We start from the raw sequence: 57,671 nt of genomic DNA, 5'->3' as shown, positions 1-57,671 counted from the left end.
GGGAAAGAGCAGAAGAGTTTAAAGATATCTACAATTTTGTTAAAAATATGATTAAACTTAGAAAAAGTTATTCTATCTTTAAAAAGGATAGTTATTGGGAATGTGATGATTGTAAGGCAAGTGATGTTATCCTTCATGGAACTAAGCTTCATTCTCCAGATTTTTCATATCATTCCTTAAGTATAGCTTTTGAATTAAAGGATATAAACAGTGATACAAAATTCTATATTGCACTAAACTCTTACTATGGAGATTTACAATTTGAATTACCCCCTCTTGAAAAAGGTAAAAAATGGTATGTACTTGTAGATACTTCTAAAGAAGATAAATATAACTTCTCTAATACACCTACTCCAGTAGATAAAAAATCTTACCTTGTTAAATCAAGAAGTTCAATCATTTTAATAAGTAAATAAAAGTAAAAAAGAGAGATCATTTTATATAGTGACCTCTCTTTTACTTTTTTAATCTTTATTTCTTTCATATTTTCTTATCATCTTTATTCCTTAAAACTATCATACCACTTTTCCAATTTATCTCAGATATTATTCCCTCTTCATAATGACTTATCTTACTTATACCATCTAATTCTCCTTCACTGTTATAGGATTCTTCTATTAAAAATACTCCGCTATAATACCTAACTCTTCCAAAGAAAATCTTTCTATTATAATATAATTTCTTTTCTATTAGCTTCAAATATTTTCCACTATTAATATCAAATATAATTTTATAATTACTATTATAATTGTTTTTAAGTTTTGTTATAGTATCTCCTTTTTTAGAAAAATATTCAATATATTCCTCTTCATTAATATTATCAACAAGCTTTCTAAAAAATAATTCTCCAGTGGAATAATAATAAGTAACCTCTTTTACATTATTACTATATACTATTTTTCTTTCTATTTTTCCATTATCATAAAATTTTTTTTCTATTCTAATTGATATATTTTCTTTATTTTCCACTTTTCTAATTCCTACTTTCCATTTTAAAATATTTTTTCCTTATTATATATTTTTTTTAATTTATTTTGGGATAACTATTTAAATGAAAATTCTTATTACCAATATTATTACTTTTTACTAAAAATTTTCCATAAATATTCATTATCCCGTACTCGTTTCCTTTTTTAAAAAATAATTGTCCAGAAGCTATTTCTGTTATTTCATCTACATCTATTTTTTGAGCTGTTTTTAAATTTGAAGTATAATATACTCCCTCTTTTTTTAAGATTACTCTTTTCTTTTCTCCTAAAAATATTTCTTCATATTCAAAAGGTAATAATACCTTTCCTTTCTCATCTATGACTCCATATTTTCCTTTTTTTACTATTGCTACTCCATCTTTAAAATTTGTGGCTTTTGTATATTCAAGTGGAATTACCACCTCTCCCTTTCTATTTATATATCCATAGCTATCTTTTTGAATTAAAATAGGTGTTGAAAAATTAATATTTCCAACACTTTTTAAATCTTCAATTTTTTTATTATTTCCATCAAAATTAATAAAATAAAGAATATACTTATCTTCATCACTAATTAAAAATATATTTTTTATATTTGTTTTTTCTATATTTTCTCCTGCTAATTTTTTCTGAAAATATATATTTTCTATCCTAGTTTGGAATTTTTTATTTTCATAAAAAATAAAACTACACACTGCTAATAATAAAAAAAGAATATATAATTTTACTTTACTTTTTCTTTTATTTCTCATCGACATCATTTTACCTTCCCCTTTCCTTTAAAACCAAAAGAAAAAGCTGAAGTTTTGAAATCACTCCAGCTTTTCTTATACTAAACTTATATCATATTCCCATTTATTAATGATATAGTCTTTTGTAAAGTCAAAATCTTCCCTAGATGCTCATATTATCCCCACTATTTTGTATTATTAAAATATAATAATCCTTTTTAGAAAAATTTATTTTTCTTGAAATTCTATCTCTACTCTTCTATTTTTAGCTCTTCCAACTTCTGTTTCATTATTCCCTATTGGATTGCTTGCTCCTTTTCCTAGTATCTCATACTCTGTATCACTATTTTTTACCTGTTTTTTTAGCTCTTCTGCTACTTTAGTTGCTCTTTCTAAAGATAGTTTTTCATTATAGCTTGATTTACCTACATTATCTGTATATCCCTCTATTTTTATTTTCCCTTTTAGATTATCTCTATTTATTTCTTCTGAGAACTTTTCAATAACTTTTTTACTATTATTATTTAACTCGGCTTTGTCAAATTCAAAGTAGCTCTTTGTTCTTAGAGTTATACTACTATCTTTTTTTGAACTTGAAACTATATTCATTGGATTTAAATCATTTAATGTATTAAATCTATATCCTATTCCAACTCCTACTCTCCAGCTTCCTTCATTTTTATGTGTGTGATTATCTTGGCTTACTTTAAATGGAACATCATAACTTACTTTTGCTCCTAACATAACTCCAGTTTCTAGCTCTATGTCATATTTTATTCCAACACTTACATTATCCTTTGTTTTTTGCGGTACTAATATATCAAAACTATTTCCTCCAAAGTTTCCTGTTAAGTTATCCTCATCTGCTCCTGATAAAATTCTTGTATAATTTACTCCTGCTGTTAAGTTATGTTTTCCTTTTTCTGTTACTATCTCTTTTCTTAAGTCTAATCCTACATTTCCTGATAATGTATCAAAATCTTTTCCATCTACTTCTAAAGCCAATGCCTTATCTTTTGATTCATTTATACTCTCTTGTTTTATATAGTCATAACTTACTCCTACTTTAGGCTCTAGGAATAATCCCTCTGTTAGCTCTTTAGTATATTTTCCTTCAGCATAGATATTTAATCCTCTATCAGAATAATTTTCCTTATAACTATCACTCATTGTATTTCTATGACTATCCCAATCACTATATTGGATTCCTATTCCTGCTATTCCTCTAAATGCACCTTTATCATGTTTTACATATCCACCTAAATATGCAGAATTTCCTTTTAAATCTGATGTTGCAATATCTACTTTATTATTATTTCCTCCTAGCATTAGTCCTACTGATGTACTATCGCTTATACCTTTTTCTATTTGTCCATAAGCCCCTGTCATCTTACTATCTACTTTTGTATCTGCACTACCTATATCAAATCCATGATAATTTTTACCATAATATTTATCTGTTCCTTCTCCATTATTATGAGTAAGTCCACCATATGTTATTATCTCTCCATCTTTAGCCTTGAAGTTATTTTCTTTTACAATATCTCCAAAAATATTCATTGATTTTCTACTTGCTTCTGCTGAGAATGAATAAGGAGTTTCAGTATACACTTGTTTTAGATAAGCAAGTAAAGTTACCATTTGTTGTTCATCTGTTACTGCAGTATAATTTCCTTCTGGAGTAAGATTTGGATTTAGATATAGAATCTCTTTCAACTTATCAAAGTTCTTATCTCCACTTGTATATACTCCTTTATATATATCATTTAATTTAATATATAATTTCTCATCAACAGTAGTATCAATATCTATTGAGTATAAATCTTTTTCCCCTTTAATTACTACTGTTTCATTTTCTTTATCTATCTCTGCACTATCTAGTATTGAGTCTGTCTTAATCCATACATTTTCCTCATCAAATTTTGTCCCTGAGAAATCTATTACAGAGTCTACCCCTAAACCGTTAGTAACTATATTGAATACTCCTATCTTATCTTTATCTATTGGTGTTCCTGTTTCTTCAATACTATCTCCTGGTTTTAAGCTTGTAGTTCCTGTTATAGTTCCATTAAAATCATTTAAAGCATGTCCTGTTATCTTTCCACTTTCATCTTTTTTACTTCCATCAACTCTTAAATTAAGTTGATTTCCCTCTGCAATTTTAATTTCTCCAGTTCCTGTAACCTCAGCTGTTTCGTAAAGAGTAACATCACTATTTTGTGCTAACTCAATATTACTAAAATCCGAAATTTTATTGAAAATACTAATACCAGTAGCACCTTCAAAAATTAATTTATCTTTATTGGAAGAATTACTTCCTATTAAATCTCCATTTATCAATACATTATCTTTAATTTTTAAAGTACTTTCTTTTGAATTAGATAAATCAATATTTCCATTTAGTATAGAGTTATTACTTATTTCTACCTCTGTTTTTCCATTACTTCCATATAAATTTCCATTTAATGAACTATCTGATATTACAACACTATTATTACTGTCAGTTGTAGTTTCAATAAAAGCAATATCTCCATTTATTAGTGTTTTTTCAGTAAAGTTTAAAGCTGAGTTTTCTTTTCCTTCTACTGCTATATATTTCTTAGTAGTATCTTCTGAATCTCCTCTCAATCCTCCACCATTTATGATTGTTCCTTTTCCTGTAAAATTACTGTTTGAATCTACAGTTAAAGCTACCCCATAAGAGTTTAAGATAGAGTTAGATAGCTCTAAATCTTTATCTACTTCAAGTCCTTTATTAACTCCATTGATAATAAGTTTATCTGTCTTATCCAATGTTGATGATAATAATGTTTTATCAAATTCTTTTTTAGATGCTTCCTCTTGAGTTAAAACGTTCTTTATCTCATAACCCTTTAAACTTCCCTCATCAGTTATTGTTCCACCAGTTCCTACAACAACCTCTGTTGCATTGGTATTATCATCTAATTTTACTCCTAATCCTTGTCCTATATATTTTTTTATTTCTTCGTCAGTTAGTTCATTTTTATTTTCTTTGTTAGTATCTTGAGTTTTATTAACATAAACTAGATTTTTCCCAGCTAAAATTCCATAGTTTTTAATATCAAGAGTTACATCCTTATTTTCTATTCCAGAATTATTAACATTTGCTCTATCTAAATATATAGCACTGTCTTTTCCTAAAACTACTCCGCTATTTTCAATATTAAAATCAGCTTTTATATCATAACCACCCCAATAATTATAAGAATTATAAGCTGATAAAGTAGGAAATAATGTTATCCCATTCCCAAACCCTTTATATGTATTTTTTTCATCTTCTTTTTTATCTGAGTTTCCAGATATTAGTCCACTATTAGTTATATCTAATCTATTTTCTATTAACTCTGACATATAGTTTATACCAGAACCATCATGTTTTGCAAATCTACTCTCTGTAAATTTAATTTCCCACCCATTAATATCATGAGTATTAAAAATTCTATCTCCTTTATAGTATCCCTTTATCATTCCGCTGTTTTTTATACTCATTTCAGTTGAATAATTATGATTAGTAGTACTTGATGTTGTTAAAAAAGCTAAATATGCGATACCATTTCCATTTCCATAGTAATGTGATGTCCTATTAATTTCATCTGTTAAAGCATCATATTTAGCATTTCCAGAAATTACTCCATTACTACTAATCTCTATTGGTATTCCAGTTTCAGTTCCTCTTCTATCACTCTCTTCTCTGTCAGAAAAAAATATTCCGTTCCCTGTCCCATCATAAAGTGGAGCAAATATTGAGTTTAATATTAATTTATCAGAATAAACATTTTCTGCCTGACTTTTTCCAGAAATTACTCCACTATTATTTAAATTGAAGTTATAAAGTTCCCGTGTTACTATTCCATTTCCATGTTCAGCTCCTTTAACTTCAATGTAATAATTTTTACAGTATTCTTCATCAAAATTTTCTTTTGAATTTACTAATATACTCTCTCCTGTTATTTTCCCAAAGTTATCTACTTTTTTTAAATTCATCACAGCTATCCCATTTCCATCAAAAAAACTATAATCAAATAGTGGAGTATATATTTTTCCTCCTATCACTCCATTATTTTCTATTTTGTCTATGCTTCCTTCAAAAACAGACATCACTCCATTTCCATTTCCACTACCAAAGGCTACATAAAAACGTTTGAGCCCTTCAGCTACTACTCTGTTTACAGAATAATTTCCTAAAATTATTCCATCATTATAGACATTTAATTTTTTATTTATATTATTAGCATTAGCTCTCATAGGGTAATCTTTTAAAATACCATTTCCTGAATAAAAGTGGTCTGAACCAAGTTCTTTGGTTGTAAAATTACCTGATATCATTCCACTATTCTTTACTAAAATATCTAAATCAAGTTTCAAATCATCTGGAGCATAAAGAACAATACCATTTCCCCATCCCATAGTTACAAATAAATTACCTAAACTAGTATCTCTAAAGTATTTAACATCTAAATTTCCTTTTATAATTCCAGAATTATTAATTTCAGTATTAACTAAACTTTTTTCTAATATACCATTTCCTCTTTCATCTATTGGGATATTCTCACCATATATTGGGATATTCTCAGACATTTTTTCACTTAATTTTCCTAATATTAATTTATCATTTTCAATCAAAATATCATTTGAACTTACTATTGAAGATAAACTAACACTTCCTGTAATTAGAAAACTAACAACTACAGCTAAACTAATTCTAATCTTTCTTTTTAAGTACCTTTTTAACTCTTTTTCCATTTTTTAAAATTCCTCCAAATTTTTTATATTTCAAGTAAAATCCTATCTAGTAATTTAAATAAAAATTCGTTCTTTAGAACAAATAAGTATCTCTATATCCTCATAAACTTTTTTATAAAAATTTTTCTAAAAATTTTTTATGGCAATTTTGTAAAAAATATGTTAAAATTAGGAAAAGTAAAAAAATTAATTGGAGTTGTTTTATAAAGATAAAGAACTTAAAATTCGTTTTTGTTCTAAAAGGCGTATTTTTTACAAATAAAAAAAGATGATAAGTTATCTTGGTAGGACTCCTTATCATCTCTTTTCTATCTGAACTATTTAGTTTTTACTAGATAGTTCTTATTTTTTCTCTAATGCTAGTACCAAACTTCTAGAAAGTATTCTTATTCTTCCCTTCATCTTTTTTCCATATATTTCATTGTTATCAATCATGTCATAAATTGTTGTAATATGTCTTTTAAAATACTTTGACACATCTAATGGAGTTGACCATGGACCCAGTCTTTTTTCAATCTCTTGTGCTAATAATTCATCTTCTTCTGATAAATTTTTTAGTTTTGTTAAGATATATGTTTCTGTATTCATTGTTATCTCCTCCCTATAATATTTTTGCTCTATTCTAATGATACCACATTTTTTAAAAAAAGAAATTATCTCATCAAATTTTCTCCTGCTCTCACTATCCTTTCCTTTAATTTTTAATTTTAACTTTTTAGATTTATTAGACACTTATGATTACATATGTGTATATAATAACACTTTTTATAATAATAATACTCTTATTGGTATAGGTTAGCTATTATTTTCTCTTGTTTCTTAAATTTTTTTCCAATATATATATATATAATTATTCTTTTTATATTATTCTACTTGTATTATTATCCTTCGCATTTTTATTCAGAGGGTGGTTATCATTTTACTACTACCCTCCCCATTTTTTTCTTCCATCTGAAATAATTTCGTACCTAGGTATATTTTTATTCCTTATTTCTAAACTCTCTTTCTCTATCTTTTTTCTTCTACCTCTTTCATTTTATTTTTCTTATAAGATAGCATAGACTTTTTTAATTACCACTAACGTTGGCATACATTGGCATAGCTTTTCAATTTTTTTATAAAAAAAGAGCTATTGTAATTAATTACAATAGCCCATATTTTCTCTAATTAAGCTTCTTTTAAAGCTTTTTTTATCTCTTTTAAAGATTTATTGATTTCTCTTCTTTCTTTTCCTAACTCTGCATTTTTAATGATATAGTCATCTACTCTATCCTCATAGTCAGATTGCATATTTTCTAATATATCTAAGAAATCTTCGTATGTCATATGAGGTTTTACATACTCTTTTAAGTTTAATAGAAGTTCAACTCTTTTTCTATTGTCTCTGATTTTTTTATCATTATCTTCTATTTCCCTTTTTATTTTATTTTTTCTTCTCTCTTTTCTTACTAACTCTAAAACGTTATCTACCATTTTTAGTCCTCCTAAAATTATTATTTTGCTAAAAGAAGAGCTAAGTCATAATCTGGTCTGAAGTCATAGTTTCTTTCTCCGTCCCATGCATAAGAGATAGGGTGAGTTATGATTTTGTTATTTTCTATTCCAACCATTAATCCTCCCTCTCCAGCTTCTAATAATTCAATAGCTTTAGCTCCCATTCTAGTAGCTAGTACTCTATCAAATCCAGATGGAGTTCCTCCTCTTTGAACGTGTCCTAATACTACACTTCTTACTTCAGTAGTTATTTTTTCTTTAAGAGCAGCTTCAATATCTTGAACTCTTCCTACTCCCTCAGCTACTAAAACGATATCATGTAATTTACCTTGTTTTCTTCTTTCTTTAATTTGGAAAGCTAATAATTCAATTGGATTATCCATTTCTGGAATTAATAATCCATCTCCTCCACCAGCAATACAAGCTTGTAATGCAAGGTCTCCTGCATGTCTTCCCATTACTTCTACTAGGATTGTTCTCTCATGAGAAGTAGCAGTATCTCTTATTTTAGAAATAGCATCTAATATTGTATTTAAACAAGTATCAAAACCTAATGTAAAATCTGTTCCTTTGATGTCATTATCTATTGTTCCTGGAATACCAATTACTTTTATTCCATGCTCTTTAGATAATAAGTCAGCTCCACGATAAGAACCGTCTCCACCTATTACTACTAGTCCCTCTATTCCTCTTTTTTTCAAGTTTTGAGCTGCTATTGCTCTAAATTTAGGGTCTTTGAACTCTAAACATCTAGCAGTTAATAGACGAGTTCCTCCTCTATCAATTATTCCAGAAACATATCCACTATCCATAGGGAATATTTCATCATTTAGCATTCCTAAATATCCTCTTTGAACACCATATACTTTCATTCCTTTTGCCATTGCTGCTTTAGCTGCCGCTCTTATAGCAGCGTTCATTCCTGGAGCATCTCCTCCACTTGTTAATATTGCTATTTTCTTTTCCATCACCAATAACTCTCCTTTATTACTCATTTACGATAAAAGAACCTATTTTCCTAAATTTATTATACCTATTTTCAATAAGTTCTTCTACTGATATTTTATCCAATTCAGAAAATGATGATAAAATGATATTTTTTAGGTTAAGAGCTATACATTTATGATCTCTATGAGCTCCACCTACTGGCTCCTCTATTATACCATCAATTATTCCTAATTCATATAGACTTTGTGCAGAAATTTTTAAATTTTCTGCTGCTTGAGGTGCTTTAGAAGCATCTTTATATAGGATAGCTGCACAACCCTCTGGAGAAATTACTGAATATACAGAGTTCTCAAGCATAAAAATCTTATCAGCTACACTTAGAGCTAATGCTCCTCCACTTCCTCCTTCACCTATAACTATTGAAATAATAGGCACTTTTAATCCTGCCATCTCCATAAGGTTTCTAGCTATTGCTTCCCCTTGTCCACGCTCCTCAGCTTCCATTCCTGGATAAGCCCCTGGAGTATCTATTAAACAAACAATAGGAATATTAAATCTCTCAGCCATTTTATATAGTCTAAGAGCTTTTCTATACCCTTCTGGATTTGGCATACCAAAATTTCTATATAGTTTTTCATCTACAGTTCTACCTTTTTGATGACCTATTATCATCACTTTTTTCCCATCTATTTTACAAAGTCCACCTACTATTGCTGGGTCATCTCCAAATAATCTATCACCATGTAACTCTATAAAATCTGTTGTCATATGCTCTATATAATCTAAAGTATATGGTCTCTCTGGATGTCTTGATACAAAAACTTTATCCCATGAGCTTAGATTTTTATATTTCTCTCTCAATTTTTCCTCATAGGCTTTTTCTAATTTTTCAATCTGCTCTTTTAAATCTATCCCTTGCTCTTCTGAAAACTTTTTTAAATCAGCTATTTTTTTCTCTAATTCTAAAACTTCTTTTTCAAATTCCATTTTTTCCTCCCAAAATTATCCAACTAAATTACTTAAAATATTGTGTAATGTAGCCTTCATATCCTCTCTTTTTGTTATTACATCTACCATTCCACATTTTAATAAGAATTCACTTGTTTGAAACTCCTCTGGAAGTTTTTGTTTTATAGTTTGCTCTATAACTCTTCTACCAGCAAATCCTATCATAGCTTTAGGCTCACTTACAATAATATCACCTAACATAGCAAAAGAAGCTGTAACTCCTCCTGTTGTTGGATTTACTGGAACAGCTATATATGGTACTCCTGCTGCTCTTAATTTTTCAGCAGCAGCTGAAGTCTTAGCCATCTGCATTAAAGAAAATAATCCCTCATGCATTCTAGCTCCACCAGACATAGATACTACTATCACTGGTATTCTCTCTTTTAATCCTCTCTCCATAGCTCTAGTAATCTTTTCTCCAACTACTGAACCCATGCTTCCACCCATGAATTTAAAATCCATAGCTGCTATACTAACTCTTATTCCATTTATATTTCCTGTTCCAGAGATTACTCCCTCATTCATATTACAATCTTGTTGTGCTTTTTTATTTTTCTCTTCGTATTGTGGAAAATTTAATGGGTTTTGTGAAAAAAGATTAGCATCTTCCTCTACAAATGTTCCCTCATCAATAAGTAAAGCTATTCTCTCTCTTGCTGTCATCTCAAAATAGTGGTCACACTTTGGACATTTTTTTAAATTACTTTCAATATCCTCTTTGTATAAAATTTCTTGACAACTTGGACATTTAGTCCAAAGTCCTGTTGGATTATTATCTATATGTTTATTCTCATCTTGTTTTACATTTTCTTTATTCTCTATTGTTAATGTTACATATTTCTTTCTGTTATTTAAAGAAAAGTTTTTTTTGCTTAAAGAAAAAAATCCCATTTTTGCCTCCTCATTTTTCTTCCTCTAATAATTAATTTTATAGGATTTTTTGAATTATTTCAATAAATATTTGATTTTACCTCATTAATATTATAGAATAATATTAATTAATACTCTTTAAAGTATTATAAAATGGGGATTTAAAGAATACACTTGTATTTTTAAAATTTTAAAAAAATTTTTTATGGAGGGAATTTTTTTATGAAAAAATTTATATTTCTTATTTGTATATTTACACTTTTTCTTTCTGGCTGTTCATCAATAAGTACTTTTATTGATGAAAATCTACCTAAAAAAAATACAACTATTCCAGTAGCTCTTCAAGAGCAAATTGCTACTAAAATAAACCCAGAAAACGAGCTATTTGCTGTAGGAAATTCCAATATAGATAAGAGTGGGGCTATCATTGCTCAAGCTAAAGCCAATAAACACGCTAAAGATTTACTAAAAGAGCAGATAAAAAAAGAGATTAAAATTAACTTTAATACTTTTATGTTAAATACTGATAACTACTCTAAAGGTATAATCTCTCCTGTGCTTAGTGATTTAACTGATTATGCTGTAGATGTAGCTCTTAAAAATGCTTCACAAAAGGGAGCTTGGGAAAATGATACATCTGTTTACTCTCTTTTTGCTGTAGATAGAGATAAGATAACTGAAGTTTCTAAACAAGTTTTTACGGGATATCTTGGTGATGTATCTGGTAAACTAAATAGTATTAAAAATAAGATAGGAGACATGGAAATAAATGTTCCTGCTAACTTTTTAGATGGTAACTCTAATAACAATGAAGTTATAGACTAAGGGGGAGAAAAATTTGACTATTGATAAACTAAATCTTAATAACCCTAATGAGATAGAAGAGATTAAAAATTTTTTAGCTGACTTTCAATTAAAATATGATAGTTCAGTAGATTATACTATGGTTGCTAGAGAAAATCAAAAAATAGTTGCTACTGCTTCAAAGGATAAAAATATTGTAAAATGCTTTGCTATTGATAATAACTATCAAGGAGAAGGGCTCTCTACTCAACTTCTTACTTCTCTTATAAATAAGATGTTTGATGAAGGGTATTATCACTCTATGGTTTTTACAAAGCTTATCAACAAAGATTTATTTAAGGGTATGGGATACAAAGAGGTAGCTCATACAGATAAGGTTATTCTTATGGAGATGGGAAATAAAAATATCAACAAAACCTTAGAAAAAATTATAAAAAAATATAATATAGATACAACTAAAAAAAGAGCTATGCTCGTTATGAATTGTAACCCTTTTACTTTAGGACACCAATATTTAATTGAAAAAGTTGCTAGTGAAAATGAAGAGGTACTAGTGTTTGTAGTTGAAGAGGATAAATCAGCTTTCCCTTTTAAAATTAGATATGAACTTGTTCAAAAGGGAGTATCTCATCTTTCTAATGTAAAGGTAATAGAGGGAACAGAATATATCATCTCCTCAGCTACCTTCCCTAACTATTTTTTAAGAAAGGAAGATGATGCTCTAATAGAGTATACAAAATTAGATGCCTCTGTCTGTGGAGAAAAATTTGGGAAAATTTTAAATATCAATAAAAGATATGTAGGAGAAGAACCATATTGTAAGGTAACTAATACTTATAATAACACTCTAAAGGAGATTTTACCTAAATATAATATAGAGGTAGTAGTTGTTCCAAGAAAAGAGGTAGAGGGAAAAGCTATCAGTGCCTCATATGTAAGAGAACTATTAAAAGAGGAGAACTTTCAAGAGATAAAAAAATTAGTTCCTGAAACTACTTATGAATTTTTAATCTCTCCTCAAGGAAAGGAGATAGGAGAAAAACTTAAATCAAGTAATGCTCCTCACTAGTTATGTTTGATATAAATAAGTTTTTAGATGATAGAGAAAAAAGAGTAGAGTTACAAAACTCTTTGCTTGAAAAATTTAAAGCCCCACTTCTTACAGTGAGAGCTAACTATCCAGGAGAAAACAAATGGGAATCTATCCCAATAGAGATAACTGATATAGTTGCTAAAGAGATGGTACTATTATTTGAAGATAAGATTATCCATAGTGAAGTTTTAGAAAATCTTGAGGGAAAAATATATCTATTCTTTATTGATATTCCTGCCTTTGAGATTAAAAAAAATACTATATATTTTGAAGAGAATCATATTCTTGGAAGATGTGTAGATTTAGATGTATATGATGTAGATGGAAGAGGACTCTCTAGAAGTGATTTTAATCTTCCTAAGAGAAAATGCCTTATCTGTGATGACTTAGCCTTTATCTGTGGAAGAAGTATGAAACACTCTCATCAAGAGATAAAAGATAAGATAGCTAGTAAATATATAGCATACCAAAAATACTTAAAAGAGAGAGAAAGGGTTACAGTTATACTTTCTGATTTGACACTTGAAGGTATGATTTATGAAGTATCTAGTTTTCCAGGATTTGGTCTAGTTACTCCTCTTACCCAAGGCTCTCACAAAGATATGGATTTTTTTACTTTCTTACACAGTTCCTTTGTTTTAAAAAAAGGATTTAAAAAGATGGCTGAAACTATGTTTTCCTCTCTTCCTTTAGATATTGCCTTTAAAAAGATAAGAGAGATAGGAAAAATTACTGAAGAAGGGATGTTTAAAGCTACTTCTGGAGTAAACACTCATAAAGGTATGATTTTTTTTGATGGGAATAACTGTGGGAGCTACTGCTAGAGTTCTTTATGAAAAGAGAGAGTTTAAAGATATTCAGAATATTATTTGTGAGATGACTAGGGATATTCTTAAAGATTTTGAAAATATTGATATATCTAAAAAACTTACCCATGGGGAAAAACTCTATCTCGAAAATGGGTTTACAGGTATTAGAGGCGAGATAAAAAATGGACTTGATATAATTTTTAATGGTTCATTAGAGGTTTTTTCCTCAGCTTTTGAAAAAACTAAAAATATTAATCTTTCAGCTTTCCATACTCTTATTTATCTTATGGGTAGAGTGATGGATAGTACCATTGTATATAGACATGATTTTTCAACTTTAGAGCAAATTAAAAAAGAGATGTCAGATATTTTCTACAATGGTGGTGCCTTTAATAAAGATAGAGAATATTTTGAAAAACTTGAAAAAGAGTATATCTCTAAAAATATTAGCCCTGGTGGTAGTGCTGATTTATTAGCTGTTACTATCTATTTTTATAAGTGTTTAAATTCATTTTTCTAGTTATTTAAAAAATATTTAATAGCTTATAATGACTATTATATTAAAGAAATTATAATAAATTAAAATATTTCAAGAATGACTTTCATTCAAAGAATAAAAATCATTCTTGAATTTTTTATTTCTCTAGTAAATTTTTTAAATTATTTTACTTTCTTATTTTTATCTCAGCTCCTGTTGGCATAATTGAATCTTCATTTATAATCTCTCCAATTTCATCAGCAATAACAAAACCTGATTTGACATTTTTTAATGATTTTATATATCCTTTTATATCAGCTTCAACACTTGAATATTCAAATGATAAATCAGTTTCTTCCATAACACAATTTATCAATTTTAAATTTTCACAATAACATAGAGGTTGGGTACCAATTATTTTACAGTTAATTAAAGTTAGATTTTTAGAAAACCACCCTAAATACTCTCCTTTTATAACGGAATCTCTCACTGTAATATTCTCACTATGCCAAAAAGCATCCTTTGTATCTAAATTACAATTAATAATATCTAAATTTTTAATATATTGGAAAGAGTATTTTCCTTTAAAATTAACATTTTCTAATTTAACATCAATTGAATCCAACATAAAATATTCAGACTCAATATTTGTATCTTTTAAAAATATATTCTTACACTTCCAACCAAACTCCTGTGAAACTATATCTGAATTTTCAACCTTTATATTTTTACACTCTCTTAAACATTTTATACTATTTATTTTACTATTTTTAATTTCACCATCTATTGAATACCAAATAGGAGCTCTTGATAACTCATCTAAATTAGAATTTTCTAAAATAAATTTTCTATTGTGCCACATAGGATAACGAAGAGAAAAATTACAATTCTTTACAACTACATTTCTTGCTTCTTTTAGAACAGACTCCCCATCTTCTATTCCAGCAAAATTACAATTTATTACCTCTGTATCTTTTAAATTATATAGAGCTCTCTCCTTATCGAAATTTTGATTTTCAATTTTATTCATAAATTTCATCTCCTAATTTCTCTATTCTTACACTTAAAGCTTTATCAATATCTTCTAAATTTTCAAATCCACTTTCAATCTTTCCTAAAGGTATTAATCCATTAGAGTGCCTAAAATCTTTTGTAAAAAAAGCAAGATTTCCCCAGGGAGAATAGTATGTTAAATCATAAGTTTTTGAAGTACAACTTTTAGGAGCATTACTAATATCTAACTCTTTAGGAAGATAACTAATTTTTTCTATCCCTCCATAATTTTCAAATTTTAATTCTAATGGGAGTTGACCCAATAAACTTTTAGTAGCACTATTTTTTTCTAGAGTTACTACTATCTCTCTATTATCAAATATAAATCTCATCTTATTTAGCATTTTTTCCTCTCCATAAATCAGTGTTGATAAAACAATTCCTAAACCTACTATTAAAAATTTTTTCATAATCCTCCTTTAAAACCTATATCTCTATAAAAATTGTTTTATATTATTAGCTTTTTCAAATCCTAATTTATCCTTTAATACTTCAATAGTTCCGTTTAATTCATCATCTGTTACACCAACATTTTTACTGATTCCAATATGGGCTTGAAGTTGAGGATTTACACCATCCATTGAAGCAAGAGCTGCTACTGTTACAAGTTCTCTTGTTCTATAATCTAAAATATCTTGCCCAAAAATATCTCCAAATAGATGAGCTTTTAAATATCTATCTGCCATTGGAGCAAAATCATATATTCCTCCTTTTACTTCCATTCCAACTATCTTTGTTTGAACTTGAGTCCCATAAACTAATGAATTTCTGTCACTAGGGATAGGAGTAGATTCTCTTCCCACTTCTGTTACCTTACCACTAGCTTTTCTTTCATCCACTGTATTAGAAAGTACTCCTAAAGCGTTTAAACTACGTGGAAATCCACAGTAAGCATAAAGTTGAACCATAATCTCTTTTATCTCATTTACAGTAAGTTCATTATCTAATCCAAGATTCACACTTTTTTCAAGTTCTTTTAAATTTCCAATTGCTGTAAAAATTGAAATCTCCACAATACTTTTATCTTTATTTGTCATTTTTATTCCTCCCATATAAATTTTATAATTATAAATTAAATAGTAAAATTTCTTTGATAAATTATTTATACTATTTTTCTTTTTCTTAATAAAAGCATACTACTTTGAGTCCACTCTAAGTCAAGCTATTATTTTTTTATTTTTTCTCTTGACTTAGAGTTAACTCTAAAGAGTATAATTCCAAATATAAAAGAAAAATTAGTAAAAAATAGTTATATTAACTTTATAGGAGAGAAATATAATGACAGAAGAAAAACTTAATCATAAAATTTTAAAAAAGGATGAGTTTGAAAAAATGAATATCTTTGGAATAGGAAATCCTAATGATGCCTATGCCAAATATTTTGTAGGAAACTCTTTTTTAAATCCACTTACTGAGATAGGAAGTTCTAGCGTCTTTTTAGCAAATGTTACTTTTGAACCTGGTTGTCATAATAACTGGCACATTCACCATGCTACTAAAGGTGGAGGACAAATTTTAATATGTACAGCTGGAGAAGGTTGGTATCAAGAGGAAGGAAAAGAAGCTATCCCTCTAAAACCTGGTATGATAATTACTATTCCAACTAATGTTAAGCATTGGCATGGAGCTAAAAAAGATTCTTGGTTTAGTCATATAGCTGTAGAAGTACCTGGAGAAAACTGTTCAAATGAGTGGTGTGAACCTGTAACTGATGAAGAGTATAATAAATTATCATAAAATATAATGGAGGTCTTAAAATGAAATTTGATTTTAATTACTATAACCCAACTAAAATTTATTTTGGAAAAACTGCTCTTAATAATTTAAAAGACGAGTTAAAAAATTATGGAGAAACTGTTCTTTTAGTATATGGAAAAAACTCTATAAAAAAGAGTGGACTTTATGATAAAGTCATTGAAATTTTAAAGGAATCTAATAAAAAAGTGGTAGAATTAGCTGGAATAAAATCAAATCCAACATATAATCAAATGATGGAAGGAGCAAGACTTGTTAGAGAAAACAATGTTGATTTAATTTTAGGAGTAGGTGGAGGTTCAGTTATAGATTGTTCTAAAGCTATATCTGTATCTGCATACTGTGATGGAGATGCTTGGGAAAAATATTGGATAAACTTTGAAGAGGTAAATAATAAAATTGTTCCAGTAGGAAGTATTTTAACAATGGCTGGTACTGGTTCTGAAATGAATGGTGGTTCTGTAATAACTCATGAAGAGAAAATGTTGAAAAATGGAAGAGTTTTTTCTCCTGAAGTTTATCCCAAATTTTCTATATTAAACCCTGAATATACTTATACAGTTCCTAAATATCAAATGATAAGTGGAATTTTCGATACCCTTTCTCACCTTATGGAGCAATATTTTTCTGGAGATGACAATAACACTACTGACTATATTCTAGAAGGTGTTATAGAAGCCCTTATTGATAATGCTAGAGTAGCTTTAAAAAATCCTGAAGATTACGAAGCAAGAAGTAATATTATGTGGTGTACAACTATTGGTCTTAATACAATTACAGGAGTATCTAAAGCACAGGACTGGGAAGTTCATATGATAGAGCACCAACTTGGAGCATATACTGACTGTGCCCATGGAATTGGACTAGCTATCATCTCTATCCCTTACTATAAATATATTTACAAATATGGTTTAGATAAATTTGTAAGATTTGCTGAAAAAATATGGAAAGTTGAAAGTAAAAATCTAACTAAAGATGAGATTGCTCTTGCTGGAATTGAAAAACTTTCTGAATTTATAAAAGAGTTAGGTATCCCTACTACATTGAGGGAGGTAGGAGCTACTGAAGATATGTTACCTAAAATAGCTAACTCTTCTGTAATTCTTGATGGAGGATACAAAAAATTAACTCCTGATGAAATTTTAACTATTTTAAAAGAAGCTTATTAATTATAAAATAATTTATTAAATAAAAAAGCTCAAGAGTGTTTTTAAAACTTTCAACATTCTTGAGTTTTTTATATTTACTATATCTTTTATTTTTTACTCTCTACATATGAAAATAATCTCTCTTCTAACCAATAGTGTTCTCCAAAAAATCTAGCATATCCCACATGTCCACCATATTTTGTAATCTGCAAAGTTATATACTTATTTCTTCTAGCTTCCTTTATGGGATAACAGCTCTCTGACATAATTGGATCATCTTCAGCCATCAATATGAGGGTAGGTATCTTAATAAATGGTATAGACTTTTTAGGGCTTACTCTCTCATAGTAATCTAAAGCATCTCTATATCCATATTGTGGAGCTGTAAAAACATTATCAAACTCCTCTATTGTTTGGCATTTTAAAACAGTATCTACATTGATCTTATCTGGATAAATTGTAGATTTTTCTACTATCTTTTTCTTCAGCTTATCCATAAAATATTTAGTATAGATTTTATTTTCTTTCTTTAAAAAAGTTCTAGCACTTCCTAAAGGGTCGCAAGGGGCAGAAACAGCCATAGCACAATAAAGATTTTTAGGTAGTTCTTTTCTACTTCCTAAGTAATTTAATACAAGTCCTCCACCTAGACTAAATCCTGCTATTACAACTTTTTTATAGTCAGAAGTTTTTTTCAATACCTCTTCTAAATCTTCTATCTGTCCCATATTATAAAATTTTATCTTCTTATTTGCCTCTCCACTACACCCTCGATAATTCATAGCTAAGATATCCCAACCTCTTTCAGAAAAATACTTAGCCATTCCCTGTATATATTTACTTCTAGAGCTTCCCTCCAGTCCATGACACAATACTATTACATTATTACTTCCTCTTTTTATCCAATCTATGTCTAAAAAATCTAAATCTGGTGTATTTATTCTCTCTCTTCTATATTTTACCTCTATATTTCTAAAAATAGTTGGAAAACAAGTATTTATATGTCCATTTTTAAATAAAAAACTTGGTTTATAATCCAATTCAATCCCTCCAATTTATTACCATACTATTATATGGCAAAAAATAGATTTTTTCTAGAGTTTTCTCTTCCTTACTTGACTTTTTTTTATATTTCCTGTATCTTTTTATTATACAAATCATACAAGGTGAAATTATGAGCAGGAGAAAACTTTTTTTTATACTATTTCCTCTTTTTGTAGGAGTTGGAATATATTTTCTATATAGAAGCAGAAACCTCTTCTACTTTAAAATTTTTACAACACATCCTCTTATCTATAGCTATGTTATAAAAATTAGAGATATAGCTTGGCTATATCGTAAACATCTTCCTCTTTGGAGTGTATATTCACTTCCAGATGGACTTTGGTTATTTTCTTTTGGGGCTATTCTCTTAATTGAGAGATTTTTTTATTCTTTTCACTTTATAGTTTTTACAGTAATTTATATTTTTATGGTAACTTTAGAATTTTTACAAAAATATTTTGGTGGACATGGAACTCTACTTGGAACTTTTGATAAATTAGATATACTCTTTTTTACTCTAGGCTATACTTTCATTGTGTTAATTTCATATTACCTTCACAAAAAAGATAAAAAAATTATAAAAGATATCAGTTTTATTAGTAAAAGGAAAGAATTTTCAGAAGATATTAAGTTTATAATCATCTTTACAATTTTAGGTATATTACCTAGTCTATTTTAAGACTAGGTTTTTTATTTGTTTTGTGCTAAAATATTTTTATCAAATATACAAGGGGGATAATTATGGATTTAAATTTTTTATTAGATGATGTTATAAAAAATAGAAGAGCTCTTCATCAAATACCAGAAACAGCTCTTACTGAATTTAAAACACAAAAATATTTAAAAGATTATCTTATCTCAATAGGACTAAATCCTCAAGAGATTTGTGAAACAGGGCTATATGTATATATTGAGGGAAAAGATAAAGAAAATTGTATTGCCTTTCGTTCTGATATAGATGCTCTTGATATTTTAGAGGAAAACAATATTGAATTTGCCTCTAAACATAAAGGAAAAATGCACGCTTGTGGACATGATGGGCATATGGCTACTCTTTTAGGGTTTGCTAAGTACCTAACTACTATTCAACCACTAGAAAAAAGTGTACTTTTAATATTCCAACCAGCTGAAGAAGCTCCTGGTAGAGCTAAAGAGATATGTCAATCTGGACTTTTACAAAAATATTCTGTAAAAGAAGTCTATGGATTACATCTATTCCCAGAATTACCAGAGGGAACAATAGGAACTAGAGCTGGAGCTTTCTTCGCTCAACCTACTGTTATCCATGGAAAAATCACTGGAAAAAGTGGACATGGAGCTATGCCACATAAAGGAGTAGATGCTCTTCAAGCTTTTACTAAAGTTGTAGATGCATACCAAACTATAATCTCTAGAAATTTTTCTCCTTTTGAAACAACAGCTCTAACTATTGGTAAATTCCAAGGAGGAAGTGCTTTTAATATTCTACCTGAAACAGTGGAGTTCTGGGGAACACTTAGAACATTTTCACAAGCAAACACAGATTTTGCTATAAAAAGAATTAAAGAGATACATAGAGGAATAGAGATAGCTTACAATGTAAAAATTGAAGAGAATCTTGAGGTTATGTATCCCCCTGTTACAAATGATGAAAAGCTATATAATAAATTTTTAAAAACTATAGAGGGAATTCCTTGTGTAGAATATGAACCTCTTGCTATTGCTGAAGATTTTGCTTACTATCAACAAGAAGTACCTGGATTATTTGTTCTATTAGGTACTAGAAATGAAGAGAAAGGATTTACACAAGCTCTTCATAATTGTAGATTTAACTTTGATGAGAAAGCTTTACTTACAGGAATAGAGATGTTTGCTAAAATTTACCACAATTTTAAATAATAGTAAATTTTTGTAAAAATTTGTGATATAATTCTAGTAGATATAAATTAAAAGGTGGTTAAAAATGTTAAACAAAGGTATTGTTAAAAAAATTGATGGAAATAAAATTATTGTAAAACTTTATAAAGATACTGCATGCTCTCATTGTAGTGGTTGTAGTGGAGATAGTAAATATGGAAAAGATTTTGAATTTACAACTGATATGAAAGCTGAAATAGGAGATACTGTTACCTTTGAAATATCTGCTGGAAAAGTCATAAAAGCTGCTTCTATTGCCTATGTTTTTCCTGCTGTGGCTATGATAGTTGGATATTTTTTAGGAGAGAAGCTTCTTGGACTTAGCGAAAATCAAAGTATTATCACAAGTTTTATAGCTCTAGTTCTATCTTTTGGAGTGCTATATTTTTACGATAAACTTGTAGTTAAAAAGAGAACTAACTCTGAGATAGAGATTATCTCTATTGAAAAAGAGGATACTTCTAATATGATAGATAGTTGTAAAAATAAAAACGCTTGGTAATCAAGCGTTTTTACTTTTCTCTTCTCTCTCTAATTTAGAAAATATACACCCACAGTAATCCTGTCTATATAAATCATACTCTTTTGATATATTTACAGAACGTAAATATCTACTCTTCTTTTTAAAATCTCCATTTAAAAACTTAACTCCATATTTTTCTCCAAAGCTCTCTCCTAACTCATTTATCCATTGAGAGTTTTTCATAGGGCTGATGCTCAAAGCTGAAGTAAAATAGTCAAAGCCTAGCTCCTTAGTTTTAATAGCAGTTTCTTCTAAACGAAGTCCATAGCACTTATAGCATCTCTCCCCTCCCTCTTTAGCTTTTTCTAATCCTTTTACCTTTTCAAAAAATTCCTCTTTAGGATTGTATCTTCCCTCTATTACCTCTATATCATATCCTCTTCTTCTATGGTAATCTCTTTGCTCCTCTAATCTCTTTCTATACTCATCTTCAAAAGTTATATTCGGATTATAGAAAAATACTGTCAGTTGAAAGTATTGTAATAGATACTCTATCACAGCACAACTACAGGGAGCACAGCAAGAATGAAGTAAAAGTTTAGGTTTTCTTCCCTCTTCTGCTATTTTTTTTATCTCCTTTTCCATTAATAAATCATAATTTTGTTTCAACTTTCTCCTCCTTTGGCATACAGTACCATTTAAATTCACACTCTCCACACTTTTCCCCATACTCTCTTGGATTAAAATCTCCACTGATAAGCCTTTCAGCTATATAATCAAACCTTTTTATAGTCCTATCTATACTTTTTTCCTCTAGCTCTATCTCTACTAGAGAATTTTCTTCCTCAATATAGTAAAGATATGCTTTTGTCTCGTCAAGGGTATATCTCTCCTTTAGAAGATATGTATATATCTCTAACTGTCTTTTATAGATTTCTACTCTAGCTTTATCATAAGCCCCTGTTTTGAAATCTATTAGCTCTACTCCATTAGAGGTTTTTCTCAATAAATCTAGAGTTCCCTCTATTATATAATCTTTTTCTACACTATAGTTTTTTACCTCAGTAGATATTATACTCTTTAGATTATTTCTATCTAGGTATCTCTCTACCTCTAATTTTACTTTTTCTCTTATCTCCCCACTGAAATCAGTTCTCAAATTTTTCTCTAAAGAGCTACCTATATTTTCTATTAACTCTTTTAAACTCTCCCTTTGAAAAATTCCAGATAAAAACTCTTTATGTATTCTCTCTATTACCTTATGCACAAAAATTCCATAGTAAGTTTTAGGATTACTTAGAGCTTTAAATTTAAAATCCTTAATAAATCTATATTTTAAAGGACAAAATTCATATAGAAGTATATGCCCAGTATATGATAATAACTCTTTATTTTCTGTAACTTTTAATGGCTCTACCTCTAAATTTTTTAACTGAAATCTCTCATCATCTACATATGGAATAGATTCATACATTGGTCTAAAAGTTCTAGATGGTAACTCATTTCTTCCTGAACGATTTTCTATACTTGTAAGTACTAAAAGATTTTGAGCACGAGAAAAAGCTGTGTAATAGATTCTCCAAAAATCAAAAATATTTTTCCTATCCCTTGGCTCATAATCATCCCCAAGCCTTAATAACTCCTCAAGGATATCCTCCTCTGTCTTTCCTCTCTCCACAGGAGAAGAGTCCAATGAACCTACTACTACAATTGGAAACTCCAATCCTTTAGCTTGATGGAAAGTAAGAAATGGGATAGCTCCCAGTGGAAACTCCTCTTTATTTTCATATTCATCTACTCTTTTTTGATATAGATTTTTCATATACACCATAAAGAAATATCTTACAACTTTTTCTATCTCCTCTTTAGCTATATCCTCTACCTTAGACAATCTCTCAAATTTTTCCAATATCTCAGTAAAAACTCCTAGATTATATGTTTCTCTTCCCTCATTTACCCCTTCACTCTCTAGTTTTATAAACTTTTTAAATGTCTCAAACTGTAATAAAGAGTAGAAAATCTTCCTTAAACTTGGAATAGTTATTACCTCTTCACTGGCATTGGCTTTTCTTCTTTCAACTAACCATTTATATAGTTCTTCATCATTTTGTATCACTTTTTTTAATTGAGTTAAACAATCTTTATAGTAATAAAATACTGACTGTCCTCTATTTTGTACCTCATCTAATACTAGATATTTACATTGAGGAAAATATACAAGAAGAGCTCCTATTGTAAGCTTTATCTCAATTCTATCAAAAAAATCTTTAGAACGTGGAGAGTATATTGGGATTCCACACTCTTCTAAATAGTTTTTTAACTCTTTTACATTAGGATTTTGCACACTTCTAAAAAGAAAAGCCACTTGACTATAATCAGATATTTTTTTAGTTGTATAGAGTTTTTTTATAAATTTATATATATTATCCTTCCAATGTTTCTCAGAATCTCCACCTATTCTTATAACTCCACTAGTTTTTGAAAACTCTTTATCCTCTGGAGGCACTATCTCTTTTTCATACCTAAACTCTCTCCAATTGATAAGCTTTATCCATCTATTGCAAAATCTTATAATATCCTCATGGGAACGATAGTTTATATCTAAGTTTATCTTTTTACATCTTCCCTTTTCAAATCTCTCTGGAAATCTTAAGATATTTCTAACTGTTGCCCCTCTAAATCTATATATTCCTTGGTCATCATCTCCCACTACACAGATATTCTCTTTTTTTGCTCCCAACATAAAAATTATCTTTTCTTGAATAGTATTAGTATCCTGATACTCATCTATCATTATATATTCTATTCTGTTTTGTAATTTTTCTAATACCTCTTCTCTATGAAGTATTCTATATAGTTCTCTTTGAATAGTAGTAAAGTCCATCAAATTTTCCTCTACTAGCATCTCATGATATACCCTATGAGCCTCTTTTAAAAATAGGATTTTTCTATTTTCAGTTCTTATATTATCTAATCTTTTTCCCTCTTCATTTATCTTATTGAGCCACCATAGAATTTTTTTACTTCTCTCCCAACTATTTATCCCTGGAATATCTTTAAAAAAATCTCTATATCCCTCTATCTCACTAAATCTTTTTATTCTACTATATATAAAAAATTGTTGATCAATATCATCTAATACTCTATATCCATCTCTAAAAAAAGAGTACTCAATATTCTCATCTATCATTCTTAAAAATATAGAGTGAAGAGTTCCAATATACATCTCATTTATATTTATTTTCTCATTGCTCTCTTTTATTCTATCAGATATTCTTACTAATAACTCCCTAGCTGATTTTTCTGTAAAAGTTGAAAGAAAAATATTTTCTGGTTTTACTTTTTTCTCTACTAAAAGATATATAGCCCTTTCTACTAATGTTCTAGTTTTACCAGAACCTGGTCCAGAAATCAAAAGTAATGGTCCCTCTGTGCTCCTTACTGCCTCATACTGTTTCTCATTTAATTCCATCTCTTCCCTCCTTTTCTTTTCAAATAAATTATATCATATCTAATTATTTTTCCCACTGAAATTTTTTCCAAATATTTGTTAAATTATACTTGAATTTTTTTGAAAAAAAGGTTATTATCAAATTAAGTGGATAAAATTATTTGGGGTGAGTAGATGAAAGTTTTACATAGACTTTTATTACATTGGATTTATATGTTATGTTTTTTTGGGGGATTTATTAATACAGTTAGTATTGTTAAATACTCCTATACTGTTTCACACTTCACTGGACACGTATCTAAGGTGGCTATTAATATCGGGCAAGGAAATCTTTCAGAGGTTTTTAAAATTCTCTCTATTATTATAGCTTTTGCTCTTGGTTCTACTATCTCTGGTTTTCTTGTTGATGGTAGAGAGTTTAACCTAAAAAGAAGATATGGATATTCTATGCTTATTTTAGGTGTTGGACTTCTTATTTTATACACTACTGTAAAAGATACTTGGCTATTTTTTTACTACCTACCTTTTATGATAGGGGTACAAAATGGACTTTTTATCTCTTATAAGGGAGTTGTTGTAAGAACTAGCCATATCAGTGGAAATATTACAGATGCTGGAGTATATCTTGGACACTGTCTAAAAGGAAAAATACAAGATAAATGGAAAGTTTATTTCTGTTTATTTAGTGTTCTAGCTTTTTTAGTTGGTGGTTTCTGTGGAGTAGAGCTTTATTTCCTTTTTAAAGATGGTGTTTTTATAATAGCAGGTATTGGTTATTTAACTATCGCTTTTATATATTTCTCTTTAAGACATAGATATAGACACGTTCTTCATCTTACTGATGAACATTATCATTTTCAATAAGGAAAAATGGACTGTTGCAAAAAAATTGCCTCAGTCCACTTTTTTATTTCATCATATTATAGATTTCATCAATATCTAAATTCTCTCTTAAAAGTTTAGCTAATCTATCGTACTCTCTCTCCTTAAACTCTGTAAATGAAAAGCTCTCTTCTAAAAGTTCTAATCCCTTTTTTACTCTCACATTATTTAAAAATTTTCTTGTAAATTTCTCATTATCAAAAATTCCGTGGATATATGTAGCAAAGAGATTCTCCTTAGCAGTAAAGATAAACTCATCTCCTTCCACAAGATTTTTTTCATCTCCTAATGTAACTCCTTGATGAATCTCATAACCTTTTACTTTTATATCTTCACAACCTTCAATTATTGTTCCAGAAAGATTAGATAAAATACTCTTTTCACTCTGCTTAGTACATTTAATTTTTTCCATAGTTGTTATCATATCTAAAAATCCAAATCCCTCAGTAGATTTTTTATCCCCCTCTATATGATGAGGATCTAATACCTCTCTTCCTAGCATTTGAAATCCACCACATATTCCCACTACAATAGTTCCTTTTTTATATAGCTCTTTTATCTTTTCATAGATTCCATTACTTTTTAACTTCTCTAAATCTGATATGGTACTTTTACTTCCAGGTAGAATAATTATATCCTCATCTCCCAATTCCTCTTTAGAAAAAACATAGTTTATAGCTACATCAGAATAATGGTTTAGAGCATCAAAATCTGTATAGTTAGACATTTTCTCTGTTCTGATTATACTTATTTTTATCTCTCCATCTTTTTTAGTATGCTCATTTATCTTTTTAGCTAGGGTATCTTCCTCTTCTATCTCTAATTTTTCATAAGGTACAACTCCTAAAAACTTTATATCTAATCCCTCTGTTTTTAATCTCTCCATAAGCATATCTATTCCAGGTTTTAATATTTCAATATCTCCTCTAAACTTATTGATAATCAATCCCTTTATCCTATCTCTATCTTTTTTATCTAAAAGAGCAATAGTTCCATATAAAGAGGCAAATACCCCTCCAATCTCTATATTTCCTACCAATATCACTGGAGCATCTACCAATTCTGCCATTCCCATATTTACACAGTCGTACTCTCTAAGATTTATCTCTGCAGGGCTTCCTCCTCCCTCTAATACTCCTATATCAAAATTTTCCTCTATCTTTTTATAGTTTCTTAAAGCTACCTCTTTCCATAGTTTTGAGTTAGCAAAATAATCCTTAGCTCCCGTATTACTTATAGGTTTTCCCTCTATTATCACTTGCGAATTATTATCAGAGTTAGGTTTTAAAAGTATGGGATTCATAAAAGCTCTAGGTATCTCTTTACTAGCCTCTGCCTGTACTACCTGTGCTCTTCCCATCTCAAGCCCCTCTATGTCCACAAAAGAATTAAGTGCCATATTTTGAGATTTAAAAGGGGAAACTCTATACCCATCTTGAGCAAATACTCTACACAATCCAGCTGTAATTATACTTTTTCCTACTGATGAACCTGTTCCCTGTATCATAATCTTTTTATGCATATGACCTCCACTAATCTTCAAAACCTCTTACCACTCTATTTAAATGTAAAAGCTCCTCTTTTATATTTCTGTGATGTAATTTCTTTATATCTACCCCTCCAAATTTAAACATCCATTGCAACCATATCCCCATTACAAGAGCTGTTACAATAGTTCCTATCCCTAATTTTCCTCCAAGCAACCACCCTATTACAAAGGCTATTATTTCTATCCCATTCTTTATTACACTTACTGGCTTATTAAATCTTTTAGTTAGTACCTGCATAAATCCATCTCTTGGACCACAACCCATACCCTGTGTCATATAGAGATATGTTCCATAACTATAAAAGAAAATTCCTATTAACAACTCTATTATTCTAGCAAATAAATTTTGAAATATAGGTATGAAATCTAAAAATATTATCAAGTCCATAAAAAGCCCTATGAATATAAAGTTTAGAACTGTTCCTACCCCTATTGGCTGTCCTAAAAATATATCCATCAAAACAATTATTACTCCTAAACTAATACTAGCTTGCCCTATAGTTATCCCTGTTACTTTAGATACTCCTTGATGTAATACATCCCAAGGTGCTAATCCCAAATTAGATTTTAGAATTGTAACACAACCTAAGGAACATATAAAAAGTCCCACAAATAATTTTAAAAATCTGATACTCTCTTTTTTCAAAAAACTCTCCTCCTGATACTTTTACTTTTATAAAAATATCTTACTATAAACTCCTTTTTTTTTCTAGCTTTTTCTATTTTAAAAAAATTTTTATAAAAAAACACTTGCAATTTTTTCAATTTAGTATTATACTTCTTTACAAGAAACAAGATTTAAAAAAAGGAGGTTCAAAGATATGATGATGTCACTTAGCATAATACTTTTTGTCATATGTATAATACTGCTCATAATAATATCTATGAGTTTAATTTCATATACAAAAAATTATGTTAGGGGAAAGTTTATTCAATTCTTTGAATCAAATTCTTATATATCTAGCTCTAAAGTTTTATAGCTTTTTTAAGCTAACTTTAATTTAGAGTGTAAATATATTTATTAATTTGTTATAAACAGCCTAACAGGGCTGTTTTTTTTATACCAATAAAAATTAGGAGGAAATCATTATGAAAAATTTTAAAAACTATTCACTACTCTGTTTATCACAAAAAGGATTTAAAGGAGATAATAAAAATATTGTGATAAAAACAAGGGAGTGTTGGAGATGGAAAATAAAAGAGTGAAACAAATTATAGCTGGAGCTGTTATTATTGGAGCAGTATTATTTATGGGAATGAAATCTTCTAAAGAGGAGAAAAAAATAGAAAATCGTGGGGAGACGATTTTAGAAAATAAAGATAGAGTAACTATTGCTGTAAAAGCTGATGCAAAAACATTAGATCCACAAAGAACAATAGATACTTCATCAAATAAACCAATACAGATGATGTTCAATGGACTTTTAGTATTTGATAAAGATTTAAATATTCAACCTTGCTTAGCTGAATCTTGGGAGAATGTTGATGATTGCAATGTTATCTTCCATTTAAGAAAGGGAGTAAAATTCCACAATGGAGATGAGATGACTGCAGAAGATGTGAAATTTACTTTAGATAGAGCTAGAAAATCTAATCAAACTGGATATCTATTTGCACCTATAACAGAGGTATCAGTAGTTGACAAATATACAGTAAAAGTTACTACTGATAAACCTTTTGGACCTCTTATGACAAACTTAGCTCAAACTCAAGCTTCTATTGTTTGTAAAAGAGCCGTAGAAGAGGTGGGAGAGGAAAACTTTTTCAAATCTCCTGTGGGAACTGGACAATATAAATTTAAAGATTGGATACCTGGAGATAGAATCGTTATGGAAGCTTTTGATGACTCATTCCAAGGAAAACCTCAAGTGAGAGAGATTACTTTAAGAATAATCACAGAAGTTAGCAATAGAATGATTGCTTTGGAAACTGGTGAAGCTGATATAGCTTTTGATATTGGAATTATGGATAAAGAAGCTGTTAAGAACAATGATGAGATGGAATTTTTAGAAATCTCTTCACCTTCATCATTATACTTAGGATTTGACCAAACTAATCCAATATTTACAGACAAGAGAGTAAGAGAGGCTATAGCATATGCTGTTGACAAGGATATCTTAGTTAATACAGTATTTCAAGGTTCTGCTGTAGTAGCTGATTCACCTATGCCTAGTTCATGTGTAGACCACATCACTCCTGCTAAGCAATATTCTCAAAATATAGAGAAAGCTAAACAATTATTAGCTGAAGCTGGATACCCAAATGGATTTGATATAGAGTTATGGGTTAATGATGATGGAGCTAGAGTTGATATGTGTGTTATTATGCAAGAACAATTGAGAAATATTGGAATCAATGCTGAGATAAAAATTTGGGAATGGGGAGCTTATGTAACTAGAACTGCTCAACCTAAAAAACAATTATACTTATTATCTTGGAACTCTACAAGTGATGGAGATGCTGCTTTATATGCTTTATTCCACTCTTCACAAAAAGGTTTATCAGGAAATAGAAGCTACTTTGAAAATACAGATGTAGATAAAGCTTTAGACACTGGTAGATATTCTGTTGATAAAACTGTAAGAAGTGAAGCTTATGCTCAAGCTCAAAATATTTTACAAGAAGAGTTACCTCACTACACTTTAGTTTACCCAATGTTAAATGTAGCAGTTAGAAAAAATGTTAAAAATGTAGTTTTTCGTAATGATGGATATATTGATATAAGAAATATGTATGCAGTAAAAGAGAATTAATTGGAGGTTATAGTTTATGAAAACAATGGAGTTAGCTAAAAAATATCACGATTATGTAATATCTATGAGAAGAGAGTTTCATCAAAATCCAGAAGCAAGTATGGAAGAATACAACACTTCTAAAAGAATAAAAGAGGAACTAGAAAAAATGGGAGTAGAGTATAGAGGAATAGCTGGAACAGGAGTAATAGCTACAATAAAAGGTGCTCATCCTGGAAAATGTATAGCTCTAAGGGGAGATATAGATGCTCTTGCTGTTGTAGAGGAAACTGGAAAAGATTATGCTTCTAAAAATCCTGGACTAATGCATGCTTGTGGACATGATACTCATGCTGCTATGCTACTTGGAGCTGTAAAAGTTCTTAATGAAATGAAAGATGAGATATATGGAACTGTGAAATTCTTCTTCCAACCTGGAGAAGAGGTGGGAAAGGGAGCTAGAAAAATGGTAGAAGAGGGAGCACTTGAAGGTGTAGATTCAGCTATGGGAATCCATATAGCTTCTATGCTACCTGTTGGAACTATCAATGCTGAAGCTGGTCCTAGAATGGCAGCAGCTGATAAGTTTAAAATAACTATAACTGGAAAAGGTGGACATGGTTCTGCTCCTCACCAATGTGTAGATGCTGTTGTAGTAGGAGGGGCTACTATTATGAATCTTCAAAGTATAGTAAGCAGAGAACTTACACCTCTTCAACCAGCTGTTGTTACAATAGGTTCTATACACTCAGGAACTAGATTTAATGTTATAGCTCCTACTGCTGTATTAGAAGGAACAGTTAGATATTATGACCCTGAATATTTTAAAACTATATCTGCTGCTATTGAAAGAATAGCAAAATGTACAGCTGAAGCATATAGAGCTGAAGCTGTGGTAGAATATGAAAATGCTGTAAAACCTACTATTAATGATGAAGAGTGTGCTAAGCTTGCTCAAGAAACAGCAGCTAAAATAGTAGGAGCTGAAAAAGTTGTAATGGTAGGACCTGAAACTGGTGGAGAGGATTTCTCAGAATTTTCTTCAATAGTTCCTGGAGTAATGACAAAACTTGGAGCTGGAAATCCAGAAAAAGGTGCATGTTATCCTCATCACCATGGAAAATTTGAAGTTGATGAAGATGCTTTTGTATATGGGGTAGCATATTATTCTCAATATGCTCTAGATTATCTGAATAAAAATAAGACTCTATAAGAGTATTGATTAAAGGAGATGTGATTGATTATGAATAAAAAATTATTTTTACTACTCTTTGTAGTTGTTATGGGAGTTGCTGGTTATCTTAAATTTTCTGCTGATGATGTAAAAGCTCAAGAGCTAAAGAAAAATAAAATATCTATAGCTATGAAAGCTGACCCAAAAACTTTAGACCCTCAAAAAAGTATAGACACTATGTCTAACAAATCAATCACATTAATATATGATACTCTTTTAGATTTGGATGAAAACTTAAATCTTAAGCCAAATTTGGCTGAGTCTTGGGAAAGATTAGATGATTGTAATGTTGTTTTTCATTTGAAAAAAGGTGTAAAATTCCATAATGGAGAGGAGCTAAAAGCTGAAGATGTAAAATTTACATTAGAAAGAGCTGCCTCTTCTCCACAAACTCTTTATCTATTTAAACCTATCACTAAAGTTACAGTTATTGATGATTATACAGTTCAAGTTACCACTGACAAACCTTTTGGTGCTTTACTTAATAATCTAGCTGCTGTTCAAGGTGGTATTGTTTCTAAAAAAGCTGTACTTGAGTATGGAGATGATTATGTAAATCATCCTGTTGGAACTGGACAATATAAATTAAAAGAATGGTTACCTGGAAATAGAATTGTTTTTGAAGGATTTAAAGATGCATATCAAGGTGCTCCTAATTTTGAAGAATTAACTTATCTTACAATTCCAGAAGTGAGTAATAGAATGATTGCTCTTGAAACTGGAGAGGTAGATGTAGCTTTTGATATTGGAATTATGGACAAAGAAACTATCGAAAATAGTAACAACCTAGAACTTGTTGAGGTTGAATCTCCCGCTTTACTATACTTAGGCTTTGACCAAACTAATCCCATCTGCCAAAATAAAAAATTAAGAGAGGCTATTGCTTATGCTATTGATAATCAAACTTTTGTAGATGTTGTTTTTAGAGGTTCTGCTGTAGCTGGAGATTCTCCTCTACCTAAAGCAAGTCCTGCTTATAATAGAAATGTAAAAAAATATAATCAAGATATAGAAAAAGCTAAAAAACTTTTAGCTGAAGCTGGATATCCTAATGGATTAGATATTGAATTATGGTGTATGGATGATGGACCTAGAGTAGATATGTGTGTTATCATTCAAGACCAGCTTAAAAAAATTGGTATTAATGTAGAGATTAAAATCTTTGAATTTGGTGCTTATGTTTCTAAAACAGCTCTACCTAATAAAGAGTTATACTTCCTATCTTGGAATTCTTCTGGTGATGGAGATGTTGCCCTATATCCACTATTTCACTCATCTCAACATGGAGCTCCTGGAAATAGAAGTTTTTACTCTAATAAAAAAGTAGATGAATTATTAGATAAAGCTAGAGTTTCTGTTAACGAAGAAGAAAGAACTACTCTATATAAAGAAGTTCAAAATATTTTACAAGAGGATTTAGCTATTTATCCATTAGCCTATCCAAAAATTAATTTAGCTAAAAACAAAAATTTAACTGGACTTGTATTTAAGAAAAATGGAGACATTGATCTTACAAATTTAGATTTCAATCAAAAATAATGAAAGAGACTATTGTAACTTTAAATAATTTCAAACTTTAAAATTGACTAAGGAGCTTTTTTATCTCCTTAGCTTTTTTTATAAAAACTATCAAGTATTTAAAATTTTTTCAAATTTTCAATATAATACATCTATAACAAATTAATTGAATAAAAGCTAAGAATTTGAACTGTGTTTTAACCCATATTCTACAAATTTAGATATTAAATTTTGAACCTTATTCCATTCTTCGTTTTTTTCCCATTTTAATGATTTGTTAATTGAAAAACTTCCATAAAAGATAAAAAGAAATAACTTTTCAGCCTCATATTCTGTTAAATTATAATTTTTCATAAATTTTTTTATACTGTCTTTTTTTGCATAGTTATATAATCTACTAGCAATATAATTAGATAGATAAAAATCATTAAAGAGTACTTGATATTTTGAAGTTATTGATTTTTGACATAGTGGTTCTTTGTCCGATTCATTTAAATTTTTATTATTAATATTATCTGTTAGTTCTAAAGCGTCATCTAAAACTTCTATTAAAACTTGATTAAGATTATTATAGTGTAAATAAAATGTTGCTCTTGCTATTTTAGCTTTTTTACAAATTATTGAAATATTCAATTTTTCATAAGATATATTTTCTAATAATTCTAAAAACGTATCTTTAATTAATCTACAAGTATACTTAGCTCTTATATCATCTTTTCTTTTTTTCATTTTTACCTCAAAAATATTTACATATTTTAAAATATATAAATAAAAATACATTTTTTTAATAATTGTAATTGTAGAAATTTTATATTTAAGATTATAATATATTTATAGACAACATGTCAATTAATTTAAAAATTAAAAAAGGAGAAAATTTGATGAAGTTAAAAAAAATAGGAACACAAATACAGCAAATTCGTAATGCAACTATAAAATTAAGCTATGGAGGCTACATCTTTCTTATTGATCCATGGCTTGCTCCTAAAGGTGCAACAGGAAGTTTATTAGAATTAAATAAAGGAGAGTTTAAGGTAAAAGAATTAGTAAAAGAAAGTATAAGAATGCCAATATGTGATTTACCTTTTTCCACTACTGAAATTTTAGAAGATGTAGATTTTTATATTGTAACACATTTACATCCAGATCACTTTGATATGGATAATTATAATGAAGTATTAGATAGAAATATTCCTATTTTTATTCAAAATAATGCAGAAGCTGATTTTATGAAAAATTTAGGATTTAAAGATATTAAGATATTACAAGAAAATGGAAGTTCTTTAGGAAAAATAAAACTCACTAGAGTAGAAGCTTTACATGGTTCCCTAACTCCGTGTGGTCCAGCTAGCGGTCTTATTTTTGAAGCTGAAAGAGAACCCACAATATATTTTGCTGGGGATACAATTATGTATGATGGAGTAAAATCTGTAATAGAGAAATTTAAACCAGATATAATAATTTTAAATGTTGCTGATGCTTTTTTTATTAAATATGGCCATTTAATAATGGATGAAGAAGCAATTGATATCATTCATAAATTAGCTCCAAATGCAAAAATAATTGCTTCTCATTTAGATAACGTTGCTCATGCTTATCTTACAAGAAATATATTATTATATAAATTAATCCAAAAAGGAATTGAGCAAGAAATTCTTATTCCAAATGATGGACAGATTTATGATTTTTAACTAAAATCTCTTTATAAGGAACTGCTGTAATTTTAATACCACTTCAGGATTTAATTTCATTTTTTCTTATTTTTAAAATTTTGTTATTATCTTAAAATTTGAATTATCTAATTCAAAGAAAGAAAAGTAAAAAAAGCTCTATTTCATTTATCAAAGATCTTTTTAAAAGATAAGAATATCTAATAATAAAAAGATTCATATTTTTTATAAAAAGAAAAAGATGGAGTATAAATCAATAATTTTTAGTCATCATTTTATACTCCATCTATATCATTACTTATCAGTATATCCTTCAATTATATTTGTTAAGTGATCTCCTACTCTTCTATAGAAGTTTATTATATCCATAAAATTAGTAGTAGACATTGTAGTAGCTGCTTCCTTTATTCCATAATCCATATAGTTTTTCTTAGCATCTTTATATAAAGCTGTAACTTCTTTAGCATCTACAACACACTCTTTTATTAAGATAGGATTTTTCTCTTGATATCCTCTATCTATATTTCTAAAAAATTCATTAGTTTTTTCATGAAGAGCTAATACTACTTTCATCTCTTGCTCTGTTAAAGATATTACATTATCCTGTAATTTCTTTAAACTGTTAGTAATTCTCATTAAATAGTCACTTACTGTTTCATATTCATCAGATACAATTAAGTTATTTCTAATATCTCTTCTTAAACTATCATTGATATCCTTATTATTTAAGATTACAAAGTTTGCATCTGTTATCTCTTTTTGATATAGGTCTAAGTCATCCTCTATTTTTCTAAGTTCTTTTACTTTCTCATCAGTTAAAAATTGTGGACTTCTATACACATTTTTTACTTCATCAAACATTATTTGAATCATTTTACCCATATTTCCAACTTCTATTTTCGTTTGTTCTACAACAACACCAGAAGTTTTTAACATTAATTCATCAATTTGTGTAATTTTTTCATTTACTTTTCCATCATCTTTTACAACTTTACATAGAAAATCTGCAAGATATCCAATAAATGGAGTAAATATAATAACATTTGATACGTTGAATACTGTATGAGCTGTAGCTATTGCAACTGTTATATTTTCATCATGATTTCCAAATAATCCTAAAAATTTTAAATAAAATGGAAATATTGATGTTACCCAAATAACTCCAAATGTATTTATAATTGTATGTGCATAAGCTGCTCTTTTAGCATTTACATTTGCCTTTAGTGTAGCAAGTATTGCTGTTATAGTAGTTCCAACATTTTCTCCTAAAACCAATGCTACTGCTGTTTCATAAGTAATTAACCCTTGTACAGCTAAGGTAATTGTTATACCTAATGTAGCAGAAGATGATTGTACAACTGCTGTAACTAATGCTCCTACTGCTGCTGCCTTTAATACTCCAAAATATGTATCAGCTGAAAACATATGGAATAATTTCACAAATTCTGGCATACTTCTTACTGGCTTTAATCCACCACTCATAAGTTCTAGTCCAAAGAAAATCATTCCTAATCCCATTATTGTTAAAGCTCTTGTCTTAGCTTTATCTCCCTTTAAGAACATATGAGCTATAGCTGCTGCTCCTACTATAGGAAGTCCATACTTTCCTATATTCAGTGCTAGAATCCATCCTGTTATAGTAGTTCCAATATTAGCTCCAAAAATTACTCCTAATGCTTGCTTTAAAGTAAGTAATGAAGCATTAACAAATCCTATTGTCATTACTGTACTAACAGATGATGATTGTACTAGCATTGTAACAAACATACCCATTAATATGGCTACTACTCTATTAGTAGTTAAAACAGCCAAAAATCTTTTTAACCTCTTCCCTGCTAATTTTTGCATTCCAGAAGACATATTATCCATTCCATATAGGAAAATTCCAAGTCCTCCAAGAACCTTAAAAATTATTTCCAGATACATTTTACCTCCTAAAATAAATAAGAATTATAAAACTTTTCTCTAAAAGTATCAAATTTTAAAATCTTTTGAGAAAAAAGACGTGACATTTTATTATATTATCTTATTTAGGAAAATTCAAGTTTTTAAAAATAAAAAAGATTTTTTTTATTTTTTTTTAATTTTTTTGTATATTTTTTTCATTTTTAGAACATTTACGTAAGATTATATTACTTTTTTAATTCTTTTAAAGTTTTTTCTAAAGCTCTTAATGTATAATCTATTCTAAAATAACGAGCATTTTCCCCCATATGTCCTATTCTTAAAACTTTATCAGCTAAATATCCATATGATTTTCCTAACATTACCTCATGATTTTCTAACATATGAGTATATACCTCTTCTAAATCATATCCCTCTGGTAGACAAAAAGCTGTAATAGTAGGAGAGTATCCTCCTTTTAGATATAATTCTAATCCTAAATCCATAAGTCTTGTTCTAGTATATTCTGCTACTGCATAATGTCTTTCAATTACTTTATCTAATCCCTCTTCAAACATATTATCTATTGCTACACCTAAAGCAACTATTGCTGTCATTGGCATAGTATATGGAAAGAATTTTTTCTCCACACAATTTCTCCAAAGTGAAAGATTACAATAAAAAGATGGAATAGGTGTTTCTCTATTTTCTATAACTTTCCAAGCATCCTCGCTTATTGTCATTATTGTAAGACCAGTAGCTGCTGAAAAAACTTTTTGTGAAGCTCCTAGTGCAATATCAATTCCCCATTCATCAACTTTTAATTCTGTTCCTCCAACAGATGAAACAGCATCTACCACTGTCATTATCCCCATAGATTTTAAAGTTTTACATATATCTTTTACATTGTTTAAAACACCAGATGGAGTATCACAATGTACAACAGTGGCATATTTAAATCCCACATCTTTATTTTGCTCTAAAAATACTCTTAACTTATCAGTGTTTATTTTATTGTCCACTTCACTTTCAAAAAGCGTAACCTCTCCACCATAAGTTTCTACTAACTCTTTAAATCCAGCTCCATATATTCCATTAGAAATTACTAAAACTTTATCTCCCTTTTCTGTAAGTGATGCACAAGCACTGTCAAGTCCTAGCATTCCTTCCCCTGCCATTATTATAGTTTGAGCTTTCTTTGCTCCAAAAATCTTTCCTATTTTTTTACAAAGTTGTCCATAAAACTCAAAAAATTTAGGGTCAAAGTCTGAATTTCCGTAGTAATCCCCTCTTGCATGTAGTACATTTTCCCTAACCATAGTTGGTCCAGGTGTCATCATAAGATAATTAGCTCTTTTCAAAAAGCCCACCTCCAAATTTTTACTTTAAAAAGAGTATGAAATACTACATACTCTTCTTATTTTAATATTATATATTATATCACATTTTGAACGATTTTCAATTTTTTACTTCAAATATAATTCAAACCAATTTGTCATCTCTTCTAATCTTTTTACTCTATGTCTTGGTTTTCCACTTCTTGATAACTCATGATTTTCTCCTCTAAACATACATAATCTAGCTGGGACCCCATGATATTTTAGTGAAGTAAACATTTGTATTCCCTCTGTCAACCAACATCTATAATCTTCTTCTGAATGAATAAACAAAGTTGGAGTTTTTACCTTATCTGCATATTTCATAGGGGAGTGCCACCATAATTTTTCTGGATTCTCCCATGGACTAGAAGCATTTTGATCTACATTAAAATAATATCCTATATCAGTAGTTCCAAATTTAGAGAACCAGTTTGCTATGCTTCTTTGAGATGCTGCACAAGCAAATCTGTCAGTATGCCCTATTATCCAGTTAGTCATAAATCCACCATACGAACCACCTGTTACTCCTACTCTTGATCTATCTATTGGATAAGCCTTTAATACTTCATCTGTAAACTTCATTAAATCATCATAGTCCACAGTTCCATATTTTCCTCTAATATCTGCAAACTCATTTCCTCTTCCATCTCCACCACATGGATTACAGAAAAATACAAAATATCCCATGTTTGCCCAAACTTGCATCTCATGATAGAATACATCTCCATACACTGTTTTTGGCCCTCCATGGATATCTAAAATTGCTGGATATTCTTTTCCCTCTTCATAATCTGTAGGTTTTAATACCCATCCCTCTATTTCTATTCCATCATTTACAATATCGAATTTTTCTGGAATAGATAATTTTTTACTCTCTATTATATTCTCATTAAATTTAGTAAGTTGTATTTCTTCTTCATCTTTTAATAAATATAGCTCTTGAAGTCTTAAACCTCTAAGTCCAATAAAATAGATATCATCTCCAGCTATTGCATATGTATCTACTGAACCATTAGCCTTAGTTAAAACTCTTTCCTCTCCATTTATATCTAGTGTATTTAAGAAAGCATCATGCATAACAGTTGTTAAGAAATAAAGCTTATTCCCTTTTACTCTAAAGCTTTTTCCTCCACCGTATCTACAATCAGAACCTACTGTATTTATCATCCAAGTATCATGCTCTTTAAATAATTCAACTTTTCCATCTCTTATTATATAAAAGTTAGGATTTTGATTTAATCCATATTTTAAAGTATCATTTAATCCACAAAGTATTCCATCTCCAAAAAACTCTGCAAAACTAACTCTATAATCTTCACTTGGGAGTACTAACTTCTCCTCTTTAGTAGCTATATCGTATGTATATATTGCCTCTCTTTGCTCCTGCTTATCTTTAAATCTATTTACTACATATAATACTACTCCATCTTTATATGAATAATAAGTTACATTTGAAATACTATCTGATACTGGTGTTATCTCTTCAGTTGCTCTATTATAGATATATAATCTATTTCTCTTTTTATTAGTAAATCCTCCACCATTGCTCCAGAAAGGAATCTCATCTAAAATCTCATAATCCTTATCCTCTTTTATTTTTTTTGTAGCTTCTGCTCTAGCCTCTCCTGTTAATTCATTTAGATTTACTCCATAATTATCATATTTAGCTGTAAGTATGAAGTTATCTCCATCTATTTTTTTTATAGATGTTACAATAAGAGGTACTCTCATATACTCTTGAGCCTCTCCTCCATTTATATCAATAGAGTAGTAACAAGTCCATTTTTCTCCCTCTTCAACTTTTACTTTTAATTTTTTATCTCTCATACTTGGGAAAAGAATCTTTGTTTCATCTAACCATAAAAAACTTCTTTCCTCATTCATTCCTGTAAGTCTGAAATATTTTTTTGTTTCATTATTCATTACCCAGATATTAGATTTATAGTCATTGTCATCATAATCTCCTCGATGAACTATAAATGCAGTATTTTTTTTATCTGGTGAAACCTCTATACTTGATAAATAATTGTAATCTAAAAAATCTCTTAACTTTAAGTTTTCCATGCTGCTCCTCCCTTTGATATTTTATTACCATATGTATATTTTACAAAATTTATAAAAAAAAATCTATTTTTTTCAAAAAAAGATATTAAAAAAATAATTTTATATGTATAATATATATTATAAATATTTTTAAGGTGAGTAATAATGAATAAAGAGATTAGAGAACAGATTAAAAATTCAAAAAGAATTGTAATAAAAGTAGGAACTTCTACTCTTACATACCCCAATGGAAACTTAAATTTTAACTTGATGAATAGACTAGCTTGGATATTAGCTGATTTAAGAAACCAAGGAAGAGATGTTATTCTTGTAACTTCTGGAGCTATTGGAGTGGGGTCAAAAAGCTTAAACTTTGAAAAAAGACCTACTCTTACTAGAGAGAAACAAGCAGCTGCTGCAGTAGGACAAGCTGAACTTATGCATATCTATAAAAACTTTATGGGAGAATATAATCAAAGAGTTGCTCAAATCCTTCTTACTAAAGATGATTTCAAAGAGGGAGAGAGAAAAACTAATACTAATAATACTTTAGAAACTCTACTTGATTTTGGAGTTATTCCTATTATCAACGCCAACGATACTATATCTACTTTTGAAATAGAGTTCAGTGACAACGATAGATTATCAGCAAGTGTTGCTTCTCTTTTAAAAGCTGACTTATTAGTAATCCTTACAGATATAGATGCTCTATATGATGCTAATCCTAAGACACACCCTGAAGCAAAAAGAATCCCTTATGTAGAAAAGGTAACTGATGAGATACTTGCTATGGGTGGAGAAAAAGGAAGTGAGTTTAGTGTAGGTGGAATGGAAACTAAACTTCTAGCTGCTAGAGAGTGTTATGCTGGTGGAGTAATGATGGCTATATTAGATGGTTCTAACCCTTCATTTATTGAGGAACTTATCAATGGAGAAGATATTGGAACTATCTTTGGAAATGGAAAATAGGAGGAAATTATGGAATATATTGAAAAACTTGGTACTGCTGCTAAGGAAGCAGAGATACAGATAGCTCAACTATCTACAAAGGTAAAAAATGAAATACTTTTAAAATCTGCTCAAGCACTTTTAGATAACTGTAATAATATTTTAGAAATCAATAAAAAAGATGTAGAGAATGCTATCAATTCTGGTGTAAAGAAAGCTTTTATTGATAGACTTACTCTTACAGAGAAAAGAATAGAGGATATGGCAGATGGGCTTAGACAAATTGCCTCATTAAATGACCCAGTTGGAGAGTTTACATATGGTAAAACTCTACCTAATGGACTAATCATTCAACAAAAAAGAGTTCCATTAGGAGTGGTAGCTATCATATTTGAATCTCGTCCTAATGTTACAGCTGATGCTTTTGGACTTTGCTTAAAAAGTGGAAACGCTGTTATCTTAAGAGGTGGAAAAGAGGCTATAAACACTAACATAGCTATTGTAAAAGTTTTTAAAGAGGTTTTAAAAGAGTGTGGTATCAATGAAAATGCTGTACAAATTTTAGAGGATACTAGCCACGATACTGCTAATAAATTAATGAAAGCTCATCAATATATAGATGTATTAATTCCTAGAGGAAGTGCTAGACTTATCAATACAGTTATAGAAAATTCTACTATCCCTTGTATTCAGACAGGAATAGGAAACTGTCATATATTTGTAGATGAGAGTGGTGATATCCCTAAGGCCATCAATATTATCATCAATGCTAAAACTCAAAGACCTGGAGTTTGTAACGCAGTAGAAACTCTTCTTATCCATAAAAATTGTGCTAAAGATATTCTACCTCAACTTGGAGAGGAGCTTATCAAGAGAAATGTAGAGATAAGAGGAGACGAAATCACTAGAAAATATATACCAAACTCTATCCCTGCTACTGAAGAGGACTGGGCTACTGAATATGAAGATTATATTGTAGCTATTAAAGTTGTAGAGAATTTAGATGAGGTTATAAAGCACATTGCTAAATATGGTACTAAACACTCTGAATGTATAGTTACTGAAAACTATTCTAATGCCCAAAGATTTTTAAATGAAGTAGATGCTGCTGCTGTTTATGTAAACGCTTCTACTAGATTTACAGATGGTGGACAATTTGGTTTTGGTGCTGAAATAGGTATCAGTACACAAAAACTTCACGCTAGAGGACCTATGGGATTAAAAGAGCTTACTACTACTAAGTATGTAATAACTGGTAATGGACAAGTAAGAGAGTAAAATAAAAGAAAGGATTGAGCTATTGTAAAGTTTTAAATTACAATAACTTAATCCTCTTTTTCTATATCATCTCATTTATTCTCTTACAAATTTCATCTTCAGTATTAGCTTTTTTCTTAAATATAACATTAAAAATAGTGTAAGCTGCCAAAGTTGAACCAAGAGGAGAAGCATGTTTATCATCTTTAAAATAAAGTATGTCCTCAGGATATTTATCAAAATATCTCCACCATACCTCTCCTACAGGAGCTACTTCTATTCCTAGTTTCTCTCCCACCTCTTTATATCCTTCTGTTAATTCCAATTGTTTATCTCTCTCATCTTTTAAAGTCCATGTCATATAGAGTATTGGCTTAGCTCCAGAAATATTTATCCACTCTTTTAACTTTTTAGTAGAATTATGTAATACCTCTTTATCAAAACCACTTTGTAAATGTTGTAACACTACAATATCATAATTTCCATACAAAATATTAAATCTCGTCTGTGGCTCTTTACAATGATAATCAAGTCCCTTATACCCTCTAGCTAACATTGTAACTTCCATATCAATGTTATTTTCTTGACATACCTGCTTGAAAATATGTGGCATATCATTAAAATAAGTGTGACTATTCCCTATAAATAATACTCTCATACTCTCTCCTTTATTTTCTATTTAAAAACTCACTTAAAAAACTTGATCCAAGTATCAAAACTCCACCAATTATCTGTAAAAATCCCAATTGTTCCTTTAAAATAACTGCTGATATAATAATAGCAAATACAGGGTCTATATAACTAAGTACTGCTATTGTTTGTCCTTTCAATCCTTGAAGCGATGAAAAATAAAGTAGGTATGCTATTCCAGTATGAACAATTCCTAAAATTAAAATATATGGTATAGAAACTGAAGAAACACTTAAAATTCCAAAACCTTCTACATATAAAACATATGGTAACAATGTAATTGTAGCAGAAATAAGTTGAATTACTGTTATCTCTATACTATCTATCCCTTTTAAAAATTTATTCATCAGGATTACACTAGCATAAAATCCTGCTGCTAATAATCCATAGACTATTCCTATTAAATCACTTCCACCATTTATTCCATCTACTCCTACTATACAAAACATTCCTACCAAAGCCATTAAAACACATAAAAATTTTGATAATGTTAATTTTTCCTTTAGTATAAATGGAGCTAATATTGTTACAAATACTGGTGCAAAATAATAGCTCAAAGTAGCATTTGAAATAGATGTGTATTTATACCCTTGGAATAAAAATATCCAGTTAAGTCCCACAGCTAATCCTGAAAAAATTAGTAGATATAAATTATTTTTTATTGCCTCAAAGGATATCTTTTTCTTTAAAAAAATTGTAGCTAAAATCAGTGTAACTCCACCTATAAATCCTCTTGTTAAAGCAATTTCACTTGAAGACAACTCTATATTTTTTACAAATAATCCTATTGTTCCAAAGATTAACATAGCAGTAATATTTCTCAATTTAGCATTCATAAAATTCCCCCTGATGTTTTAAAATCTCAAGAATAACGAAGATTGAGAAGAATAAATAGAGCAAGTCAGCGAAAGCGAACGCTAAAAAACATAACTGTTTGAGTGAAACGAGTTTTATGTTTTTAGTAAGCTAAGCCATACTTGCTCTTTATTCTTTGAACGAAAGTTATTCTTGAATTATTTTAAATTCAATCTCCATTATTCTTGATTTGTTATTCTTACCATTATAACTCTAAGTCATTCTTTAAATAATTTAATAACTCATCTCTTGTCTCTTCATTTCTAAGTCCAAACTCTATATTTGCTTTAAGTAATCCAAACTTATTTCCGATATCATATCTCTTACCATCAAATTCGTAAGCTATTACTTTTTCTCCATCTTTTAACATATCTAATATAGCATCAGTAAGTTGAATCTCTCCACCTTTTCCTGGCTTTTCCTTTTCAAGATATTCAAAGATTTTTGGAGTAAGTAGATATCTTCCAAGACAAGCAAGTCTTGATGGTGCTTCTTCCATAGCTGGTTTTTCTATAAAGTCATCCATCTCTACAGTTTTGTCATCAAGATTTTTAGTTGGTTTTACTATACCATACTTAGATACATCTTCAGCTTTTACCTCTTGACAACCTACTATACTACTTCCATATTTTTCATATTTCTCTATAAGTTGTTTAGCTACCGGTGCCTCAGGATTATATACTATATCATCTCCTAAAGCTATTACAAATGGCTCATCTCCTACAAATGGTTTAGCTTTAAGTATAGCATGTCCTAATCCTTTTGGATGATTTTGTCTTACATAGCAAATATTTGCCATTGAAGATATTTTTTCAACCTTTTCTAATAACTCTTTTTTTCCATCTTTTGTTAAAGTATTTTCTAACTCATAAGAGTAATCAAAATGGTCTTCGATAGAGTTTTTATTTCTTCCAGTAACTATTATAATATCCTTTATTCCAGACTCTACTAGCTCCTCTACTATATATTGAAGAGATGGTTTATCAACAATAACAAGCATCTCTTTAGGTTGTGCCTTAGTTGCTGGTAATACTCTAGTCCCTAGTCCTGCAGCAGGTATTACTGCCTTTGTTACTTTTCTCATACTATCTCTCCTTATAAACTATTTTGCTTTAGAACCATTTTCTACTTCTGTATTTACCTCTACAAGTCTTAGTCCATTTTTATCTTCTGTACTTAAAAGCATTCCTTGAGAGATTTCTCCTCTCATCTTTCTAGGTTTTAAGTTAGTGATAGCTAAAACTTTTTTACCAACTAATTTTTCTGGCTCTGGATAGTATTTAGCTATTCCAGAAAGAATTTGTCTTACATGATCTCCAACACTTACTTTAAATTTTAAAAGCTTATCTGCTCCCTTTACTTTTCCAGCTTCTAAAATCTCTACAACTTGAATATTTACCTTATCAAAATCTGTTATATCAATAGGATTTTCTACTTCTAAATCTTCATTCACTTGCATAGGATCTTTTTTAGGAACTTCTAATGTTTCTAAATCTAATCTTGGGAATATTGGCTCAGCATTTCCTAATACATGTCCCTCTCTTAATAGGTTCCATCCCATTACCTCTTCAACTTTTGCTGTATGGATATCCCTAGTTTCTCCCAATTGATTCCAAATTTTTTGAGCTGATGTTGGCATATATGGATAAACCATAACAGCTGCTTTATATAGTCCATCTACTAAATGATTCATTACAACAGCAAGTCTATCTCTATTAGCTTCATCTTTAGCTAATGTCCATGGAGCTGTTTCATCTATATACTTATTTAATCTTGAGATAAATTTCCAAATAGCTTCAAGAGCTTTAGAGTACTGAACTATATTCATTTGCTCCTCTACTTCTTTTACTACCTCTGTCCATAAAGTTTCTATCTCATCATCATACTTATCCCTAGTAGCTCCATTTACAACTACTCCACCAAAGTATTTTTTATACATTCCTAATGTTCTATTTAATAGGTTTCCTAAATCATTAGCAAGATCAGAATTAATTCTTGTAACTACTGATTTTGTAGAGTAGTCTCCATCATTTCCAAATTGAACCTCTCTCATTAGACAATATCTAAAAGCATCTACTCCATATTTTTCTATCTCAGATATAGGGTCTACAACATTTCCTTTAGATTTTGACATCTTTTCTCCCTCAGATGTCCACCAACCATGAGCTACTACTTTATCTGGAAGTTTTTCTCCTGCTGATAATAACATACAAGGCCAAATTATAGCATGGAATCTAACTATATCTTTTCCTAATAAATGCATTACCTCAGCATTATTCCAATACTTATCAAACATTTCTGGGTTATTTTCATATCCTACTGCTGTTAAATAGTTAGTAAGAGCATCAAACCATACATAAGTTATATGTCCAGGTGCAAACTCTATAGGTATTCCCCATTCAAAAGTATTTCTTGAAATTGATAAATCTTGTAATCCTTGCTTTATAAATGAAACTACTTCATTTCTTCTAGAACGAGGTAATATAAAGTCTGGGTGTTTATCTATATGCTCTAATAGAGCATCTTGATATTTTGACATCTTAAAAAAGTAAGATTCCTCTTTTACAACTCTTAACTCTTTTCCACAGTCTGGACAATGATTTCCATTTACTATTTGATTCTCTGGTACAAATGTTTCACATGAAACACAGTATTTTCCAGAATATTCTCCCTTGTAAATATCTCCATTCTCATATACTTTCTTTAATATTTTTTTAACTGCTTCTTTATGTCTTGATTCAGTTGTTCTTATAAAATCTGAATACTCTATTCCTAATTTAGCCCACATTTCTTTAAATCTTGGAGCCATTATATCTGTCCATTGTTGTGGAGTATATCCCTTTTGTTTTGCCGTCTCCTCTACCTTTTGTCCATGTTCATCTGTTCCAGTTAAAAAATAAGCATCATATCCCATTGTTCTTTTATATCTAGCCATTACATCTGCAGCTATTGTAGTGTAAGCACTTCCTACATGTGGGTCTCCATTTACATAATATATTGGTGTTGTTACATAAAAATTTTTGTTCACGATATCTCTCCTCTCTATATCCATTAAATATATTTTTCTGCTTCTTTATCAAGTCTATTTAACTCATTTTTTATTTTTTCGCAATATTTATCTATATCTGCATCTGCTGGGACTTCAATAGGTTCCCCCATTATATATACCATAGTTGTAAAGGGTTTTGGAAATTGAAACTTATCCCAAGCTTTTTTAAATTCCCATTTACTCTTATAGGCAGTTCCAGTTGGGATTATATATTTTTTCCCTTTTTGTGCAAGATATATCATACCTGGTTTTACCTCATATATAGGTCCTTTTGGTCCATCTACTGGTGTCCCTATACAATATCCCTTTTTCATATATTTTATCAAAGAGATTAAACTTGAAGTAGAATTTTTATCTGATGAACCTCTTATCATCTGATATCCCAATTTTTCTAAAGGAACTGAGATTAACTCTCCATCTTTAGAAGGACTTGCTAATACTGCTCTTTTTTCTATATAGTCTAAACATAGTGTTGAAGCTACTAATTTATTATGCCAAAATGCAAATATGTAACTCTCATTTTTTTCATCTATACTTTCGTTCTTTATGACTTTTACTTTAAGAGTTTTTCTTACTATTTGAAGAAGATAATAAAGTATTGTTCCATATCTCCTATATTTTTCTGTTTCCTTATTTATTTCCATTTTACTCCCCCTATATTTCAGAGTATCTTCAATAATTATATCACAAAGATTCTTTTTTAAAAAGAGAGATTAAATATTTTTTCATTGTAATTATTTCAAATTTATTTTTTTTATAATTTATCTTGACTTTTTTTTATTTTTATTCTATAATCAAAATATAATTAAAACTTAATATTTTAAATATAAAATTATGGAGGTAAATATATGTCATTAATAGGTAAAAAAATAAATGAATTTAAAGCAACAGCTTATCAAAATGGAGAGTTTATAAATGTTACAAGTGATAGTCTAAGAGGAAAATGGTCTGTAGTAGTATTTTATCCTGCTGATTTTACTTTTGTATGTCCTACTGAATTAGAGGATTTAGCTGAACATTATGAAAAATTTAAAGCTGAAGGATGCGAGGTTTACTCAGTTTCAACTGATACTCACTTTGTACATAAAGCTTGGCATGATACATCAGAGAGAATTAAAAAAATTCAATTCCCTATGGTAGCAGACCCTACTGGAAAAATCTCTAGAGAGTTTGAAGTTTTAGTTGAAGAGGAAGGATTAGCCTTAAGAGGAAGCTTTGTAATCAATCCAGAAGGAGTAATAGTAGCTTACGAAGTACATGATATGGGAATAGGAAGAGAAGCTAGTGAACTTCTTAGAAAATTACAAGCAGCTAAATTCGTAGCTGAACATGGAGAGGTTTGTCCAGCTAAATGGCAACCTGGAAAAGAAACTTTAAAACCTTCTATTGATTTAGTAGGTAAACTATAATAGATTTGGAAGTGAAAACCTATGAATAAATTATATGATATGATAGTAATAGGTGGTGGACCTGCTGGTTTAACAGCAGGTCTATATGGTGGTAGAGCCAAACTAGATACACTTATTATTGAAAAAAGTGTCCCTGGTGGCCAGATTACTGTAACTAATGAAGTAGTTAACTATCCAGGTATACTAGAAACAACAGGAGCTAAATATGGAGAAACACTTAGACAGCAGGCATTAAATTTTGGTGTAGAGTTTCTTTCAGATGAAGTTATTGATATGGACTTTTCTAAAGATATAAAAATTATAAAAACTAAATCTGGAGAGTATCAAGCTCTATCAGTAGTTATTGCTACTGGAGCTTCTCCTAGAAAATTAGGATTCCCTGGAGAAAAGGAGTATGAGGGAAGAGGTGTAGCTTATTGTGCAACTTGTGATGGAGAGTTCTTTACAGATATGGATGTATTTGTAATTGGAGCTGGATTTGCAGCTGCAGAGGAAGCAATATTTTTAACAAGATTTGCTAGAAAAGTTACTGTAATAGCTAGAGAACCTGAATTTACTTGTGCAAAATCTATTGCTGATAAAGTTTTAGCTCATCCAAAAATAGAAGTTAAATTTAATACTGAAATTCTAGAAGCAACTGGAGATATACAGTTAAGACAAGCTAAATTTATAAATAATGTTACTAAAGAGATAACAGAGTTTAAAGCAGCTGAAGGAGAGAGCTTTGGTATATTTATCTTTGTTGGATATGCTCCTCAAAGTAAACTATTCCAAAATCACATAGAGATTGATAAGTTTGGATTTATCCCAACAAACGAAGATATGATGACTAATATTCCAGGTATATTTGCTGCTGGAGATATTAGGCCTAAGAAATTAAGACAGGTAGTTACTGCTGTGTCTGACGGAGCTGAAGCTGCTTTTAATATTGAGAAATATGTAGCTGAATTGAGAGAAAAGTTAAATCTTGTAAAAGAAGAAAATCATATTGAAAAAACTTCTAAAGTTGAAGAAAAAGAATCAGAATTTTTAGATTCTCATCTTAAAGAGCAATTATCTGAAATTGTAAAAAAATTCGATAATCCTATTGAACTAGTAGTTATAAAAAATGGCGATGAAAAATCTTTAGAGATGGAGGGGATTGTTAAAGAGATTGCCTCTGTTTCTGATAAGCTTAAGTTCTCATCTTACAATCTAGGGGATAATCCTCAATTAGAAGAAAAAATCAAACTTAATAGAGCCCCAGTTATAGCTCTTTTAGATAAAGAGGGTAATTATTCTGGAATTAAGTATGCTACTATCCCTGGTGGGCATGAACTAAATTCTTTTATCTTGGCTATGTACAATGTAGCTGGACCTGGACAAAAAATAGGTGAGGATACTTTAAGTAAAATCTTCAATATCAAAAATCCAATTGATATTAAAATTGGTATCTCTCTGAGCTGTACTAAGTGCCCAGACACTGTTCAAGCAGCTCAAAGAATAGCTGTAGAAAATAGTAATATTCAAATTGAAGTTATTGATGTTTTCTCTTTTAAAGAGTTCAAAGATAAATATGATATTATGAGTGTTCCTGCTATGGTTATCAATGATGAAAAAGTTTATTTTGGAAGTAAATCTATTGAAGAAATTTTAAATCTTTTATAAAATAATTTAATATATAAAAAGGAGAAAATTGTAATATAGTATAACTAAATCTTCTCCTTTTTATTTTATTTCTTTTTTATTTAATTCTTTTTCCTATTCTCAATTTTCTATTAAACTTCTCAGTGTTTCTAAAGCCTTCATAGCAATTTTGGTATCCTCATTACCGTGTGCTCCTCCTACTCCTATTCCACCAACAATAGTTTCATTGATTTTAATAGGAATTCCACCTTCCATAACACTAAAGTTTTCATCTAAATATCTTATATCTTCAGGTATTTTTCCTTCTTTTATTCCTGTGAAAATTTCAAGAGTTGTTCTTTTTTGTGAAGCTGCAGTATAAGCCTTCTTATAACTAGCAGAAAGAGTATGAACTCCTGCATCTTCACTTCTAATTACTCCTAATTTTTGTCCAGATTTATCTACAATAGTTATGGTCACATTAAAATTTTTAGATTTAGCTTCATCAAAAGCACTTGTTAACATAGCAAGAACTTGTTCTCCAGTAAGAACCTCTTGAATTTTTATTCCTTTTTTATTTTCGGGTTCTTTTTTCACAATTCCTCCCATTTTAGAAGTTTTTACTATTTAGGCTATAACCTCATTAATTGGAATTAACACCTTTAGTTTTATCTAAAATAGTTTTTATTACTTTACAAGGGTTTCCTACTGCTATTGAATTAGCTGGAATACTTTTATTTACTACACTTCCAGCTCCAATTGTTACATTATCTCCAATAGTAACTCCTGGAAGAATATTAGCTCCAGCTCCTATCCATACATTATTACCTATTTTTATAGGATAAGCATACTCTAACCCTCTATTTCTTTCATCTATATTTATAGGATGACCTGCTGTTGTTATACAACAATTTGGTGCTATAAAAACATTATCACCTATCTCTACTTTTGCTCCATCTAGAATTACTAGATTATGGTTTGAATAAAAATTTTCTCCTATCTCTATATTATATCCATAATCACAATAAAAAGGTGCTGTTACACAAAAATTTTCTTTTGTTTTTCCAAAAAGTTTTCCTATAATCTCTTTTTGTTCTAATTCTTTTAAAGGCGAAAGTTGATTAAATTGGAAACATAACTCTTTACATCTTCTTCTTTCAGCTAAAAGTTCTTCATCATAGTTAGCATCATATAAAAGTCCTAATCTCGCTTTTTCTTTTTCTGTCATATTTTACCTCTTATATTCTATTTTTTAAATATTCAAATATTATTTTACTCGCTAAAATAATATCATCTTTCTCAATTTCTTCAGCTATATTATGACTAATTCCTTCTTTACAAGGAATAAATACCATTCCTGTTGGAGCTATATCATAAAATTTCATAGCATCATGCCCTGCTCCACTATTCATTACCATATAGTCAATTCCTAATTTTTGCGTTACACTTTCAAGTTCTGATTTTAAATTTTCATCTAAGATTACAGGTCTTCCTTTTGCAACCAAATCTAAATTATATTTTAACTCTCTTATTTTACATAGTTTTTCTATATATTCAACAATTTCGTTGTCTATTCTTTGAATACTCTCCCAATCAACTCCTCTTATATCTATTCCCATTCTAACTTTACCAGGAACAACATTAAAAGCATTTGGATAGTTTTGTAAAAATCCAACAGTTCCAACACTCTTATATTTAGACTCTCTTCCTGCAAGTCTTTCTAACTGAAGTACAATCTCTGCACCAGCACATAAAGCATCCTTTCTCATTCCCATTGGAGCTGCTCCAGAGTGATCTTGACGTCCCTCTATTGTAAGCCAGTATCTTGTTGCATTAGCAATAGCATCTACTATTCCTATTTTTAGATTATTATCCTCTAATCTTCTTCCTTGCTCAATGTGAATTTCAAAATATTTCTTTACTCCTTTTATCTTACTGCATTCTGGTTTATACCCTTTAAATTTTAATGTTTCGTACAAAGATTTTCCCTCTGTATTATATACTTCTTTTAATTTATTGATATCCAGCTTATGAGTGATAAGACCACTACCTACAGTTGCTATTCCAAAAGCACTTGATTCTTCACATCTAAATGCTACAACTTTTAGAGGAATGTTTAATTTGTTATCTTTTATCCATTTTAAAATAAGTAATCCTGCTACAACTCCTACTACTCCATCATATCTTCCACCGTTAATTACTGAGTCTAAGTGAGAACCTATTAGGTAGTACTCTTTCCAATCTTCCTCATAGATATATGTATTTCCTACTTCATCACTAGAATATTTTAATCCTAAATCTCTAGCTATATTTCTTATAGCTCCATGCATTACATCTTCATTTTTTGTATAACCTAATCTTGTTACTCCACCACTTTCATCTGCTCCTATTGAATAAAATGTTTTAAACCATTTTTCAACTATCTCTATATCTTTCATGTAATCCACCTTCTTATTAATCTAAATCCTCTTCTATTAAAAGATTCATTTCATGCCAATCATAATATTCTTTCATCTTAAAAGGAATCGTATTATTTTTATATGCCAAAGCTATCATCTCATCTGGCTCTAGCTTATATACTATTTGATGCTCTTCAAAATCATCTAAAATCATATCATGATACTCTTCATATTTCCCATTTTCTTTCATTTCTAGTAGTATATTTTCTAATTCTTCTCTATTTAATATATTCATTATATCACTTCCTTTTCTAATATACTACTATTATATTATTCTTTATTTAAATAGTCAACTTTAATAAATTTTATTCTTTAACAAAAAAGAGATTGTTGCAAATTCTCAAATTACAACAATCTCTCTTCATACTATCTATTATTTTTCATTTCTTAATAACTTTTCATATTTTTTTAATTCAGCAATAGCCTCTCCTGCTATTGGTAAAATACATATAATATTTATCACTGTCATTATTCCTAATCCAAAGTCAGCTAATGACCAAACAAAGAAATTTTGCTCTATCCCTCCTATATATACCATTATTACTACTATTATATGATACAGATATCTTAACTCTTTAGCTTCAGTTATAAAGTTAATAGCATTTTTTCCATAGAAAGTTACAGCAAGTATTGTACTTAGTGAGAAAAAGAAAAGTACTACTATTGTAAATGGTATTCCAACCCAACCAATATGATTTTTTATAGCTTCTTGGAACATAGTCATTCCACTTGTACCTGCTAATACATTTTGATCAGCAAGCAATATTATAAATGCGGTTGCACTACATACTACTAAAGTATCTACGAATACTCCAAGAGCCTGTACCATTCCCTGTTTAGCTGGCTCATCTATATCTACCACTGCTGCTGCATAGTTAGAATCTCCACTTCCAGCCTCATTTGAAAAAAGCCCTCTTCTAACTCCTTGCATTATAACTATTCCTACTCCTCCACCTATCATCTCACTAGGTCTAAAAGCTTGATGTACAATATTCATTAACATTCCAGGAATAGATGTAAAATTAGTTATTATAACAAATAAAACAACCATTAGATATAATATAGCCATCACTGGAACTATTTTATTTAAAGCTACTATTATTGTATCTTTCTTTCCTCTTCCAAAAATTATTGCTCCTACAATTACTGTAAGTCCTATTGCTATGTGCTTTATACTTAATCCATAAGCACTATTTACTGATTCAGTTATAGAGTTAGACATTACTTGGATAACACCTATATAACATATAATCGAAGCTATTGCATATATTACTCCAAGCCATCTTTTATTTAATCTTTTCTCTATTATCCAAGGAGTTCCACCTCTATACTCTTTTCTTCCAACCTTTTCTCTATACATAACAGCTAGACAAGATTCTACGAAAGATGTTGCTGCTCCAAGTAATGCCACAAGCCACATCCAAAATATAGAACCAGGACCTCCTACAGATATAGCTGCTACTACTCCAGTTATATTTCCAGCACCTACTCTACACGCAGTTCCTAAAAAAAATGCCTCTAGAGAACTTATTCCCTCTTTATTTTTATCATCTTTTCCTAATATTTTAACTATATCTCCAAATAATCTAAATTGCATAAATCTCGTTCTTAAACTTAAAAGAACAGCTGCTCCTATCAGCATAACTACTAAAACATTTTTTCCCCATAATAAATCATTTACAAAATTTATTATCTCTCTTATTCCATCCATTTATAATTTTCTCCTCTCTTTTTCTTTACCAATATATTTTATCATTCATACTAAAAAAATAATACCATCAATTTTTTTTATTTTTTGTTCGTATTTTTGCATATAAAATCTTAATTTAAAAGAGATTTATCATAAGATAAACCTCTTTTTATGTTCGTATTTATTTTAAATTTTCTACCCATTCTTGATTATCTAAATACCATCTAATTGTTTTTTCTATCCCCTTATCAAATGGTGTCTCTGGATACCAACCTAATTCTGTTGCTATCTTTGTTGGGTCTATTGCATATCTTGCATCATGCCCAAGTCTATCCTGTACATAAGTTATTAAACTATAGTTGATATTCTCTATATTTGTTTTAAGTACCTTTCTATACTCTGGTTCCTCTTTCATTATTTTTGCTATTGTATCTATTGTAAGTTTTACTATATTGATATTTTTCTCCTCATTAAATCCACCAATATTGTAAACTTCTCCCAGTCTTCCACTATTGATTACCATATCAACTGCTTTGTTATGGTCTCTTACATATAGCCAATCTCTTACATTGCTTCCATCTCCATACACTGGTAGAGATTTTCCTTCCAATATATTTTTTATTATTAATGGTATTAGTTTTTCTGGGAATTGATATGGTCCATAGTTATTAGAGCATCTTGTGATATTGATAGGTAGCTTATATGTTTCTGCATAGGCTCTTACTATCATATCTCCAGATGCCTTTGATGATGAGTATGGAGATCTTGGGTCTAGTGGAGTTTCCTCTGTAAAGAATCTTTCTCCATAAGTTTTTAAGTTTTCTCTTCCCTCTACTACCTTTTTTACATTTTCATCTAAGTGCAACTCTTTAGCTTCAGCGTAATCTCTACTTAATGAACCATATACCTCATCAGTTGAGATTTGAATATATTTTTTCCCCTCTTTATAGATAGGGTAACCATTTTCATCTTTTCCTATTATCCAACTATCCTTTGATACTTCTAATAAGTTTTGTGTTCCTAGGATATTTGTCTCTAAAAATACTCTTGGTCCTAAGATGCTTCTATCTACATGAGATTCAGCAGCAAAGTTTACTACATAATCTATATCATATCTTGAGAAGATATTTTCTACTAACTCTTTATTTCCAATATCTCCCTTTACAAACTCTATTTTTCCTTCTGCTATCTCATCTTTTAAACTATCCTTATTTCCAGCATAAGTAAGTTTATCCAAAACTATTATCTGTATATCCTTTCCATACTTCTCAAGCATATACTTTACAAAGTTTACTCCTATAAATCCTGCTGCTCCTGTTACTAAATATATTTTCATCTTTTCTCCTTTTATTCTTATATATTTTTATACTCTTCTAAAAATCTATCTATTCCCTCTTTCCAATAAGGTATCTTCTTATTTAATAACTTCTCTATTTTACTACTATCTAATTTTGAATATTTAGCTCTTTTAGCTTTCAATGGAAAATCATCTGTCTTAGCTCTCTCTAATTTTCCATTCCAATCTATCTTTTTAAGAATATATTCTGCTTGCTCATACTTAGATGCCTCTCCACTATTTGAGAAGTGATACAATCCAAATTTATCTGTTTGTATCAAGTCCCAGGAAAACTCTGCTAAATCTTTTGAGTAGGTTGGACTTGAAACTTGGTCATCTACTATCTTCAAAGTATCCCTACTCTTTGACCAATTTATTACCTGCTTACAGAAGTTGTTATTTCCCATTCCAAATACCCAAGAAGTTCTTATTATAAAACTTTTCTCATGCTTTAAAGAGTATTTTTCCCCTTCTAATTTAGATTTTGAATAAACCGATAATGGATTAGGTATATCTTCCTCTGTATATGGTATCTCCTTTTCTCCATCAAATATAAAATCCGTTGAGTAAGTTACAAATATTTTATTTTTCTCCTTACATATCTCTGCTAAATTTTTAGGAGCATAGGCATTAAGAGCATAACATTTTTCTACTTCTTCCTCTGCCTTATCTACATTATTATATGCAGCACAGTTAATAATTATTGTAAAATTATTATTCTCTATATACTTTCTTACTTTCTTTTTATTAGTAATATCTAATTCTTGATAATCAGTAGCTATATATTTTACTCCTAATTTATCAAATAACTTTTGAAAACCCTGTCCTAGTTGCCCATTAGCTCCAGTAAGTAATACATAATCTCCTTGATATCTTTCTGTATATTCTTTAAACGATTGATGCTTTTTATCTTTTTCTGATAAAGTCAGCTCTGTTATTCTATACTCTTCTAATTTCCAATCAACATTTAAATCTTTATCATCATACATTATGCCACTTTCATATTGTGGGTAATAAAAATCATTACACTTATACTCTATCTCTGTATCATCTTCTAAAGTCAAAAATCCGTGAGCAAATCCCTTTGGAATGTATAACATCTTTTTATCATAAGAGTTTAACTCCACTCCAAACCATTTACCAAAGGTTGAGCTTCCTTTTCTAATATCTACTATGATATCATAAATAGCTCCCTTTATCACTCTTACCAATTTTCCTTGAGGGTGTTTAGTCTGAAAATGTAATCCTCTCAACACTCCTCTCTTAGACTTCGAATGATTATCTTGGACAAATCTTTCATCTATCCCTAACTTTTTAAACTCCTCATAGTTAAAAAACTCTAGAAAGAAGCCTCTTTCATCTTGAAATATTTTAGGCTTTATCAATTTTATCTCATCAAAAATTATCTTCTCTATCTCAAATTTACTCATCAATACTTCCTTAATTACTCTTTTATTTTCTTTTAATTATAGCATATATTTAAAAAAAGAAAAAATACTAATGCAACAAAAAACCACTAGACTAGCTAGTGGCTCCTTGTTGTTTGTTATCTAATATATAAAATATTTTGGGGAAAGATTTATTATGTATTAATAGTAACATATAATTATGACAAATTCGTTACAGATTAATTATAATTTTTTCTTACTCCTCTCCATTTTTCTTTTCAAAACTAATTAAGATTGGAGAACCATCAAATCCAAATGCCTCTCTAAATTTATTCTCAATATATCTAGCATATGAGAAGTGAATTAGCTCTGGATAGTTACAGAATAGAGCAAATCTTGGTGGTGCAACAGATACTTGTGTAGCATAGTTGATTTTTACAACTCTACCTTTTCTTGTAGGTGGGTTGTTCATAAGTACAGCTTCCTTAAGCACTGTATTTAAGATACCAGTAGATATTCTCTTGTTGTACTCTTCAAATATTGTATCTGCTATCTCTAAAAGTTTTGTTGTTCTTTGTCCTGTTAAAGCTGATACAAACTCTATTGGAGCATAAGATAGGAATGGTAACTCTGCATAAAGTTTCTCTCTCATCTTCTCCATAGTATTAGATTTTTTATCTACTAAGTCCCACTTGTTAACTACTACAATTATAGGTTTTAACTCTTCAGCCGCTATTCCAGCTATTCTCTTATCTTGCTCACTTAGTCCCTCTTTACCATCTAACATAAGTAAACATACATCTGCTCTTTTAATAGTCTTGATAGCTCTAAGTACAGAATAATACTCTAGACTCTCCTCTACCTTTGATTTTCTTCTGATACCAGCAGTATCTATTATCATATATTTTTTCTCATCAAATTCTACAATAGTGTCAATAGCATCTCTAGTAGTTCCAGCTATATCACTTACTATTGTTCTCTCCTCTCCAGCTAGTCTATTTACAAGAGAAGATTTTCCAGCATTTGGCTTACCTATAATAGCAAGTTTTAATACATCCTCTTCCTCTTCAGGAATATCTATTTTCTTAATCATATCTGTAACCATATCTAGCATATCTCCAAGATTTACCTTGTGTCCTCCAGATATTGGTATAAGGTGTTCAAAACCTAATGCCCAGAAATCATATACATCATCTTGTTGCTCTAAGAAGTTATCTATCTTATTTACACATAAGATGATTGGTTTATTTTTCTTTCTTAAGATATAAGCTATCTCTTCATCCAACGGATTTACTCCACACTTTCCATCAACAACAA

Annotated in this window: 52 protein-coding genes (2 of these 52 running past the window's edge); 19 read left to right on the top strand and 33 right to left on the bottom strand. The window is 29.5% G+C overall.

The features are described 5' to 3' along the window. Positions 1–416, top strand: partial view of a glycogen debranching protein gene (locus FMAG_RS03075; RefSeq protein WP_005883917.1) — the 3' portion only. The gene continues 1,549 nt to the left of window position 1, outside the view; 416 of the gene's 1,965 nt are visible here — the last part of the coding sequence; the start codon falls outside the window, past its left edge; its stop codon occupies positions 414–416. A 64-nt stretch (positions 417–480) separates the two neighbouring features. Here FMAG_RS03075 and FMAG_RS03070 read toward each other — a convergent pair whose 3' ends face one another. From FMAG_RS03070 to accD, 8 genes are all read right to left on the bottom strand, one after another. Further along, positions 481–969 carry a hypothetical protein gene (locus tag FMAG_RS03070; protein WP_005883915.1) on the bottom strand — a complete coding sequence of 163 codons (489 nt, stop codon included), beginning with the start codon at positions 967–969 and terminating at the stop codon, positions 481–483. 55 nt (positions 970–1,024) lie between these two features. Continuing rightward, on the bottom strand, positions 1,025–1,729 hold the full coding sequence (locus FMAG_RS03065; RefSeq protein WP_005883913.1) for a WG repeat-containing protein: 705 nt from the start codon (positions 1,727–1,729) through the stop codon (positions 1,025–1,027). A gap of 198 nt (positions 1,730–1,927) precedes the next feature. Then, positions 1,928–6,463 carry an autotransporter domain-containing protein gene (locus tag FMAG_RS13215; RefSeq protein WP_005883911.1) on the bottom strand — a complete coding sequence of 1,512 codons (4,536 nt, stop codon included), beginning with the start codon at positions 6,461–6,463 and terminating at the stop codon, positions 1,928–1,930. 342 nt (positions 6,464–6,805) lie between these two features. Next, positions 6,806–7,051: a hypothetical protein gene (locus tag FMAG_RS13640; RefSeq protein WP_040493695.1), complete on the bottom strand. Its 246-nt coding sequence runs from the start codon at positions 7,049–7,051 to the stop codon at positions 6,806–6,808. Between the two features lie 579 nt (positions 7,052–7,630). After that, positions 7,631–7,936 (bottom strand): DUF496 family protein, encoded by a 306-nt coding sequence (locus tag FMAG_RS03050; RefSeq protein WP_005883907.1) that lies wholly within the window; start codon positions 7,934–7,936, stop codon positions 7,631–7,633. A 20-nt stretch (positions 7,937–7,956) separates the two neighbouring features. Then, positions 7,957–8,925: a 6-phosphofructokinase gene (gene pfkA / locus FMAG_RS03045; protein ID WP_005883905.1), complete on the bottom strand. Its 969-nt coding sequence runs from the start codon at positions 8,923–8,925 to the stop codon at positions 7,957–7,959. A gap of 19 nt (positions 8,926–8,944) precedes the next feature. Next, entirely contained in the window at positions 8,945–9,892 is a 948-nt protein-coding gene (locus tag FMAG_RS03040; RefSeq protein WP_005883903.1) for an acetyl-CoA carboxylase carboxyltransferase subunit alpha, read from the bottom strand. Positions 9,893–9,907: 15 nt separating this feature from the next. Continuing rightward, a complete protein-coding gene (gene accD / locus FMAG_RS03035) occupies positions 9,908–10,804 on the bottom strand; it encodes an acetyl-CoA carboxylase, carboxyltransferase subunit beta (protein WP_005883902.1) in 897 nt (298 codons plus the stop codon). Between the two features lie 201 nt (positions 10,805–11,005). On the opposite strand from accD, the gene FMAG_RS03030 reads away from it, so the two are divergent. Genes FMAG_RS03030 through FMAG_RS13980 form a run of 4 tightly spaced genes read left to right on the top strand, consistent with a single transcriptional unit; the run spans position 11,006 to position 14,009 of the window. After that, the gene (locus FMAG_RS03030) at positions 11,006–11,608 is read left to right on the top strand and encodes a hypothetical protein (protein ID WP_005883900.1); all 603 of its coding nucleotides are present in this window, start codon (positions 11,006–11,008) and stop codon (positions 11,606–11,608) included. Between the two features lie 13 nt (positions 11,609–11,621). Continuing rightward, a complete protein-coding gene (citC, locus tag FMAG_RS03025; RefSeq protein WP_005883898.1) occupies positions 11,622–12,656 on the top strand; it encodes a [citrate (pro-3S)-lyase] ligase in 1,035 nt (344 codons plus the stop codon). A 2-nt stretch (positions 12,657–12,658) separates the two neighbouring features. Next, positions 12,659–13,504 carry a citrate lyase holo-[acyl-carrier protein] synthase gene (citX, locus tag FMAG_RS13985; RefSeq protein ID WP_261660696.1) on the top strand — a complete coding sequence of 282 codons (846 nt, stop codon included), beginning with the start codon at positions 12,659–12,661 and terminating at the stop codon, positions 13,502–13,504. Then, on the top strand, positions 13,476–14,009 hold the full coding sequence (locus tag FMAG_RS13980; RefSeq protein WP_261660745.1) for a triphosphoribosyl-dephospho-CoA synthase: 534 nt from the start codon (positions 13,476–13,478) through the stop codon (positions 14,007–14,009). The genes citX and FMAG_RS13980 overlap by 29 nt, the downstream gene beginning before the upstream one ends. A 145-nt stretch (positions 14,010–14,154) precedes the next feature. On the opposite strand, the gene FMAG_RS03015 is transcribed toward FMAG_RS13980, so the two are convergent. Genes FMAG_RS03015 through FMAG_RS03005 form a run of 3 tightly spaced genes read right to left on the bottom strand, consistent with a single transcriptional unit; the run spans position 14,155 to position 16,057 of the window. Further along, the gene (locus tag FMAG_RS03015) at positions 14,155–14,997 is read right to left on the bottom strand and encodes a DUF3737 family protein (RefSeq protein WP_005883896.1); all 843 of its coding nucleotides are present in this window, start codon (positions 14,995–14,997) and stop codon (positions 14,155–14,157) included. After that, the gene (locus FMAG_RS03010; RefSeq protein ID WP_005883894.1) at positions 14,990–15,430 is read right to left on the bottom strand and encodes a cyclophilin-like fold protein; all 441 of its coding nucleotides are present in this window, start codon (positions 15,428–15,430) and stop codon (positions 14,990–14,992) included. Before FMAG_RS03010 ends, FMAG_RS03015 begins: the two co-directional genes overlap by 8 nt. A 24-nt stretch (positions 15,431–15,454) precedes the next feature. Next, a complete protein-coding gene (locus tag FMAG_RS03005) occupies positions 15,455–16,057 on the bottom strand; it encodes a carboxymuconolactone decarboxylase family protein (protein ID WP_005883892.1) in 603 nt (200 codons plus the stop codon). A gap of 241 nt (positions 16,058–16,298) precedes the next feature. Here FMAG_RS03005 and FMAG_RS03000 point away from each other — a divergent pair, with 241 nt between their 5' ends. Both FMAG_RS03000 and FMAG_RS02995 read left to right on the top strand, forming a co-directional pair. Beyond that, a complete protein-coding gene (locus FMAG_RS03000; RefSeq protein WP_005883890.1) occupies positions 16,299–16,757 on the top strand; it encodes a cupin domain-containing protein in 459 nt (152 codons plus the stop codon). 20 nt (positions 16,758–16,777) lie between these two features. After that, the gene (locus FMAG_RS02995; protein WP_005883888.1) at positions 16,778–17,944 is read left to right on the top strand and encodes an iron-containing alcohol dehydrogenase; all 1,167 of its coding nucleotides are present in this window, start codon (positions 16,778–16,780) and stop codon (positions 17,942–17,944) included. An 86-nt stretch (positions 17,945–18,030) separates the two neighbouring features. Here FMAG_RS02995 and FMAG_RS02990 read toward each other — a convergent pair whose 3' ends face one another. Beyond that, on the bottom strand, positions 18,031–18,963 hold the full coding sequence (locus tag FMAG_RS02990) for a YheT family hydrolase (RefSeq protein ID WP_005883886.1): 933 nt from the start codon (positions 18,961–18,963) through the stop codon (positions 18,031–18,033). A gap of 134 nt (positions 18,964–19,097) precedes the next feature. On the opposite strand from FMAG_RS02990, the gene FMAG_RS02985 reads away from it, so the two are divergent. The 3 genes from FMAG_RS02985 to FMAG_RS02975 all read left to right on the top strand — a co-directional run bounded on the left by FMAG_RS02985 (position 19,098) and on the right by FMAG_RS02975 (position 21,365). Continuing rightward, positions 19,098–19,646: a hypothetical protein gene (locus tag FMAG_RS02985; RefSeq protein ID WP_005883885.1), complete on the top strand. Its 549-nt coding sequence runs from the start codon at positions 19,098–19,100 to the stop codon at positions 19,644–19,646. Positions 19,647–19,708: 62 nt separating this feature from the next. Next, positions 19,709–20,845: a M20 metallopeptidase family protein gene (locus FMAG_RS02980; RefSeq protein ID WP_005883884.1), complete on the top strand. Its 1,137-nt coding sequence runs from the start codon at positions 19,709–19,711 to the stop codon at positions 20,843–20,845. Positions 20,846–20,909: 64 nt separating this feature from the next. After that, entirely contained in the window at positions 20,910–21,365 is a 456-nt protein-coding gene (locus FMAG_RS02975) for a SoxR reducing system RseC family protein (RefSeq protein ID WP_005883883.1), read from the top strand. Here the strand turns inward: FMAG_RS02975 and FMAG_RS02970 are convergent, their stop codons facing one another. After that, a complete protein-coding gene (locus tag FMAG_RS02970) occupies positions 21,366–21,995 on the bottom strand; it encodes an epoxyqueuosine reductase QueH (protein ID WP_005883882.1) in 630 nt (209 codons plus the stop codon). It abuts the gene before it with no gap. Further along, a complete protein-coding gene (locus FMAG_RS02965; protein WP_005883881.1) occupies positions 21,979–24,798 on the bottom strand; it encodes an ATP-dependent helicase in 2,820 nt (939 codons plus the stop codon). The genes FMAG_RS02970 and FMAG_RS02965 overlap by 17 nt, the downstream gene beginning before the upstream one ends. Positions 24,799–24,951: 153 nt before the next feature. Here FMAG_RS02965 and FMAG_RS02960 point away from each other — a divergent pair, with 153 nt between their 5' ends. After that, a complete protein-coding gene (locus FMAG_RS02960) occupies positions 24,952–25,641 on the top strand; it encodes a YoaK family protein (protein ID WP_244949906.1) in 690 nt (229 codons plus the stop codon). Positions 25,642–25,684: 43 nt separating this feature from the next. Here FMAG_RS02960 and FMAG_RS02955 read toward each other — a convergent pair whose 3' ends face one another. After that, positions 25,685–27,181, bottom strand: a complete 1,497-nt coding sequence (locus FMAG_RS02955; protein WP_005883879.1) for a cobyric acid synthase — start codon at positions 27,179–27,181, stop codon at positions 25,685–25,687. A gap of 10 nt (positions 27,182–27,191) precedes the next feature. Next, complete coding sequence (locus tag FMAG_RS02950; protein WP_005883878.1) at positions 27,192–27,854, bottom strand: YczE/YyaS/YitT family protein; 663 nt, start codon at positions 27,852–27,854, stop codon at positions 27,192–27,194. Positions 27,855–28,395: 541 nt separating this feature from the next. On the opposite strand from FMAG_RS02950, the gene FMAG_RS02945 reads away from it, so the two are divergent. From FMAG_RS02945 to FMAG_RS02935, 3 genes are read left to right on the top strand one after another with little or no spacing between them, the layout of a single operon-like run. Continuing rightward, positions 28,396–29,961: an ABC transporter substrate-binding protein gene (locus FMAG_RS02945; RefSeq protein WP_005883877.1), complete on the top strand. Its 1,566-nt coding sequence runs from the start codon at positions 28,396–28,398 to the stop codon at positions 29,959–29,961. 16 nt (positions 29,962–29,977) lie between these two features. Next, positions 29,978–31,153, top strand: a complete 1,176-nt coding sequence (locus FMAG_RS02940) for an amidohydrolase (protein WP_005883876.1) — start codon at positions 29,978–29,980, stop codon at positions 31,151–31,153. 30 nt (positions 31,154–31,183) lie between these two features. Further along, the gene (locus FMAG_RS02935; protein WP_005883875.1) at positions 31,184–32,713 is read left to right on the top strand and encodes an ABC transporter substrate-binding protein; all 1,530 of its coding nucleotides are present in this window, start codon (positions 31,184–31,186) and stop codon (positions 32,711–32,713) included. Positions 32,714–32,869: 156 nt separating this feature from the next. Here FMAG_RS02935 and FMAG_RS02930 read toward each other — a convergent pair whose 3' ends face one another. Continuing rightward, on the bottom strand, positions 32,870–33,421 hold the full coding sequence (locus FMAG_RS02930) for a TetR/AcrR family transcriptional regulator (protein ID WP_005883874.1): 552 nt from the start codon (positions 33,419–33,421) through the stop codon (positions 32,870–32,872). Positions 33,422–33,573: 152 nt separating this feature from the next. Here FMAG_RS02930 and FMAG_RS02925 point away from each other — a divergent pair, with 152 nt between their 5' ends. Further along, the gene (locus FMAG_RS02925) at positions 33,574–34,383 is read left to right on the top strand and encodes an MBL fold metallo-hydrolase (RefSeq protein ID WP_005883873.1); all 810 of its coding nucleotides are present in this window, start codon (positions 33,574–33,576) and stop codon (positions 34,381–34,383) included. A 273-nt stretch (positions 34,384–34,656) separates the two neighbouring features. Here FMAG_RS02925 and FMAG_RS02920 read toward each other — a convergent pair whose 3' ends face one another. The 3 genes from FMAG_RS02920 to FMAG_RS02910 form a co-directional block, all read right to left on the bottom strand. Next, on the bottom strand, positions 34,657–36,288 hold the full coding sequence (locus FMAG_RS02920; protein WP_005883872.1) for a Na/Pi cotransporter family protein: 1,632 nt from the start codon (positions 36,286–36,288) through the stop codon (positions 34,657–34,659). A 206-nt stretch (positions 36,289–36,494) separates the two neighbouring features. Beyond that, the gene (locus FMAG_RS02915; RefSeq protein ID WP_235242431.1) at positions 36,495–37,616 is read right to left on the bottom strand and encodes a pyridoxal-phosphate-dependent aminotransferase family protein; all 1,122 of its coding nucleotides are present in this window, start codon (positions 37,614–37,616) and stop codon (positions 36,495–36,497) included. Between the two features lie 96 nt (positions 37,617–37,712). Then, positions 37,713–39,689 (bottom strand): S9 family peptidase, encoded by a 1,977-nt coding sequence (locus tag FMAG_RS02910; RefSeq protein ID WP_005883870.1) that lies wholly within the window; start codon positions 39,687–39,689, stop codon positions 37,713–37,715. Between the two features lie 144 nt (positions 39,690–39,833). Between FMAG_RS02910 and proB the strand changes: the two genes are divergently transcribed. Both proB and FMAG_RS02900 read left to right on the top strand, forming a co-directional pair. Then, positions 39,834–40,637, top strand: coding sequence for a glutamate 5-kinase (gene proB / locus FMAG_RS02905; protein ID WP_005883869.1), 804 nt, complete (start codon positions 39,834–39,836; stop codon positions 40,635–40,637). Between the two features lie 9 nt (positions 40,638–40,646). After that, the gene (locus FMAG_RS02900; protein ID WP_005883868.1) at positions 40,647–41,894 is read left to right on the top strand and encodes a glutamate-5-semialdehyde dehydrogenase; all 1,248 of its coding nucleotides are present in this window, start codon (positions 40,647–40,649) and stop codon (positions 41,892–41,894) included. Positions 41,895–41,955: 61 nt separating this feature from the next. On the opposite strand, the gene FMAG_RS02895 is transcribed toward FMAG_RS02900, so the two are convergent. The 5 genes from FMAG_RS02895 to FMAG_RS02875 all read right to left on the bottom strand — a co-directional run bounded on the left by FMAG_RS02895 (position 41,956) and on the right by FMAG_RS02875 (position 47,111). Continuing rightward, on the bottom strand, positions 41,956–42,531 hold the full coding sequence (locus FMAG_RS02895; RefSeq protein WP_005883867.1) for a hypothetical protein: 576 nt from the start codon (positions 42,529–42,531) through the stop codon (positions 41,956–41,958). Between the two features lie 10 nt (positions 42,532–42,541). Then, complete coding sequence (locus FMAG_RS02890; protein ID WP_005883866.1) at positions 42,542–43,399, bottom strand: DMT family transporter; 858 nt, start codon at positions 43,397–43,399, stop codon at positions 42,542–42,544. Positions 43,400–43,623: 224 nt separating this feature from the next. Then, positions 43,624–44,502 (bottom strand): UTP--glucose-1-phosphate uridylyltransferase GalU, encoded by an 879-nt coding sequence (gene galU / locus FMAG_RS02885; protein ID WP_005883864.1) that lies wholly within the window; start codon positions 44,500–44,502, stop codon positions 43,624–43,626. An 18-nt stretch (positions 44,503–44,520) separates the two neighbouring features. Continuing rightward, positions 44,521–46,446: a methionine--tRNA ligase gene (metG, locus tag FMAG_RS02880; RefSeq protein ID WP_005883862.1), complete on the bottom strand. Its 1,926-nt coding sequence runs from the start codon at positions 46,444–46,446 to the stop codon at positions 44,521–44,523. Between the two features lie 23 nt (positions 46,447–46,469). Next, positions 46,470–47,111 carry a lysophospholipid acyltransferase family protein gene (locus tag FMAG_RS02875; RefSeq protein ID WP_005883860.1) on the bottom strand — a complete coding sequence of 214 codons (642 nt, stop codon included), beginning with the start codon at positions 47,109–47,111 and terminating at the stop codon, positions 46,470–46,472. 204 nt (positions 47,112–47,315) lie between these two features. Between FMAG_RS02875 and ahpC the strand changes: the two genes are divergently transcribed. Both ahpC and FMAG_RS02865 read left to right on the top strand, forming a co-directional pair. After that, positions 47,316–47,876, top strand: a complete 561-nt coding sequence (ahpC, locus tag FMAG_RS02870; RefSeq protein WP_005883858.1) for an alkyl hydroperoxide reductase subunit C — start codon at positions 47,316–47,318, stop codon at positions 47,874–47,876. A gap of 21 nt (positions 47,877–47,897) precedes the next feature. Next, on the top strand, positions 47,898–49,523 hold the full coding sequence (locus FMAG_RS02865) for an FAD-dependent oxidoreductase (RefSeq protein WP_005883856.1): 1,626 nt from the start codon (positions 47,898–47,900) through the stop codon (positions 49,521–49,523). 99 nt (positions 49,524–49,622) lie between these two features. Here FMAG_RS02865 and FMAG_RS02860 read toward each other — a convergent pair whose 3' ends face one another. The 8 genes from FMAG_RS02860 to der all read right to left on the bottom strand — a co-directional run. Beyond that, positions 49,623–50,078 carry a GlcG/HbpS family heme-binding protein gene (locus tag FMAG_RS02860; RefSeq protein WP_005883854.1) on the bottom strand — a complete coding sequence of 152 codons (456 nt, stop codon included), beginning with the start codon at positions 50,076–50,078 and terminating at the stop codon, positions 49,623–49,625. 46 nt (positions 50,079–50,124) lie between these two features. Then, positions 50,125–50,709, bottom strand: coding sequence for a sugar O-acetyltransferase (locus FMAG_RS02855; protein WP_005883852.1), 585 nt, complete (start codon positions 50,707–50,709; stop codon positions 50,125–50,127). A gap of 10 nt (positions 50,710–50,719) precedes the next feature. Then, positions 50,720–51,919 carry a M20 family metallo-hydrolase gene (locus FMAG_RS02850; RefSeq protein ID WP_005883850.1) on the bottom strand — a complete coding sequence of 400 codons (1,200 nt, stop codon included), beginning with the start codon at positions 51,917–51,919 and terminating at the stop codon, positions 50,720–50,722. 16 nt (positions 51,920–51,935) lie between these two features. Continuing rightward, the gene (locus FMAG_RS02845) at positions 51,936–52,175 is read right to left on the bottom strand and encodes a hypothetical protein (RefSeq protein WP_005883848.1); all 240 of its coding nucleotides are present in this window, start codon (positions 52,173–52,175) and stop codon (positions 51,936–51,938) included. A 138-nt stretch (positions 52,176–52,313) separates the two neighbouring features. Further along, a complete protein-coding gene (locus tag FMAG_RS02840; RefSeq protein ID WP_005883846.1) occupies positions 52,314–53,651 on the bottom strand; it encodes an alanine/glycine:cation symporter family protein in 1,338 nt (445 codons plus the stop codon). Between the two features lie 160 nt (positions 53,652–53,811). Beyond that, entirely contained in the window at positions 53,812–54,966 is a 1,155-nt protein-coding gene (locus tag FMAG_RS02835) for a dTDP-glucose 4,6-dehydratase (RefSeq protein WP_005883844.1), read from the bottom strand. Positions 54,967–54,983: 17 nt separating this feature from the next. Beyond that, a complete protein-coding gene (gene rfbD / locus FMAG_RS02830) occupies positions 54,984–56,396 on the bottom strand; it encodes a dTDP-4-dehydrorhamnose reductase (RefSeq protein ID WP_005883842.1) in 1,413 nt (470 codons plus the stop codon). 214 nt (positions 56,397–56,610) lie between these two features. Further along, on the bottom strand, positions 56,611–57,671 hold the 3' portion of the coding sequence (gene der / locus FMAG_RS02825; RefSeq protein ID WP_005883839.1) for a ribosome biogenesis GTPase Der. 262 nt of this gene lie beyond the right edge of the window; 1,061 of the gene's 1,323 nt are visible here — the last part of the coding sequence; the start codon falls outside the window, past its right edge; the stop codon is at positions 56,611–56,613.

Origin of the sequence: Fusobacterium mortiferum ATCC 9817, from assembly GCF_000158195.2 — a bacterium.
In the GTDB taxonomy this organism is placed as follows: Bacteria; Fusobacteriota; Fusobacteriia; order Fusobacteriales; family Fusobacteriaceae; genus Fusobacterium_A; species Fusobacterium_A mortiferum.
Note: the sequence above shows the minus strand (reverse complement) of the source record. Positions and strands in the feature narration are given on the sequence as shown.

Bases quoted from the DNA above. Each gene is read 5' to 3' on its own strand.
- FMAG_RS02900 (WP_005883868.1), top strand. From the start codon at position 40,647: ATGGAATATATTGAAAAACTTGGTACTGCTGCTAAGGAAGCAGAGATA.
- FMAG_RS03000 (WP_005883890.1), top strand. From the start codon at position 16,299: ATGACAGAAGAAAAACTTAATCATAAAATTTTAAAAAAGGATGAGTTT.
- FMAG_RS02985 (WP_005883885.1), top strand. From the start codon at position 19,098: ATGAGCAGGAGAAAACTTTTTTTTATACTATTTCCTCTTTTTGTAGGA.
- FMAG_RS02930 (WP_005883874.1), bottom strand. From the start codon at position 33,421: ATGAAAAAAAGAAAAGATGATATAAGAGCTAAGTATACTTGTAGATTA.
- galU (WP_005883864.1), bottom strand. From the start codon at position 44,502: ATGAGAAAAGTAACAAAGGCAGTAATACCTGCTGCAGGACTAGGGACT.
- FMAG_RS02955 (WP_005883879.1), bottom strand. From the start codon at position 27,181: ATGCATAAAAAGATTATGATACAGGGAACAGGTTCATCAGTAGGAAAA.
- FMAG_RS02850 (WP_005883850.1), bottom strand. From the start codon at position 51,919: ATGAAAGATATAGAGATAGTTGAAAAATGGTTTAAAACATTTTATTCA.
- FMAG_RS02980 (WP_005883884.1), top strand. From the start codon at position 19,709: ATGGATTTAAATTTTTTATTAGATGATGTTATAAAAAATAGAAGAGCT.
- FMAG_RS03005 (WP_005883892.1), bottom strand. From the start codon at position 16,057: ATGACAAATAAAGATAAAAGTATTGTGGAGATTTCAATTTTTACAGCA.
- FMAG_RS02835 (WP_005883844.1), bottom strand. From the start codon at position 54,966: ATGAAAATATATTTAGTAACAGGAGCAGCAGGATTTATAGGAGTAAAC.
- FMAG_RS02960 (WP_244949906.1), top strand. From the start codon at position 24,952: ATGAAAGTTTTACATAGACTTTTATTACATTGGATTTATATGTTATGT.
- FMAG_RS02920 (WP_005883872.1), bottom strand. From the start codon at position 36,288: ATGTATCTGGAAATAATTTTTAAGGTTCTTGGAGGACTTGGAATTTTC.
- FMAG_RS13980 (WP_261660745.1), top strand. From the start codon at position 13,476: ATGGGAATAACTGTGGGAGCTACTGCTAGAGTTCTTTATGAAAAGAGA.
- FMAG_RS03065 (WP_005883913.1), bottom strand. From the start codon at position 1,729: ATGATGTCGATGAGAAATAAAAGAAAAAGTAAAGTAAAATTATATATT.
- FMAG_RS13640 (WP_040493695.1), bottom strand. From the start codon at position 7,051: ATGAATACAGAAACATATATCTTAACAAAACTAAAAAATTTATCAGAA.
- ahpC (WP_005883858.1), top strand. From the start codon at position 47,316: ATGTCATTAATAGGTAAAAAAATAAATGAATTTAAAGCAACAGCTTAT.
- FMAG_RS02910 (WP_005883870.1), bottom strand. From the start codon at position 39,689: ATGGAAAACTTAAAGTTAAGAGATTTTTTAGATTACAATTATTTATCA.
- FMAG_RS02840 (WP_005883846.1), bottom strand. From the start codon at position 53,651: ATGGATGGAATAAGAGAGATAATAAATTTTGTAAATGATTTATTATGG.
- proB (WP_005883869.1), top strand. From the start codon at position 39,834: ATGAATAAAGAGATTAGAGAACAGATTAAAAATTCAAAAAGAATTGTA.
- FMAG_RS02975 (WP_005883883.1), top strand. From the start codon at position 20,910: ATGTTAAACAAAGGTATTGTTAAAAAAATTGATGGAAATAAAATTATT.
- accD (WP_005883902.1), bottom strand. From the start codon at position 10,804: ATGGGATTTTTTTCTTTAAGCAAAAAAAACTTTTCTTTAAATAACAGA.
- FMAG_RS02935 (WP_005883875.1), top strand. From the start codon at position 31,184: ATGAATAAAAAATTATTTTTACTACTCTTTGTAGTTGTTATGGGAGTT.
- FMAG_RS02845 (WP_005883848.1), bottom strand. From the start codon at position 52,175: ATGAATATATTAAATAGAGAAGAATTAGAAAATATACTACTAGAAATG.
- FMAG_RS13215 (WP_005883911.1), bottom strand. From the start codon at position 6,463: ATGGAAAAAGAGTTAAAAAGGTACTTAAAAAGAAAGATTAGAATTAGT.
- FMAG_RS03030 (WP_005883900.1), top strand. From the start codon at position 11,006: ATGAAAAAATTTATATTTCTTATTTGTATATTTACACTTTTTCTTTCT.
- FMAG_RS02965 (WP_005883881.1), bottom strand. From the start codon at position 24,798: ATGGAATTAAATGAGAAACAGTATGAGGCAGTAAGGAGCACAGAGGGA.
- FMAG_RS02890 (WP_005883866.1), bottom strand. From the start codon at position 43,399: ATGAATGCTAAATTGAGAAATATTACTGCTATGTTAATCTTTGGAACA.
- FMAG_RS03010 (WP_005883894.1), bottom strand. From the start codon at position 15,430: ATGAAAAAATTTTTAATAGTAGGTTTAGGAATTGTTTTATCAACACTG.
- FMAG_RS03015 (WP_005883896.1), bottom strand. From the start codon at position 14,997: ATGAATAAAATTGAAAATCAAAATTTCGATAAGGAGAGAGCTCTATAT.
- FMAG_RS02995 (WP_005883888.1), top strand. From the start codon at position 16,778: ATGAAATTTGATTTTAATTACTATAACCCAACTAAAATTTATTTTGGA.
- FMAG_RS03040 (WP_005883903.1), bottom strand. From the start codon at position 9,892: ATGGAATTTGAAAAAGAAGTTTTAGAATTAGAGAAAAAAATAGCTGAT.
- FMAG_RS02895 (WP_005883867.1), bottom strand. From the start codon at position 42,531: ATGAGAGTATTATTTATAGGGAATAGTCACACTTATTTTAATGATATG.
- FMAG_RS02855 (WP_005883852.1), bottom strand. From the start codon at position 50,709: ATGACAGAAAAAGAAAAAGCGAGATTAGGACTTTTATATGATGCTAAC.
- FMAG_RS02945 (WP_005883877.1), top strand. From the start codon at position 28,396: ATGGAAAATAAAAGAGTGAAACAAATTATAGCTGGAGCTGTTATTATT.
- pfkA (WP_005883905.1), bottom strand. From the start codon at position 8,925: ATGGAAAAGAAAATAGCAATATTAACAAGTGGAGGAGATGCTCCAGGA.
- FMAG_RS02865 (WP_005883856.1), top strand. From the start codon at position 47,898: ATGAATAAATTATATGATATGATAGTAATAGGTGGTGGACCTGCTGGT.
- FMAG_RS03050 (WP_005883907.1), bottom strand. From the start codon at position 7,936: ATGGTAGATAACGTTTTAGAGTTAGTAAGAAAAGAGAGAAGAAAAAAT.
- FMAG_RS02875 (WP_005883860.1), bottom strand. From the start codon at position 47,111: ATGGAAATAAATAAGGAAACAGAAAAATATAGGAGATATGGAACAATA.
- citX (WP_261660696.1), top strand. From the start codon at position 12,659: ATGTTTGATATAAATAAGTTTTTAGATGATAGAGAAAAAAGAGTAGAG.
- FMAG_RS02925 (WP_005883873.1), top strand. From the start codon at position 33,574: ATGAAGTTAAAAAAAATAGGAACACAAATACAGCAAATTCGTAATGCA.
- rfbD (WP_005883842.1), bottom strand. From the start codon at position 56,396: ATGAGTAAATTTGAGATAGAGAAGATAATTTTTGATGAGATAAAATTG.
- FMAG_RS02940 (WP_005883876.1), top strand. From the start codon at position 29,978: ATGAAAACAATGGAGTTAGCTAAAAAATATCACGATTATGTAATATCT.